Here is a 48,294-nt window from a genome sequence, read left to right as displayed (position 1 = left end):
GTTGCTCACACCGCGCCATTTGGCGTATTCAAAGCCGCCGAGGCTCTAACCGCCGCTGGATGAAAGTTCAGTGGCAGGTCACTTGCGGCACGAATGGTCGCATGGATCCTGCCCTTTCCATCTGCCGCTGGTGCCTCGGTCCGCGGCGGGCGTGTGTCTCACCCTACTAGTGATTGCGGGCGTAGTTTGCGACCTCCGCAAAAACGGACATCAGGGCGTAGACTGCCGGAAGCAAAAATTTCATCCCTAAGCAACTAAGATGCAAAGGCGGTTTCATATTCAGGATAGGCCATGCCCAATATGACAATATTTATTTCCTGAACGGTTTCATTGAAATCCTCAATCGCGACGCCCTCGCATCGAAGCACCCCGAACTCTGCTGAATATGCAGAGAGCTGGGCCTTGCCTTCTGGATCATTATATTCGCCATCAATGACGAACGCGTGGAGGCGTGGATCATAATCTGGAGTGGGAACGAAACGTCCCCCTGCAACGCCCATCGACGGATCGATGGGACCAAGGTCGGCATGCCCAATGATTTTTTCTTCGTGCAGAATATCGACTTTCATGGCTTGATCTCGAAGTTTGCCTCGGTTGCCTACCCACCGTATTTTCGATCACTATATTGCGATTGCTCGCATTTTGCGTCCGCGATTCGATCGTCGCATCGATTTGCGGAGGAGTGAGCGATGATGGGATGCCGTATGCTCGACTTCGATCCGCTCTATTCAACTCCGCAGGTTGCAGCTATCGAACAGTTCATCGATCAGCATTATCCGCTTGCAGGGCCGGTTTCATGCCGGATGCTGCAGAGCGGCTTGAACGATGTGTATCTGGCCCTCGGGAGCAACGGCGAGCGGTATGTGTTCCGGCTTTCCCATCGCCGCGCCCGTGGCCCGGCCGACGTCAAGACCGAAACGGCTTTCCTCACGCATCTCGCGCAATCGGGCGTTCCGGTCGCAGCAGCCGTCCCGACACGCGAGGGCAGCTTGTTCGTTCAAGGACAGGCGCCGGAGGGTGCGCGCCAGGCCGTGCTCTTCCGGGCGATCGAGGGCCGCAAGCCGGATACGACGGATGCCGGTGATGCACGGGCCAACGGCAAGACGCTTGCCTTGATGCACAACGCAGCCGAGACATTTCAGCCGACGGAGCGCTCTATCGGCTTGATCTCGAACACTTGCTGCATCGGCCCCTCGCCCGAATATGCGATAGCGGCGTCGTGGAAGACGCCGAGGTCCGCAGCGATCTCCAAGACATCGCTGCGCGGACCGCAAAGGCGATTGAAGCCTTCGCCAATCTGAGCTGGACGCATTGCCATGGTGACTGTCACGGCTTCAATGCGCGGATCAACGACGCAGGCGAAGCCGTATTTTTCGACTTTGACGACGGCGGTTCGGGATACCTCGCCTACGACCTGTCGGTGTTTTTGTGGGCGCAAACGTCCTTCGGTCGGAGGTCGACCGCCATGTGGGACGCCTTCGTCGATGGCTATCGGGCCGTCCGGCCGATCACGCCTGATGACTTCGAAGCCGCCCATCGGTTCGTGATCGTCCGCCACATCTGGCTGATGGGCGAGTATGCAAGCCGGGCACAGGAATGGGGAAGCGAGACCGTCGGCTGGATTGCGCGGGAAGCAAATTTCCTGAGGCAGTGGGAGACCGAGCGATGTGTCGAGCGGCTGTTCTGAATGCAGTTCTGCTCAGCGGCCTGAGGATCGGAGTGGCAGCCCCAGTGTAGACGAAGACGGTGCCACACAGCGGGCGGTGCGTTGGCGTAGTCGGTGATCGCTTCGACCTTCGCCCACGCGGAAGTCGTGCCACCCGGTGTCTGAATTGCGTCCCATGAGATGTACTTGGTGATGGGCGACCTGCGCGTCGAGACGCCGCACAGAGAGGATCACGCTCTCGACCGGATAGCGCCATTGCCAACATCTTGAGCCCACCGGTTCGGGAACGCTAGATCACAGGCTGGCGAACGAGCTTTCGGAGATGTCGAAGTACGCCCCCCGGATCGACCGGATGCCTGGCGCGACTTTGGCCATCGCCGAAGATTCTACCTCCCGGAGGGACCCAGTGACCGCGCGAGCTGGTCATCGCACTGCCCGGATCGATCTCCAAACTGGCGATAACGACCGCGACGAAGTATAAATCTTCTAGGAATGCGGGCGTCAAACTAGGGAGAGAATGATGAAGACGATCACAGTTTCGGGCTGCATGATGCTAGCCTTCGTATCATTTGCGTATGCAGCGACCCTGACGGGTGAGCAATTGAAAGGCGAGTTGGTGGGCCACACGATCCATTGGAAGTCTAAGAGCGGATCGGGCATCACAATCTACAAAGAAGATGGAACGATCGAAGCTACGGTCGATGGGGACAAGAACAGCTACACAGGGACCTGGCGCATCAAGGGGAACCAGATGTGCGAGAAGTTCGCCAAGGAAGCATGCGCGACGATCAATTCGCTTGGAGGAAAAAGCTACTCCAAGAAGGGCGGCACACTCACGGTTGAATAGGACACCAGAAATTCTCGGACTTATGGAGCAAATGCCACAAATATCCGATCAACGAATTTAGTGCGCTCCTGATTGCATAGGGATAGCGGCAGTGGCGTAAGATGAGCAACGCCAATGTCCCAGATCTTCCTATGACTTCAATACCACGGACGACGTATGGTCTGTGCCAAACAAACGTCTCCTTTGAGCCGAAAGTGGACGACTACTGATTTCGGAAAGCGCCGATCGGTGCCCATCATTTGATGATGCGGTATCGTCTCGTCAAAGCTTGCGCCCACTCTTCCGCGACGGCCGAGGGTTGCGAAGAAGAGCTCCGAAAATCCAAACAACGAAAGACCACACCAACAAGTACACAAATGCCCATTCCGGATAGTAACCTTCTAGGAGAAAATTGGGCCAGGAGAAAATTGGAATTGCCGTCAGCTCTGCGCCTGCGAGCGCAGCCAGTCCTGAAGCTTGTCCACCGCTTCGGACTTCCGATATCGCGGCTTCACCAGATAGAAGTGCGAACGCGCCCTGAGGGCGCCGTCGAAGACTTGCCTCAGCCTGCCCGCCTCGATGTCGGTCGAGACGAAAGCGCGGGTTGCCACGGCGATGCCCTGTCCGGCGATGGCAGCTTCGATCGCGTGCGATGTCTGTGAGAAGCTGATGCCGCGAAACAGCGTGGGATCACCGCCGCCGAGGAAACGATCGATATATTCGGGCCAGGAATTATGGGCATCGTGAAGCAGCGTGTAGTGCGAGAGTTCTTCCGCGTTGTTGGGCTCGGCTCCGTCGGCGACGAGGCTTGGATTGCAGATGGAGATGATCTCCTGCTCGAACAGCAGCTCGGCGGCGAGGCCTGGACCGAAGGGAGGGCTGCCATATCGGACGGCGAGATCGACGCCGTCGACCTGGAAGCTGGAAATGCGGTCCGTCGCCAGGATGTGGAGATCGAGATCGGGATGCCGCGAGGTGAAATCCGGAAGACGCGGGATCAGCCATCTCGAGGCGAAGGTCGGTGTCGTGCTGACCACCAGTTTGACCGGCTGAGGCTTCAGGTTCGCCGTCGCGTTTGCGAGCAGTTCGAAGGCGCGCCTGACGTCGGCGACGTAGCTTCGCCCCTCGCCGGTCAGCGCCAATGACTTCGGCAGGCGCTCGAACAATGCCACCCCGAGTTCCGCCTCGAGCCCGCGCACGTGCTGGGCAACAGCTCCCTGGGTGACGCCGAGCTCTTCGGCCGCCAGCCGGAAGTTCAGATGACGCGCCGCCACGTCGAAGGCCTTGAGGCCGTTGAGGGAGGGAAGATTGCCTATGGACATGGACTCTCGATAGTTTTTCTACTGGGACATGTCACGAAAACTGGTTCGCTCTCGCTTGAAGCCCATGGTATTCGAAGGATCAGAGCCCGGCAATCGGTGCAAAATCTGGTAGGGAGAGCGACGATGACAGTAGAAAAGGTAGCGATCATTACGGCTGGCGGCAGTGGCATGGGTGCGGAAGCCGCGAGGCGGCTTGCGGCCGATGGCTTCAAGATCGCCATCCTGTCCTCGTCAGGCAAGGGCGAGGCGCTTGCCACCGAACTGGGCGGCATCGGCGTCACCGGCTCGAACCAGTCCAACGACGACCTCGAGCGCCTGGTCGACGCATGCATGGAAAAGTGGGGTCGCATCGACGCTCTCGTCAACAGCGCAGGTCACGGTCCCCGTGCGCCGATCACCGAGGTCACCGACGAACAGTGGCATACCGGCCTCGACGTCTATCTGATGAACGTCATCCGTTCGGTTCGGCTGGTGACGCCGATCATGCAGGCGCAGAAGTCGGGCGCAATCGTCAATATCTCCACCGCCTGGGTGGCTGAACCGTCGGCGATGTTCCCGACCTCGGCCGTCTTCCGCGCCGGGCTCGCCGCCTACACCAAGATTTACGCCGATACCTATGCGGGCGACGGCATCCGCATCAACAACGTGTTGCCAGGCTGGATCGACAGCCTGCCGGCGACGGAGGAGCGCCGCGACAGCGTACCGATGAAGCGTTATGGCACCAGCGCCGAAGTGGCGGCGACGATTTCCTTCCTCGTTTCCGAAGGGGCGGGCTATATCACCGGCCAGAGCCTCAAGATCGACGGCGGCCTTACCCGGTCCGTCTGACAGGACCGCTTTCAACGCCAGGGAGAACAGCGATGTGCTGCGACTACGTCAAGGCCGGCGAGATAAGAGACGCCGAGGCGGAGGCGACACAGTGAACCTCGCCGAGGTCGATGCATCGGCCTGGGCCGAACTCGAAGGTGCTGCCGCCGATCCGCAGTCGGCCTTCCGCTACCTGAACCTGTGTTCGGTCGACGCCGGCGGCCGGCCGCAAGCCCGCATGGTGGTGCTGCGGCGCGCGGATGCGGCGCGACGCATCCTGGAAATCCATACCGATGTCAGAAGCCCGAAATGGCAGGAAATATCGGCCAACCCTTTGGTCACCATCCTCGGCTATGGCCCGCAGCCGAAAGTGCAGCTTCGCCTTCAGGGATCGGCCGAACTCCATGGACCGGCAAGCGAAAGCGCGACTGAAGCCTGGAGCTTGCTGCCGCGATCGACGCGCAGTACCTATATGGGTGGGCCGCCGGGCGACGAAATCGGCGAGCAGCCGGCAAGCGAGGCAGCGGGCGCAGACGCCGATGGACGGGCCTTCTTCGGGGTGCTGATATTTCGGGCCGAGACGCTGGACTGGTTCCAGCTGCGCCACGCCGACAACCGACGCGCAGTCTTTGCCTACGACAAACTGGGCGCGCTGACCTCCTCCCGCTGGGTCAATCCCTGAACGCCGGACGACCACGCGTGAGCGCGCGAAAACGTGATGAAGGCGGCCGGTTTGCGGGCCGCCTCCTGTTTGATCAGGCCGTACGTCTGACCATTCTCGCAACGGCTATCAGGATGCAGGCTCCAATGAAGCCCGCGATCAGATAACCCAGCCAGCCGCCAAGGGCGACGCCGAAGAGCGAGAGGATAAAGTTGGCGACGATGGCGCCGACAATACCGAGAATGATGTTCATCAGCACGCCCATGTTGCTCTTCATGAGCATTTCGGCGAGCCAGCCGGCAATGCCGCCGATGATGATTGCGGCGATCCAGCCGATACCTGCACTTTCCATAGCAATTCCCCATTGTGAATGATTGAGCGGCCGGCGCCGGCTATCATGTCTCGCCGATCGAGCTAAACCGATGGCCAAGCGACAACACTATAACCCTCCGCCGCGCCAGTTGGTTCCATAAGCCCGCCCGCAAGAGGTCGCGTGCCCCTCCCGATCTTATTCAGGTCACCTGTCGGCCGCCGGCCAATCGTTCGCAGGCTCCTCTATGACGGCAACGTCGTCCTCCGCAGGGTCGGGATCGCGCTCAAGGGCTGCGCGCAGATTGCCGATCTCCTTGATGATCACATCGAAGACGTCCTGCTGCCTTGCCCCGGCCACAACGCAGTCGTCGACGAGACGCTCCAGCTTGGCGCGAAGCCCGACCTTCCAATTATTCTTGCTCATGACCTTCTCCTCCTCTGATCGATCCACGCGGAGCATGGTCGCTCACGTGTTCCACCGGCTTTGACGGGCAGGCGGCGGGATGAGGTCGCGGCGAACGGGTAAGGTGCTCTCCTGGCATTTGCGCCCGCACCGAGAAATCGGAAAAACCGGTGCGTTCACCATCTCCGTCACGTCCGATTGGCACGCCGCGACCTCAGCGGATTAACCGATAGCCGCAGCAACGGTTCCGCCCCGCCTGGACTCTTTGCATCCGTGAAACCGTCTCGCCTTCACCTCTAGAGCCGATATGCAAGTCCGGCATTGATTTCGAGCCTGAGACCATGCCGAGGCAATCCCTGAAGTCCGCGGCTTCCCGGTCCAGCTCGGCATATTTCCCGCTGTGCGCGCTGCGGATTTGCGCCATTTGCTGACATTGCCGGCACCGCAAAACCGTCTATTCTGCGAGGTTGCAAAAGTCAGGAAAACAAGTGTCGCTTTCATCGGGAAATTTCGCGACAAAAGAGAACCACAATATGGAATCGATTATCGAGATTGGGACCATAAAGGATGTTGAGTCTTGGGCGGAGCTTCGCGTTGCGCTGTGGCCGCATCACTCGCTCGAAGATCATCGAGCTGAGTTGGGCCGGGCGTTTCTTTCAGAAAGTGGAGAAGCCATCGCGTTCATCGCTCGAAATGCTGCGAATGAAGCTGTCGGGTTTGCTGAGGCCAGTTTGCGACATGATTATGTGAATGGATGCAGCAGTTCGCCGGTTCTATTCCTCGAAGGGATTTATATCAGGCCCGTTGACAGGCGAAAGGGTATCGCCCGATCGCTTTGCAATGCCGTTGCCGATTGGGGAAAGTCGCTTGGGTGTGTTGAGTTTGGCTCTGACGCGCGGCTTGAGAATTCAGCCAGCCATGCGCTCCATACTGCTTTAGGATTTGAGGAGACACAGCGCGTCGTGTTCTTCCGAAAGCCACTTTAGGCCGGTGTTGCCCTTCCACGAGGATGGTTCGCCGCACAAATCCTGACTTTTGCGACACTCCGGTCTTTCCTGAAAGCGTTCGAGGATTCTCGCCGCAAAACTCTGTCGCAAAGGTTGGAGTTTCGCGGCGGATTTTTGCGGCGGCCAATGTCCGGTTGGGGCCGAAAGCAGACCCAACGCCCCATCATCATCCAATGGCAAGGGTAAACCGACGACCGCCGATCGAGCCTGTGCCGCTCGGTACCTTTTTAGAGCATTGGCCGGCTTTTCCGAGTCCGGCGCTTCTATGTCGACCCCGGCCGTTATTTCACGGCTTCGATCTCGCTCAGCCGCCATTCTTTGGTGAAGAAGGTCTCAAGCGGACTGTAGAGCCGAAGGATCGTGAAGTACCCCTTTCCCGGCATGGTCTGAACCCAGTTCCCGTCTTTGACGCCCTCCGGCTTCTTTGGGCCGTAATACACGATTGTGGAGCCGTCATCCTCGGCGGATGCTGCGGGTGTCGGATAGCTCTGGCTGCCAGCACGCGGATAACGCTGGGGCGTTTGGAGCATCGACCGGGTCTGGTTGTCGTAGAGCGTGAACGACCAGAAAGCAGCCGCGGGAATGTTCGGCGGCAGCGTCACTTTGTAGGTCTTGGCACCATCAAGGTCTTTCTTGTCGGCGTCGAGGAATCCGATGAGATACTGCGAGCCGACGCGTGGAATGCGCATGATCATGCCTGGAGAGTCGAGGGTGTAGGCGTAGTAGAACGCGGTCTTCGAATCGAGGGTCCGCGCTCCGGTCGACGGAAGCGGTTCGAACTTGCCGTCTTTGGTAAATAATGGCGGGGGCGTCTCGAAGTTGGCGCCACCCTGCCAGAGCATGTTCGTCCATGAGGAGCCGGGATAGTAGCTCCAGCCGTGAGCTTCATTCGGCCGCCAATTCAACACACGCCCTGCCGCGTTTCCCACTTTTGCGGCATCGGTCAGTATCTTCTTCATGCGGTCGTCCGGCTTGAATTCCTTACCCTTCACAATGCCAATCGCCGCCAACTGCCCTGCAAGCTCCGGATTGTAGGAAGTGGCGGGTTCGTCCTGAATATTGGCGTCGATCATCGCGAAGAACGAGTCGTCGGTCGGCGGGATGGTGTTGAACGATTTTCCGCTCGCTTCGACGAATTTCGTCTCGGGAATTGCCGGACCCACTTCCAGTTTGACGTCGCCCTGGAGCGCGGTCGCGATGCTCGTGCCAACGCCTCCTGGGGTGTAAGGGTATATCTTGAGCGCTTTCTTGATCAGCTCGGCAGTGGGCTTCGGGTCGTTGTCGGTCAGAAAGGCCCGCGCCGCATACAGAACGCGGTTTGTCTTCGATCGCGCTACAAAAAAACCACCTTCGGGAAGTGGACCGTCATAGGCTGGCGGTACGACCAGATATTTTCCGCCTTCGCCGCGGTCGGGGCCGGGAAAGCCGATGTCGACGACCCATTGAAACCACATATCGTTTATGGTGCCGAGCCCCTTCGGTGGTTGCTCGATCACCATCGGGCCCTTCGTCAGATCGACGACTGCCATGTAATAGACGGTGTCGGCGTTCGGGGTGAGGAACAGCGAATTCGAATCCATCAGTTCCGAATAGATGATGACGGAATTGTCCTCAGCACCTGCACTGATGAAACCCTTACGGATTGCGTAGGCAGATGCGCCGCCGTAGCTGTTGAGGTAGGCGTCCAGAGCCCGTGTGAAATCCAGCGTGTCGTAAACCTTGTCGACGGTCTCGGCTGTTGGAGCGCCGTCCTTGAACTCAAGCATCCCGATACGGCTATCGACTTTGTCCGGCGTAACGAGGATTGGCGGCGTCGCGTCGGCTGCAGCGGCAGGAATACCGCCGAGAATAGTCGATGCCAGCAGCATCATTCCGGGGAGCATGCATTTCATGACACATCCCTTTCATCGATCTCAGAGATTGACGCATTTTCGCCGGCGGGCTTTCGCAGAGAGGCTTGCTGCGCGTCGAGCAAGATTTCAAAACTGGAGCGCATGAGGGAAACCGCAACGGGTAGATTACAGTACCATCACCGTATCATACAGGTAGCATCCGGTCGCCCGCGGAGTGGATCGCTGCTGGCCGCTCGCCGGGGTAACCACCTGATTTACGTGGGATCAGTCGGCACGGGCCTCAAGGAAAGCGACGCTTGGAGGTTGCGCGCGATGATGGACAAACTCTTAACCAAGAAACCACCGTTAGCCTACGAGGGCCGGCGGAAATATGTTGTCGGGCTCCAGCCAAGAGCTGCGGTTTGCAACCGACGCAAGGCTAAATAATTCCCGTCAAACCTAAAACTATGAAAGTCAACATAACAGAGGTCACAACCACGAAAGAAGGCTGGGCGATCAGGAACTTCTCTTTCGGCTTCATCAACACGCAATCATCATCACCTCCCCGCTCGGACCAGTATGCCTCGGGTCCGAAATCTTCGCGGAAATCGAAGCCGTTTCTACTGTAGAAGATGATCGACCTGATGAACCAATACCAATGGTAAGCGCAAAAGGCGCCCACCACGCAGAACATGATCCACAGTACAATTAGATCGCCAGCAACCACTACAATACTCCCCAACGTCCGAAGCCTAGCAGCGGGGGCGCCCCGCCCGGACTCTTTGCATCCGTGAAACCGTCTCGCCTTCACCTCTAGAGCCGATATGCAAGTCCGGCATTTATTTCGAGCCCGAGACTGTGCCAAGGCAATCCCCTAAAGTCCGCGGCTCCCCGGTCCAGCTCGGCCTATTTCCTGCTGCGCGCGCGGCGGCTTCGCGCGAATTGCGGTCATCAGCAAAGAAGGCCCAAAAGTCTTGGTCATGCAGAGCGAACGGGTTCTCGATTTGGCCGATCTACCAGTCTGGTGCAATCTCCACGAGCGGTTGATCCGGGCTTGCGGCTAAGGCGTCCAGTAACTCCAATTCACCGCCGATCACCGCGCGTTTGGGCTGAGGCGCGTCCCGCCAACGGTCCCAACTCGAAGTCTCGCGACCGTTCAGCACATAATGGTCGCGCAGCACGTTGATTTTCACGAACCACAGACCGGTAACGTTGCCATGCCCGAAGGAAGCTGGGTCTGCTTTCGCTCGCCGGCATTCCAGCCACGCTTCTCCCGCCGACATGAAGGACTGGCGTGGAACATTGGCCGGAGCGAACGAGATTTGGTTCCTCTGCCGCAGCATCTGATCGATTTGGGGATCGCACAGGCACCATTCTCCAGCGCTGGAGTCCCAGTATTCGCATACCCAGTGATCTTCCCATCCATGGGAGAAATAAGCTGCAAAACCACAGCGCACACGGGCGGGAATTTCCCTGCATCGCAGAAAAGAGCAGAGCGCCAGCGCGTAGTCGCGGCAGGTTCCGACAGACCGCTTGTCGGCCGACCGCGCGATGTTGAGAGGCCGTGGATCCCTTCTTAAGACGTCGTCCAAGCGCTCCGCGATCGGCAGTGTCGTTCGCGCCGTCGAATTCAGAATCGTCTCGTCAAGGCCGTACTCTGTTATCCAATCAGAATGAACCAAGACGCCTTGAATGATTTGGATTAGAGCACCAACCTCGGTCGGAAGTACAGCGATTGCACTGGCGTGACGACCTGGATTGGTCATTGCACTATACGGAATCCAGCGATCGACGCCTTCCATGTGTCTCTCCATCACACTGATTGGAGCACAGACTGAGTTGATTTTTGTCTAATCAGCAAGGACGGTAGCGGCTCGAGCCGGCACCTCGCTCAAATCTCTTTGATCTGCGGATCTTCGCTGGCGGCGATCCAGAGGGCGGCATTGAGAGCGGCGCCGCTTAGCAACCGGGCCGCCGCCTCCGGCTCAAGCGGCTTGAGGATGCCTTGGGCGATCAGCCGCTCCCCCGTGCTCTTGGTCACCTGCAGGCAATTGTTCTGGCTCGGCCACTGAGAGGGATCGCCCAATACGCCGGTCCGTCGAGCAGAACGATGCGCTGGACTTCCGGATTGAGCGCCATCTCGATCTGCCCGGCCATCCACCTGCGCGCCCTATTTCGCCAGCCGATCCGGCCCGAGTTTGTAGGTCAGCTTGTCGATCGTCCCGGTGAAGTGGAACGGCAGCTGGTAGCTGTCGTCCACCGCCGAGCGGGTATCGCTCCCAATGTCGAAGGACTCGTCGATGGCCATGAGAAACGGAATGGTGTGAGGCATCGTCTTTTTAGCAAACTCCTTGCCATCCACCGTCATGATGCCGGTGCCACCCTTGCCGGGGCCGGGACCGTCATACTTGAAGTCGAACACGACCGTGTGCTTGCCCGGCTCGAGCGCGCTGCCGCCCAACCAGTCTTCGGCCCCCACGCCGCCCTCCCAGCGGTAGCGCTCCAGATCGAGGAGGTTGTAAACGAAGACTGGCTTGCCTTTGAGCAGGTAGAGACCGTAGCCGCCAAAGCGGCCGCCCATGGTCGCGATCATACCTTCCGCGCCGCCTTCGGGGATCGTCACTTCGGCGGTTATGGTGTAGTCCTTGTTCATAATGCTCGGAGCATTGCCCACGGGAATGTTGGCATTCGCGCCCGAGTAGGTCAGCTCCGTTCGGCCGGCGACCGCGCTCGGTCGCGGGGTAATGGCGCGTGTGATGACCGTGTTGTCCAATGGCAAGACCTGGTATTTCGCGGCCTCCGCAATGAAGACCGCCTGCAGTGCCTTTAGCTTGTCAGGATTCGTGGCCGCGAGGTCGTCGTATTGCGAGTAGTCCTCGGTGAGGTTGTAGAGCTCCCACTTGTAGTCGTTGACGTCGGGAAGCTTTGAAGCTCCCATGAGCCACGGCGCGGCGGCCGGCGTCGTGCAGGCATACCAGCCGTCCTGGTAGATGCCGCGGTTGGCGAACATCTCGAAATACTGCGTGTCGCGCTTCGACGGCGCATTGGCATTCGCTTGGTCGAAGGTGTAAGCCATGCTGATGCCTTCGATCGGCTTCTGCTTGATCCCGTTGACCACCTCAGGTGCCTTGATGCCCGTGGCCTCCAGGATTGTCGGAACAATGTCGATCACATGATGGAACTGGGTTCGAATGCCGCCCACGTCCTTGACATGGCCGGGCCAGGAAATGGCCACGCCTTGCCGGGTCCCGCCGAAATGCGACGCCACCTGCTTGGTCCACTTGAACGGTGTATCAAACGCCCAAGACCATGCCACCGACATGTGCGGATAGGTCTTGTCGGAACCCCAATCTTCATAATGCAACATCTGCTCGACTTCGGGGAGGGTCAGAATTCCGTTGTAGGCGGTCATCTGGTTAAACGTGCCCTCCAGGGTGCCTTCTGCGCTGGTGCCGTTGTCGCCGCTGATGTAGATGATCAGCGTGTTGTCGAGCTTGCCCATGTCCTCGACCGCCTGGATGACCCGGCCAATCTCATGGTCCGTATAGGCCACATAGCCGGCAAAGTTCTCTGCCTCTCGTGCATAGAGTTTCTTCTGCACCAGGGAAAGTGTTTCCCATTTCGGCAGGTCATCCGGCCAGGGTGTCAATTTCGTGTTTTCCGGGATGACGCCGAGCCGCTTCTGGTTGGCGAAGATTTGCTCGCGCAACTTTTCCCAGCCCATGTCGAACTTGCCTTTGAATTGGTCTCTCCACTCCGCCTTCGGCTGGTGCGGCGAGTGGGTGCCGCCCGGCACGTAATAGACCAAGAACGGCTGGGCGGGTGCAGCCGCGTTCAGACTGCTCATGTACTTGATGGCCTCGTCCGCCAAGTCGGTGGTGAGGTTGTAGCCGGGCTTGCCAATCCATGGAAAAATCGGGGTCGTGTTTTGATAAAGGTAGGGCGTCCATTGGTCGGTCTCGCCGCCCATGAACCCGTAGAAATACTGGAACCCCATGCCAATCGGCCATTGATCAAAAGGGCCGGCCGCGCTGTACACGTAGGTAGGCGTGTTATGGTTCTTGCCAAACCACGAGGTGGCATAACCGTTCTCCTTGAGGATTTCGCCGATCGTGGCGTTCTCAAGACCGATGACGGAGTCATAACCGGGGTAACCAGTGGACAGTTCGCCGATCACCCCGTAGCCAACCGAGTGGTGATTGCGGCCGGTGATCAGAGCGGCCCGCGTCGGCGAGCAAAGCGCGGTGGAGTGGAACTGTGTATAGCGCAATCCTGCCTGGGCGACGCGATCCATAGCCGGGGTCGAAACGACCCCACCGAAGGTGCCGGATACGCCATAGCCCTGGTCATCGGTCATGATAAGCAGCACATTCGGCGCGCCCTTGGGTGGCGCGACCGTCGGTGGCCAGTAAGGCTTGGAATCCATGGCGCTTTCCTTGATCACGCCGCCGAACGGCACCGGCGGCGGCGGAATTTGTTTTCCGTCGATCGTGACGGTCGCGTCGGGCGATCCTGGAGTGCCAGTGATTTGTTGCGCATTTGCGCCGAAACAGCCGATCAGAATTGCCATGATCGCGGTCGATGTCATCACAGTCGATTTCATCGTTCGAGCTCCTTAAAAGGGACGCTTGCCGAGTGTTTAACTATCGAGGATTTCTTGACGCGGGAGCAACGTAGTTACTGTAGTCTACGGGCGGAATTGGACCTGGCAGGCCGTTGAAGACGTCGCTCGCCCAGGCCCGCCGTGATCGTGATTCACTGTCTCCGGATTGCTTCGGAGAGCGGAATGCGAGGCTTCCTGCGCGTCGAGCAAGATTTCAAAATTGGAGCGCATTGGGGGAACGCAACGGGTAGGTTACAGTACCATGACCGTCTCATACAGGTAGCATCCGGTCGCCCGTGGAGTGGCGCTATGGGTCCCCAATAGTTGCCGCTGGAACTGCTTCGGCTTTGCCTGCCGACAAAGCTGGAAAGTTGATCGGCACTGATCCGTCGCCCTTCGGAGATCACAAACGCTCCACCAGCAGGCCTGCCGCCATGGCCTGAAAAGCCTCGACCGCCTTCGGCAGCACGCTCTGCGGGTCTTCGCTGGCGGCGATCCAGAGGGCGGCATTGAGAGCGGCGCCGCTCAGCAACCGGGCCGCCGCCTCCGGGTCGAGCGGCTTGAGGATGCCTTGGGCGATCAGCCGCTCCACCGTGCTCTTGGTCACCTGCAGGCAATTGTTCTGGCTCGGCCATTGCGATGGATCGCCCAACACCGCAGGTCCGTCGAGCAGAACGATGCGCTGGACCTCCGGATTGAGCGCCATCTCGATATAGGCCGCACCCTCGGCAAGCAGGCCCTGCCAATCTTTGCCTGCGCGCGCGCCAATCTCTTGCGCGCGCACCGCCATCTCCGTGTCGATCTGATCGACAACTGCCGCCAGCAGCCCGCGCTTGTCCTGAAAGTTGTGGTAAAGCGCGCCCCGTGTCAGACCGACATCGGCCGTCAGCTCGTCCATGGATGCTGCAGAGTATCCCTTTTCCGCAAAAGCCTTCCGCGCCGCCGCGATCAATTTGACGCGGTTTTCCTGCATCGTTTCGCTGCGCTTCCTGACCATTCCATCCCTCAATTTCATATACGAAGCGTATATGGACTTGACATACGCTATGCATGCCGCATATTTCACATACGAACCGTATACCAAATCGGGCGTGAGATGTGAAGCTTTCCCTCGTGCTCATCGGTCGTTGTCAACAATGAAGAGAGATCAGAATGACCCAACGCGAAGCAATCTTTCCCGCCAACCGGCACGCTCTTTACGAAGAGCACGGCTATTCCGCCGCGATCCGATCCGGTGATCTGCTGTTTGTGTCCGGACAGGTCGGCAGCCGTCCGGACGGAACGCCCGAACCCGATTTCGAACGGCAAGTGCGGCTGGCCTTCGACAATCTGAAGGCGACGCTGAGTGCCGCCGGCTGCACGCTGGATGATATTGTCGATGTCACCAGCTTCCACACCGACCCTGAAAACCAGTTCGGAACGATCATGGCCGTCAAGCAGGAGATTTTCAGCAAGCCGCCCTACCCGAACTGGACGGCCCTCGGCGTCAACTGGCTCGCCGGCTTCGACTTCGAGATAAAGGTCATCGCCCGTATTCCTGGAAGTCACTGACATTGCCGGGCCGCATCCGTCGCCGCACAAAGCGCCGGCGGGAGAGCGGCCCGCGCTGCCACCCTCTGGGACATTTGACAGAAACACAACTTTAAGAGTTAGAGGTCGACCTCACACCGAGAGGCTTCCTCAAGCCGCCCGTGGATCGCCGGTTACCCCTCTGTTATTGCCTGCTTACATTGCCCCGGCGCCGCAAAGAATGACCCCGTAGCGCGCCGCTTTGCCATATATTTAGAAAAATCAACCGCATAATCTCTGGGAACAAAGATCTCCCCTGCGTGTTTTGACCGCATGGATCTCATCTGATCCGCAAATGGAGAAAACACATATGAACAAGATCGTCTTCGCGGCGGCAATTCTCGGCGCGTCCGCCGTTGCGGCCTTTGCCCAAACCACACCGGCTCCATCCAAGGATGGAAATACACCTGCGGTTGCAACCCCAGACAGCAAAAATCCGACTGCGCCCGTTGAGGGCGCCAATAGCTTCACCGAAGCACAGGCGAAGGATCGCATTGCGGAAGCGGGCTACACCGACGTCAAGGATCTCAAGCTCGATGACAAGGGGATCTGGATGGCCTCCGGCATGAAGGACGGCAAAACCGTCGCCATTGCCCTCGATTATCAAGGCAACATCGTCGCCAAGTAACCCAAGGAGAAGCATGATGAGAACTGTAACCGGACTTTTCGACGACTACTCGGACGCTCGCTCCGCCGTCAGCAAACTGGAAGCGGCAGGCATTCCGTCAAACGACATCAGTATCGTCTCCAACAAGGCAGGCCGCATCGATCGCGACTCTGACGTTGGCGAGGATGCCGCGACGGGTGCCGGCATTGGCGCTGCCGTCGGCGGCGCTGGCGGCCTGCTGACCGGACTGGGCCTGATGGCCATCCCCGGTGTCGGGCCGGTGGTTGCCGCAGGCTGGCTGGCCGCGACTGCGGCCGGGGCTGTCGCCGGCGCCGTCGCTGGCGGTGCGGCCGGCGGCCTGATCGGCGCCCTCACCGACTCCGGCGTCCCGGAAGATGATGCTCACCTCTATGCCGAAGGTGTCCGCCGGGGCGGCAGCCTGGTCACGGCCAAGGTCGACGATGCCCGCGCTCCCGAGGCGCAGGCCATTCTGCAAGGCTCAAACTGGGTCGACCCGATCGAACGTCGGCGTGCCTATAACGAGCAGGGCTGGACCCGGTTCGACGACACGCTCGATCCATATGCCCCCGAGCAGATCGCGCAGGAGCGCGACCGGTATCGGCGGACCGCCTAACCGGCCTTGAGCTCAACCCTCCTTGCACGTCGCAAGGAGGGTTGAAGCGGTGATCTCACGCGTCAGCCGGTGCCTCTGGCGGGAGTGGCCCACAGCGAAGTTGGCGGACGCGCTTATAGGTGCATCTGCCGACAACAGAAAAGACCGCCTCATGGCGGTCTCTTCATATGCGATTTCCACGATATATCAGCGACGCTCGACGGCCACCGCTGCCTTGCGGATGACATCGATAACCACGTCGGGTTGAGAGAGCATCGGCACGTGGCTGCTTTCCACCTCCGTCACCGTCGCGTTCATACGCTTGGAAACCCAGCGCTGGAGATCGGGGTGCACCGTGTGGTCCTGTGTCGCCAAGACGTACCAGCTTGGCTTGGACTTCCACGCGATCTCGTCGGCACTGAGCTTTTGCTGGTTGAACAGATCGGCAACCGGCGCATAGTGCGTGGCCCATACAAGCTTCTGCTCTTCCTCCGAGAGGTCTCCAGCGAAGAACTTGGTTCCGCTCGGCAGCATCCAGGCCCGGCCGTCCGCTGCCTCGACATGGTTGAAGATGTCCGACGGATACTTGGCGAGCTGATCCTGCACGGTCTCGCCGACATCCGGGGCGACCGCGGCGATGTAAACCAGACCAACGACACGCTCGTCGATGCCGGCGGCCGTGATCGTTGCGCCACCGTAGGAATGCCCGACGAGGATGACGGGGCTGCCGACACGATTGAGCGTCCGCTTAACCGTAGCCACGTCCTCCTCGTAGGAGTCCAGGCCGTACTGGACGGCGATGACTTCGTGCCCGTCCGCCTGAAGCGCAGGGATTACTTTGCTGAAACATGAGCCGTCGGCCCAAATGCCGTGGCAAAAAACGATGGTGGGTTTCGATGATGTAGACATGATCCTGTTCCTTCTTGGGTTGGGCAAATAATTCCGTTGGGGGGCAAGCGAGCCAACGGCTTCTTTCGAAGCTTTTGTGACCAGGCGATGTGCGCCAGGTCGAACTTGGTCGAACAGACACAGTCCGCTAAAGAATGGGTCGTCGTTTCGCCGTTGTGGCGAGGTCGTTCCGGAATATGTTGTTTTGAATGATGCTTCGGCTTGGGACCGAATTATCAGTCAAAAGACGCGGCGGCGTTGGCGATGAACTCGGCAACGACTTTCGGTTGTGAAAGCATAGGCAAGTGGCTTGCCTGAACAACCATGATCTCGGCACCCATACGTTCGGCGGAGTCCTGCTGTACCGCGGGCGGCATCGTGTGGTCGAGCGTTGTGACCATGTACCAAGAAGGCTTGGTGTGCCACGCGCTTTTTGAGATCTTCTCTAATTTACTGCGTGTTCCAAGCGGTCCCTGAGTGGCGTAGACAATATCGGCTTCTTCGGTCGGAAGATCCTGGCCCAGGTATTTGCGCACCCCGTCGCGGGTGAGCGTAACATGCGCGTCGCCCCAGGGCCTCAGTTCATTCACAACAGCCGCAGTCGCATAACCGCTCCACCAGTCGTCGACGGACTGGCCACTGTCTGGCGCAGCGCCGGCGATGTAGACGAGGCCGGCAACTCGGGTATGGTTGCCCGCCTCGGTAATGACCGCGCCACCATAAGACTGTCCCACGAGGATGACCGGACCGTCCTGCATTTCAATGGCGCGATGAACAATTGCCACGTCCTCAGAGAACGAGGTCAATGAAAGCTGAACGGCGATTGCATCAATGCTTCGCCCTGACAGTAACGGTATAACTTTATTCCAAGCATTACCGTCGAGGAAATATCCGTGTACAAGAATAACGTTTCTAATATTCACGGTTACATCTCCTGCGCTGATGTCGTCTGTTGGCAATACATATGAACTACTTTGGAGATTAGGTCATGGCATTTTATTGCTGTACATGGGATGTTATTGCTTAAAATAGGCCAATGAGACGAAAAATCTGTTTTTCGGCTTGATAAGTGTCGAAGTTATCTGACGCTAATGGTAGCTTATTGCTTATTTTGTACATTATTGTTATATCTCTGACAAATGCCGGCGGCCCTGTGCGCGTGCGTATGCAGCAGGGGTGCTACCGACGACCTTTTTGAAACGGCGGGTCAGGTGGCTTTGATCGACAAACCCAAGCTTATCGGCAATATCGGCCAACGATATTTCGGCTGTCTCGATCAATGACTTCGCTTGCTCAATTCTGCATTGCTCCACGTATCGCGCAGGCGTCATGCCAATCTCAGCTTTAAAAACCCGGATGAAGTGAAAGCGGCTGAGACCGGTCCGCTTCGCGAGTGAGGAGAGGTCAGGAAAGTCGTGCGTTGTCCGCCCAAGATGCTCGATTACCCGTCGGATGGCTTCCCTGTCACTGATTTCGCCGGTGTGATCGGAGACTGTGTAAACACCATACATTGTAACGAAATGCACGGTTAGCGCTTCAGCAAGGTGACGTAACAGAGGCATCCGCCATTGAAAATCCCGCTTGCGCATCTCCTCGAGGATCGCGCCGCCGATGTACAGTGCAAACAAATCGTTGGCGTGAAGGATAGAGCCCGTCTGATCATCCCTGCCTCGGAGGGGCTCACGTAACCGAGAGCCATCGCTGAGTTGCTCTGGGTCGATACCGATCCGAAGCATTGGCGGGATAGCGCCTCCAAGCCGTGCTGGGCTACCGGCCGGGACGACAATCAGATCCCCTGCTCTGCAAGATACCTCGCGGGACGCTATGTGCGTTTGAAAGCGGAATTGCCGTGATGATCCCAGCGCCACTAACACTGCATGATGATCACACCCAGGCACAACCAGTTCGACGCCGTGGCTCCCGTCTCTCACATCAAAGTGCAGGCCGCGAGAGGTAGACGACATGCCTGCCGTCGATATGGGCCAGCCGCCGAGCTGGGCTCGGATTTCACCGATACCAGACAGCTCACTCTGGCCCTGAACCTTCATCGCTTTAGCTCCGTATTTAGGCCAGAATTTCCCGGACTTATGCAGCAAATGCCGCAAGACTCCAAGTCAACTAGGGCGTGAACTCATAAAAACGCAGCCATAGTCGGATGGAGGCGGCGGGGTCCGTTCGCCAATGGTTGCATCTCCTGATAACATCAGCATCACACTTCAGCTTAAGCCCCGATCTGGAGGCCTCGCATGCCCTGCAGCAATGCGCTCGCTCCGTTCGTCATCGCCGCTCTCGTGGCCCTCGGTCCGCTGCCGGCTGGAGCGCAGAACAATGCTGCGCCACCGCCGGCGGCAATCTCCCACAAGGCCAAGCTTTGCCAGATGTGTCACGGTAAGAAAGGTCTGCCGACCGTTAAGAACACGCCGATCATCGCCGGCCAGCACGAGTCCTCTTTGCTGATAGCTTTGCAGGAATATCGCAATGGAGCGCGCACCGACGACCTCATGGGCCGGATCGCGAAGAATCTTTCCGACGACGACATGAAGGCGCTTGCAGCCTACTTCTCCGCACTGCCCTGGCCCGCCTACCGCGAGCCGGCCGACGCAGCGAGCATTACCCGCTTCCAAGCGCTCGACGCCGGGAAGATGTGCACCTCGTGCCACCGGGAGGATTTCGTCGGATACGCCAACACTCCGCGCGTCGCAAATCAGAAGCTGGACTACCTGATCAAAACCCTCTCCGACTTTCGCGATAACAAGCGCCCGAACATGCCCCGCATGACCGCCTTGGTGCGCAATTTTTCGGCCGACGACATCGCTGCCATGGCTCACTATCTTGCCGGCCTCTGACGATCAGTTCGGGGTCGGCGATCCACCTAATAGGGCCGCCGGCGCGATTGCAGTTGGGATCTGCTTGGCATTGATACCCTTAAGATCACCGAGAGCAGACATCAGTCCTGCAAGGCCCAGTCTGCGACCTGCCAACGCATCTCCCCATGATCAGCAACGACACGACCGAGCCCAGGGAACGGCATGTGCGTGGCAGCGATAAGTGCGCCTTCCGACGCGGCACGCGGAAAGAAGCGATCACGCATGGCTTTCGCAGCGGCACGGTCCTGCTCAAACAGGAAGAACACATCGGTCGCGGCCGGATGCACGACCGGAAAAATCATATCCGAAACCATGATCATGCTCTTCCCGCCATCTTCCACCCGCACGCCGATATGGCCGGGTGTATGGCCGGTTAAGTCGACGATCGAAACGCCCCGCATGATCTCGCGCTCTCCGTCGATCGCTTGGAGCCTCGGATATAGCCGCACCACCTCCTCCGCCATCCTGAAGCTCGTCTGCAGGTATTCAGGCGCGCCGCTGCGCTTGGCCGGATCGGTCCAGTGAGTGATGTCGCGACGATCGATATAAAGCTCGGCTCCGGGGTAGTTGTTCTTACCTCCCAGAACCAGCCCACCCATGTGGTCTTGGTGCATATGCGTCACGATGACCGCGTCGATCTTGTCGGGCTTCAGACCGAGCGCGGCGAGTGCCTGTGGTAACTGTCCGGTCTGCCCGATCGAACCTGCCGCACCGGCATCGATCAGGATGCGGCGCTCGCCATCCTCGACGAGATATTGGTTGAAGAGGAACCGAACCCCACTCGGCCGGGCGGTAAACTGTGCGCTTGCCGCCCTCTCGACCTCGGGCGCTGAGCGCCCCGGAAAGTAGTCATAGGGCATATCGGCATAGCCGTCCGTCAGTGCCGTCACGGTGAACCGACCGATGCGGATCTGTGCGAACGGGTTCATCGCAACAGGCGCCTTGGCAGCTTCCTGCGTCGCCGCACGGGCGGCGGAGTCGCCGAGCAGGCCTCCACCGAGGAGGCTTCCCCCGATGAGGCCGAGAGGCAGGGCGCCAGCGAAGGCGCGACGTGAAAGTTGAGGCATGACATCTTCTCCGGATCAGTAGCACGATGGGAGCTACGTCGAGCCCCTTGACGACGCGAATGCTATGACATCCACAATCAACCGGGTATCTTGGCAATGTGGAAACATTCTTCTCATTTTATGGAAGGCTTCGATGGATCGTTTTGACGCGATGGCGGTGCTATTGGCGGTGGTCGACGCCGGCAGTCTTTCTGCCGGGGCACGGCGGCTGAATGCGCCGCTGGCCACGGTCAGCCGCAAAGTGGCCGATCTTGAAAAGCATCTTGGCGTTCGCCTGGTCGTGCGCACCCGCCGCGGCCTTGCCTTGACGGAGGAGGGGCGCGCCTTCGTCGCCGCGTCACGTCGTATTCTCGAGGAACTGGACGCGGCGGAGCGGCAGGCCAGCGGCGATTATGGAGCGCTGCGTGGCGGGCTGCACGTGACCGCGCCGATTGCCTTCGGCGAGCGCCATCTGCTGCCAATTGCGCTCGAATTCCTGAAGGAGCAACCCGATATCAACCTGCGGCTGACCCTGACTGATCGGCAGCTAAGCCTGAGGGATGAGCACGTCGATGTAGCCCTGCGGATCGGGCACCTGCCGGACAGCGCGATTATCGCAACACGGGTTGGCGCCGTCCGCCGGGTGATCTGCGCGAGCCCCGATTATCTCGCCCGCCGAGGAGTGCCGCGTCAGCCGGAAGACCTCGCCCCGCATGATGGCATAAGCTTCCAGGGCTTCGCGACCGCCCCGGAATGGCGATACCGCCGGGACGGCGCGGCCTTCGCCGTCGAGCCGCGCCTCAAACTCGCGGTCAACACGACAGAGGCTGCCATTCAGGCTGCGCTGGCCGGTATCGGCATTATTCGCGTGCTTTCTTACCAGATCAACGACCATTTGCGCTCTGGCGCCCTGCAGGAATTGTTGGCGGAGTTCGCACCGGAGCCGCTGCCGGTAAATGTTATTCACGGACCAGCCGATCCGCTGTCGCTGAAGGTGCGGTGCTTCCTTGACTGGATCGGCCCCCGCCTGCGCGCGCGGATGGCAGCCTAGCGTCCCGCCTATCAGACGCGTCTCCGTTAATGGCGGTCAGGCTCACTGGTAGTCGATCGTCCTCTGCCGTTCGAGGTCGATCCGAGGAACGTGCTATATGTGCTAGGATGCGGCCCGAAGGCGGAATGCGACAGACGCACTGCGAGGGGCGGTGTGATCGCACCGGAATTCGCGCGACCGAGAGCCGACGTTGTGCTTTTGAAAGGGGAGATGAGGACGATGCCGACACCAGAGCAACCCAGTCTAATCGTTCGACAGAAATCCCCACAGAATATCGAGTTTCCGTTTGCGTCGCTCTCCGATTGGCTGATCCCGACCGAGCTGTTCTTCGTGCGAAACCATTTCCCGTCGCCGGACCTCGATGCGCGAGACTGGAGATTGCGCGTTGGCGGGGCGGTGGAGCGGCCGATCGAACTTGACCTCGACAGCATCAAGGCGATGCGGAGCACGACTTTCACCGCCGTCGTCGAGTGTGCAGGGAACGGGCGCGTCTACTATGAGCCGCCGAGGGAGGGATTGCAGTGGCAGAACGGAGCCGTCGGCAATGCCGCGTGGACAGGTGTTCTTCTGCGCGACATTTTGGAAATGGCGGGCGTTAAGCGAACCGCATGTGAGGTTCTGCTCGCAGGCGCCGACAGCGGCGTCGTCGACACGAACAAGAAAACAGCTTCTCCCGGCCCCATCGCTTTTGCGCGCAGTCTACCGCTTGAGAAGGCCATGGCTGACAGCACGATCCTTGCCTATTCGATGAACGAGGAGCCGTTGACGCGCGATCACGGCTACCCGCTACGCGCGGTCGTGGGTGGCTGGTTCGGCATGGCTTGGGTCAAGTGGATCACTGATATCACGGTTGTGGAGCAACCGTTCCTTGGCTACTGGCAGGCGCGCGACTATTTCCGTTGGGAGCGCAGCCTCGGGGAACCGACGCTGGTCCCCCTTGCGGAGATGGAGGTCAAAGCGCAGATCGCGCGTCCGGTACAGGGGGCGCAGCTCATCGCCGGCCAACCGTACCGGATTTTCGGAGCCGCCTGGAGCGGAGAGGCTGCTATCCGGCAGGTGCAGGTCTGCACCGGAGATGGCAAGGGCTGGCGCGAGGGAAGACTCCTCGAAACAGAACGTCCCTTTGCATGGCGCTTGTGGGAGTACATGTGGACCCCTGAAGAAGTGGGGCGATATACACTGCGATGTCGCGCGATCGATGGGGCTGGATGCGTGCAGCCCGACCTCCAGCGTTCCGACTGCGAGAGCTACGCGGCCAATTGGATCATTCCGGTGGAGGTTACGGTCGTTCCCAAGCCACAGACGTACGAGGAGGAATTCGTGATCTGATCACCCGCATGGGGCGGAATGGCGGCTTTTGGCGCAACTGCGACCCGCCTTGTCACTGCGTCATGTCCGCTTTGCATGTTCGCCAGGATCAGGCTGGGACCAAGCCACGCACCACACGGAACATCATCGGAAATGATCGGGGTCCATCGGGCAAGCCAACCAGATACCCGGCACGAACATGCTGTTCGATCGAACCGCGGGCGTCGTCCGAAAGTGCCATCAATGTGCTTGTGGTGCTGCCTGGGCCGTCGGTGAACGTAGCCCAATAATCCGCGAAGGACGCATACTCACAATCCACGACAACGGGAATCTCCGTCACGTCGACGAGGCCGATCTTCCGCCACAACATCGCCTGACCATTAGGCCAGAAGAGCTGGCGCCCCGCCCGCATGGATCTCAGCCTGGCGAAGTCGGTCTCAAGCACGGCGCCGGTGTTAATGACGAGATCGAAGGCGGGCATGCCACCCAAGAACTGAGTAACGGCGGACGCGACCACGCCGCCTGGACGGGTCACGCGCTTCATCTCGGCAACGACCTGTTCAATTTCCGGGATAACGTCCAGGGCCAGCGTGGAAACGGCCGCATCGAAAAAGTCAGTGTCGAACCGCATGTGCCGGACATCGCCGTGTTCATAGGCGATATTGGGGTGGGATCGTCGACGGCGGGCTCCTTCCAGGTATTCCTCAGATGCGTCAACACCGATCACATGCGCTCCCGCCTCGGCCAGTGCTTTCGACAACACACCTGTCCCACATGCTACATCGAGCACGCGACTGCCCGGAGCAATATTAGCACGGGCGAGAAATGGGCTTGCCAGATGTTCGCTCCAGCGCCCTATGAATGTCTCGTAGACGTCGGGATCAGCCCAATTGTATCGTAGTTCTGCGGCTTCCATGGCTTGCCATCCTCTCTCGATCAAGAATGGACGGTAACACGGCCATTCGGTCGCGCGTATTGCCGTCACACCGGGTAATCCAGCGAAACCTTGTTAACGCTTCTCAAGAAAATATGACACAGCCGGCGCGATGCTGAGATTGATGGACAGCCGGATCGTCTGGATCGCCCTTCAGGGCGGTGAACCCGCGGGAACAGCAAGCCTTGACGGGGATATGGTCAGGATTAGAGACGATAGCGGAATGCGAGAGCCGAGGAGGCTGCTTCCGGGAGGTTTGCTCTCAAGCGTTCTTCCAACCAATCGACGCATGAATGGACCATTTCAATCCGAGGCTACGCTTATGCAGTTGCGTCCAGATTTTCTTCCCGGACCTGTAGGATGCGGTCGACCAACCCCCATTCCAGAGCTTCCTCTGCGGTCATGAAACGGTCGCGGTCCATCGCGCGTTCGAATTCCTCATAGCTGCGTCCGCAATGCTCGGCATAGAGACGTGTCATCCGGTCCTTGGTCCGTCTGATTTCCTCGGCATGGATGAGCATGTCCGATGCCTGTCCCTGAAAGCCACCGGATGGCTGATGGACGAGGATGCTTGTATTGGGCAGTGTTGCCCGCTGTCCGGGTTCACCCGCCATCAGCAGGAACGATCCCATCGAGCGGGCTGTCCCCATGCAAAGCGTATGCACCGGAGCGCGGATGTAACGCATGGTGTCATACATGGCGAGGCCGCTCGTCACCATGCCGCCGGGGGAATTGATATAGAGGCTGATTGGCTTCTTGGGGTTTTCCGCTTCGAGGAACAACAATTGTGCGCAGACCAGCGCAGACACGGTGTCGTTCACTTCGCCATTCAAAAAGATGATCCTTTCACGAAGCAGGCGGGAGTAGATGTCGAAAGATCGCTCCCCTCTGCTTGATTGCTCTACCACCATAGGGACGAGTTGCATCGCTTCGCGCATCGGCGAACTCCAATCTTCCAGAATTTAAAGGGAAGCTCGCCGCGTCAGGCGGCGAGCATGAGGGGCAGGCTATTATTGTTTGCGGTTGCGCGGGTCATCCGATCGAACCTGACGTCCGTAAGCTGGTGAATGATCCGCAGCTTGGTTCCGCCGGTGTCGTTGGGGGTAATCCGAAAGATGACCACGCTTTCAAGGAACGGCGGATCGCTTTCGCGCATCCGGTAGCGGACCTCTTGCCCCGCCGTCAGAGACGCAGCCTCCGGATCGGCCAATGCCTCTTTCGGCAACCAGTTCTCTCGAATCTCCGGAATGCTTATCGCGCGCCAGACCTTGTGCGGCGGCTCGTCGATTTCGTACTCAAGCTCGATGCCCTTGTGGTGATCGTCGGTCTTGCTCTCGTTCATTGATCCATATCCTTCAGCAGAGCTTTGAGGGCGTCGATGCGAGCCGGCCAGTAGGCGCGATACTTCGCCAGCCATCCGGCAATGAGTGCCAAGCCTTCTGGATCGACCTCGTAGTTCACAAAGCGCCCCTGTCGTTCCTCCCGCACCAGTCTCGCGCTCCGCAGAACGGAGAGGTGTTGGGACATGGCAGGCTGACTGATCTTCATGCCATCGCGCAAAGCGCTGGCATTCATGCTTCCGGTCGCCAGCTTCTCAAAGATCGCGCAGCGGGTGGGATCAGCCAAAGCCTTGAAGATGTCGTTCTCTATCATGCCAACACATAAGCACATACTTATGTGATTCGCAAGGCGTCTCCGCCTATTTCCAGCTGAAAGTGCCGCCGGAAACGCGGCGCCTGCCGGGCTTGCAGCAGCCGACGGCACCACGATGCCCGGATGACGGTGCCGTCCTAAACAGTGTGCCGGACGTCAACGCCGCTGGTACGGGATACGGCCGTGCCCTTTTCGCAAGACAAGTGTCGGTATTGGCTTTGCTTACTCGTCTTTACAAGGTGGCTCCATGCGATGGGCCAGGGCGCAGAACGACAGGAGGGCGAAATGAACAGGACAAGGGTTCGGTTGGAAGACCGGGGGCTGGTCGAATGCCCACGATGGCATGACGGCGAGCTTTGGTTCGCGGATTGGACAAGCGGCGAAATTCTCGCCTTGAGCGAGCACGGAACTGTCAGAGTGGCGACAACCGCGAAAGCCCCGCCCCTGTCATTCGACTTCGGACCACAGGGCGACATGTACGTCATCGCGTCCGGGGCATCGCACTTGCTGCGGTTCAACGGCTCCGGACTGGAAGAGTTCGCCGAGCTGGGAGCGAATGGCTGGAACGAGATCGTGATCGATCCGCAAGGCCGTATCTACGTCAACGGACCCGCGATCTTGCTGATACATCCGGACGGGACGGTCGAAACACAAGCGGAAGGCTTTCAGTTTCCAAACGGAATGGCTCTCTCTGCGGACGGGCGCACACTGGTTTGCGCCGAAAGCTGGGCGAAACGGCTGACATCGTTTGACGTCGCCGCCGACGGGCGACTTTCGCATCGAAGGGTTTGGGCCGATCTTCCCGGGTGGCCCGATGGCATATGCTTCGACGCTGAAGGGGCGATCTGGTACGCCGACGTACCCAATGCCTGCTGCTGCAGGGTTCGTGAAGGCGGCGCGCTCCTCGATGACGTGAAGCTCGATCGCGGCGCCTTCGCCTGCATACTGGGTGGACCTGATCGAACCACCCTCTACATAACTGCCGCCAGATGGTTCGGGATGGACAAGATGGACCAGATGGGCGGAACTGGCCAGCTGTTGTCTGTCGAGGTCGAGACGGCCGGGGCGGGTTGGCCTCACGGCTAGGTCAGCCACCCGCTTCGAAAAGCACAGCGAAAACTACCTGGCTCTCGTCAAACTCGCTTCAGCCAAAATCTGGATGCGCTTCACGAGTCGGAGAGCTATAAAGTCCCCTCGGACGCTCGGAGAGGCGTTCAGGCAGGAGCCCGACCATGATCAAGATGAGCGTCTACTATCCTGCCGATGGCGGCTCGAAGTTCGATCACGACTACTACCGCACCCGCCACATGCCACTGATCCAGGAACGGCTCGGCGATGCCTGCCTGCGCTACGAGATCGAGAAGGGCCTTGCGGGTCGCGAACCTGGAAGCGCGCCGGAGTTCGTCGCGGCGTGCCACATCTACTCGCCGACCCTGGGGACATTCCAGGAGGCGTTCGGTCCCCACCGCGCCGAGATCGTCGCGGACGTCGCCAACTATACGGACATCGCGCCCATCGTGCAGATCAGCGAAATCGTTGCAGGGTAAGGGGCTTCGGCGCGTCAGGCGTAGCCGTTGAACTGTCCGGGATCGGCGTAGTGCTGGCGCACCTGATCCATGGTGACGTAGCCGGTGCCGAAGCGGTCGACGATCGGGACCGTGTGGTTGCCGTTGAAGCGAAAACCACCTTGCTACCCGCCAGGACGGGGAGGAAGCTCGCGTGTTCCATCATGGACGGTGGGGCTATTTGATGGAGCTGTCGTTGGAACACGCAGTTAGTCGACCGATAAACCAGCGTCCTGCGGGGCCTGGTGGATCGTCGGATCGATAGGCGATGGACACTGGCAGTCGAAGTCCGCCTGCAGGTAAATCCTCGATGATCAGCGAGACCAGCCGCCCTTCCTCGATATCCGTCTTCACGGCATGTTCCGGCATCCCGCCCCAACCAAGGCCGTTGATCAGAAAGGTATGTTTGGCGAAGAGGTCGGCCAGCCGCCAGGTCTGCGAAGACATCACGCCGAATTCCCGCCCGGCCGATAACTCCGTACGATCGGTGAGGATCAGCTGAACATGCTGCTCGAGTTGGCTCTTGGAAATCGGCCCTTCGATCAATGATAACGGATGGTCTGCGGAAGCAACGATATTGAACAGGATACTGCCGAGAGACTCGGTTGCGATCCCTGAAGGCATGACCGGCAAAGAGCCAACGATGCCGACATTGGCTCTTCGATCAAGTATGGGCTCCACCGTACCACCCAGCGCCTCCACGAACAGACGCAAGGGAACAGTTGGGAAACGCTCGCGAAAGTCCTTTGCTGCCTCAGCGATTATGTGGATGGGAAAGAACACGTCGATGACGACGGACAGCTCTGCTTCCAGCCCGGTGGCCATCCCCTTCGCGTAGGATTTGAATATGTCCACCTTGGCGATGATCTCGCGGGCTTTTGGAAGCAGCAAATCTCCTGCTCCGGTCAATCGAGGATATCGGCCATCTCGATCGAACAATTCAACGCCGAGTCTAATTTCCAGGCTGCGAATGAGTTCGCTGACGGCCGACTGGGCCCGCCCCAGTCTGCGGCCTGCCGCAGAGAAGCTCCCTTCATCGACAGTCACCACAAAAGTGCGCAATTGATCGAGCGTTATTCCGTCCAATCTCTGTTCCCTTCACCAAAACCGATATGGGTGTAATATCGGATTACACGATGGTATCCATCATTAAATATCGGCTTTCCCAATGCTTTCGACCGTGTGATGAGAGGGAACAGACAATTGTTTTGGTCCTGCCCATGGCACATAGGGAAAGTAGATACCGATGACAGCCGCATATTCTCCGCTGATTTCACAGAGTAAAGCCGTCCGTGTTGCATCCTGGGCTCTGCGCCTTCTTTCTGCTGCCATGTTCCTGGCGGCCGGGGGCGCAAAGATTGCCGGGGTGCCGATGATGGTGGCGATTTTCGACCAAGTGGGTTTTGGTCAGTGGTTTCGCGTGTTGACGGGCATCGTGGAAGTCGGCGGCGCGATCGCGCTGCTGGTGACCGCAAGCACGGCATTCGGCGCTCTGACGCTCGCTGTCACCATGGTGTTCGCCGTCCTCACTCACCTTTTCCTGATCGGCGGCAATCCATTGCCAGCCATAGTGTTGCTGGCGATGACCGGCACAGTGGCGTGGCTCCACCGTCGCAGCTTCGCTGTCATTTTGGATGCCCTGCGTTAAACGCCAGGCGGTTCAATCACCAGATATCACCGTCATTGCGGGCGCGCACTTTGCTCGCAATGAGTTTCAGCTCTCGTCAGAGGCACTGATGATACGTTTCACTGTTTTACTCCTTGCGTGTTTAAGTCTGGCATCTTGCCACACTACCCAAATGGGCCAGTCGCTGGGCTGGAAGGAGCCACAACGCGGCGACACGACGGACGCCTACTGAGCGTTCACTGCGATTGAAACTTGGAAGGAGTTCTCCTTGGAAATCGGTATCGATAGTTTTGCGATGCTTTTGACTGACCCTGCCACCGGCCGGTTGCAGTCGGCCGCCGATCGTATGGCAAGCGTCCTCGCCGAGGTCGAACTGGCAGACCAAGTGGGGTTGGATGTCTTCGGGATGGGTGAACACCACCGCGCAAATGCTCTGGACTCAGCGCCGGCGATAATCCTGGCTGCCGCCGCAGCACGGACGAAATCGATCAGGCTGACAAGCGCAGTCACAGTCCTCGGCGCGGCCGACCCCGTCCGTGTCTTTCAGGATTTCGCCACTCTTGACCTTATATCTCGCGGCCGGGCCGAGCTCGTTGTCGGTCGTGGTTCGTCCGTTGATGCCTATCCTTTGTTTGGGTTCGATTTGCGCGACTACGACGCGCTCTTCGTCGAGAAGCTCGAGCTTCTGCTCAAGATCAGAGCCAACCCCAAAGTCAACTGGCAGGGCCGGTTCCGCCCCTCGCTGAAGGGCGAGGGAATTTATCCGCGTCCCTATCAACACGATCTGCCAATCTGGCTCGGCGTGGGCGGAACACCGGGGTCTTTCGCGCGGGCTGGAACGCTTGGCTTGCCGCTGATGATCGCGATCATCGGTGGCAGCTTCGATCGCTTCCGGCCTCTTGTGGAACTCTATCGCGACGCTTGGCGCGACGCTGGCCACGATCCGGACAAGCGGAAGATCGGTGTCCATGCTCTCGGCTTTGTCGCAGAAACCGACAAGGCTGCGAAAGGGGCGTTTTTCCCCGGCTGGTTTCAGATGTTTACGGAAGCGGGAAAGGAACGAGGGTGGCCGCCGCCGACAGAGGCGCAATTCGAGCACATGTGCGGCCCGAACGGCGCGTTCCTGGTCGGCAGTCCACAAACGGTGGAGGACCGGATAGTCGCCGCCGATAAGGCCTTGGGAGGCGTGTCGCGGTTCACCTTTCAAATGAGCACAGCCGCACTGGATAATGACGCGATGCGACGCTCCATCGAGCTGCTTGGCACTGAAGTTGCACCGAAAGTTCGTAAAGCAACGGCCTGGCGCCAATCGGCTTGATCGAGCTGCAAATGAGCGTCATGAGCCAAGACCGCTCAGGCGCTTGACTGATCCGGCTATACGCCGAGAAGCTCACCTCGGCCTGCGCAGTTCGTCCCGGCGAAACCTGAGACAAGGGCGTTCTCAGCCCCGCCGCCCTCCCTTCGATATGGTGAAACGCCGCCGCAGTACGGCGCCGGCGTCTCGGGCGGCGAGCACCCTTCGACAGAGTGCTATCGTGGCGGCGACCGGTCATGAAGGTCCTTCGGGCTTCATGGCGGCGCTCAAGGGGAGATGCCGACCATTCTGAGTTTGTCGCGGAAGCTCGCTATGGCTTTTTCGACGCCCCCGCCGCAGGGAAACTTGAAGCCGCAGCCAGCTTATCTGCGCGAGCGCCGGAGAACCGATATCACCACCTTGTGTAAGTTTTCAAAAAGCGGTTAGCTGCCATTGTTGAGCTTCGTGTGCTGAGACGTGTCCGCATTCCGAGGAAAATCTCGTGCACTGGTCGAAACCCCTAAGACTGCATCTCGGCGTCCTGGTCGTCGCATCGCTGCTGTGCACGTCGACGCCGATCATCTGGATGGCCTTCAGCCACGGACGCGATGCTGCGGTGAGCGCGGGCGTGCAGCAGATGCGCGAGATGAGCTTGCGGCTGATCGAGGGATACCGGAATACGCTGCAGGGCGGCACCGAGGCGGTCGCACTCGCCGCGACCCTGCCGCAGCTTACTTCCCCGCCGCCCCAAGATATCAAGGCAAAACAGCAATTCTTTCTGGAAGTTCTGCGAAATGTCCCGAACGCGACGAGCATCTACACGGGCTATCCCGATGGCTCGTACCTGCAGGTCATCAATACGGTAAGGGACGATGTTCGCCAGACCCTCTCGGTGCCCGAAGGCACGGCATTCGCGGTCAGAACGATTGCACAGAGACAAACGACCGACGTCATATCGACGCTTCGCTTTCTCGACAGCCAAGCCATTGAGATAGGGACGAGGAACGTCGAATATGCATCCTTCGATCCGCGGCAACGCCCGTGGTATCAATCCGTCGTTCAGGACGGTATCCCGGTTTCCGTTGGACCCTATGTCGCCGGCACGCTCAAGGTTCCGACGCTGACAATCGCAGCACCGATGCGGGACAATGGCCAGGTGGTGGTCGGCATCAACATTCACCTGCAGACCGTCAGCCGCCTGCTGGACGCGGGTCAGATTTCGCCGCGAGCAAGAGCCTACATCATCAATGGTGGCGGTGATCTCGTCGCCCATTCCGACCCGGCTGTCATGAGCAGGATCATCGGACTATGGTCGAGAACGGCAGGCGCCTTTGCCGCGAGCGCCAACGGTTTCGACACCAGCCTCGCAACCGTGGCCCGGCTCAGGCAGGATCCCGCCTTTGCCAATGGCGGCCTGGCGCGGGTCGATTTCGATGGTGAAAGTCATCTGGTGCAGATTGCCCCCGTCAGCGTGTCTGGCCTGTTTCAGGGAAGCGTGGCCGCAATCGTCGTGCCGCTGGAGGACCTGGTGGCTGAGGCCAATCGGCTGCTTGTGCGCAATCTCCTCATTGCCAGCGCCTTCGTGATCGCGGGTGTCGCTGCAACGGTGATGCTGTCGCGCATGGTCAGCCGCTCCCTCTATCGCCTGGCGGACGAGGCGCGCAGGATCGGCGATCTCGACGTCGGCGAGAAGGGCGTCTCCCATTCCCTTATAACGGAGATCAACACGCTGGCGAGCGCGCTGGCGGCAAGCCGCCATGCCATCGGCCAGTTTGCCCTCTATGTTCCGCGCGAAGTCGTCAGGCGGATCATCGATCCCCAGGGAAGAACCGCCGTCAAGGCGCAGCGGCAGGATGTGACCGTGCTCTTCACCGACATCCGCGACTTCACCACCATCTCCGAGCAGCATTCGCCCGAGGACGTGGTCGATACGCTGTCGGCCTATTTCGAACTGTTGAACACCATCGCCGAGCGCCATGGCGGGACCGTCGTCCAATATCTCGGCGACTCCATTTTCGTCATGTGGAACGCCCCTGTTCCCGATGCCGGACATGCCGAAAACGGCTGCCGATGCGCGCTTGCCATGAAAGCGGCGGTCGACGACGTGAACGAAGCCAATCGTCAAAATGGCCGTCCCGCGCTCGTCACGCGATTTGGATTGCACACCGGCCCGGCGGTCGTCGGCAGTTTTGGCGCGATTTCGCGACAGCAGTACACAGCCATGGGCGATACGATCAATGTCGCCTCACGGCTGGAGGGACTGAACAAGGAATTCAATACCTCGATCCTGGTGAGTGCGGCCACACGCGACGCGGTCGCCGATCGCTTCCACCTTCGCCCGCTCGGCCTGGTGCAGCTCAAGGGACGCGCCGAGAAGGTCGATCTATGGGAGCTTGTCGGGGATATCCAGCACCTTACAAATCCGTAAGTTGAGGCCGAAGCCTGATCAGCTAGATTGCTGCCCCAGGCATCCGGGAACGATCGGGCTGATGCGAATCCTGCTTATCGAGGACGATACCAAGACGTCCGATTATATCGCCAAGGGTTTTTCCGAGGCCGGGCATGTCTGTGACGTGTTCGGCGACGGCCGCGATGGGCTGTTTCAGGCGCAGCGCGAGGCCTATGACGTCATCGTCGTCGATCGCATGCTGCCGGGCCTCGATGGCCTGGCGATCGTGCGTTCACTGCGCGCCGCCAAGGTCGGCACATCGGCGCTGTTCCTGACATCGATCGGCGGCGTCGACGATCGGGTCGAGGGGCTGGAGGCGGGCGGCGACGATTATCTCGTCAAACCCTTTGCCTTCTCCGAGCTGATGGCGCGCGTCAATGCGCTTGGCCGGCGGCCGCCGGTGCAGGAGCAGAGGACGGTGCTGAGGGTCGCCGATCTCGAGCTCGATCTGATCCGGCGGGAGGCCCGCCGCGCCGGCCAGGTGATCGAGCTGCAGCCGCGTGAATTCACCCTGCTCGAGGTGCTGATGCGCGGCGAAGGCCGGGTCATCACCAAGACGATGCTGCTGGAGCGGGTCTGGGATTTCCACTTCGATCCGAAGACCAGCGTCGTCGAGACCCATATCAGCCGCCTCAGGGCCAAAGTCGACAAGCCGTTCCAGGCCCAGCTTCTGCATACGGTTCGCAACACCGGATACAGCCTGCATGCGCCTCGAACAGGATGATTTCAGGCCCATCGGCCTGAAAATCTCAAATCCTGTTCGCAATTTAAAGAGTAAGAGCATGATGTCGTCCGAAAACCGCGCACACTTTTCGGCATCATGCTCCAGCCTGCGCCGGAGCACGCCGTTCCGGCTTGCCGTCACTTTCGGCGTGCTCTTCGTCGTCACCTTCATGTTGAGCGGCGCGATCATCTATCACATGCTGCGCCTCGGCCTCGGCCGCGATCTCGACCAGTCGCTGACCGAGATGAATTCGCTTGTTGTCTCGACCTACGAGCCCAACGATACCGAGGATCTCGTCAACACGCTGAACAATTATGCCAGCTTCCAGTCGACCTCCGACGGGCTCTACTCGCTGACCGACCATGCCGGCAAGAAACTCGCCGGCAATTTCGCAGCCCCCCGCATCCCGAACGGCGTCTATACCGTCACCTCCAGGGATGTCGGGCTGAAGGGGCATGAACGCTACCGGATGCAGGTCTCGACCATCGGCCCCTACAGCCTGGTGGTGGCGGAAAACTTCAACGATGTCGACGAGATGCTGCGGATCGTGCTGGTGAGCTTCGAATGGGCCGCCGCGATCGTCGTGGCGACAGCGATCGGCGGCGGCGTCTTTCTCGCCGTTCGAGCCCAGGCGCGGCTCGACCGGGTCGCCCTCACCATGAACGATGTCTCGCTTGGCCAGCTTCAGGCCCGCATTGCGATCACCGGAAACGGCGACGATCTCGATACGGTGGCAATCCAGATCAACGCGGCGCTGGAGCGGCTGCAGAGATTGGTCGAGAGCATGCGGCAGGTGAGCGCCGATATCGCCCATGATCTGAAGACGCCTCTGAACAGGCTGCGCCTGACGCTGGATGCCGCGGTGGCCGGCAACGACCAGCAAGCGGATGTTTCGGCTCTACTTGACGAAGCGAGAAACGAGAGCGACCGGATCAATGCCACTTTCGAGGCGCTGCTGCGCATTTCCCAGATCGAGGCCGGCGCCCGCAAGGAGCGTTTCCAGGCGACCGATATCGACGCCGTGCTTGCCGTCATTTCCGAGGTCTATATCGACGTCGCCGAAGACGCGCTGATGTCGCTTGATATCGCGGAGCGCTGTCCCGCGCTCATCCGGGGCGACCGTGATCTGTTGACGCAGATGATCGCCAACCTGGTGGAGAACGCGATCAACCACTGCCCGGCCGGAACCGGCATCACGGTTTCGCTCCGTTGCCAGGGCGGCCGCGCCATCGTTTCGGTCGCCGATACCGGCCCCGGCATTCCCGCCGGCGAAAGGGACAAGGTCTTCCGGCGTCTCTACCGGCTCGACAAGAGCCGCACGACGCCGGGAAGCGGGCTTGGGCTCAGCCTCGTCAAGGCGATCGCCGAGCTGCATGCGGCCGAGATCACCCTGGCGGACAATCATCCCGGCCTCATCGTTTCGATCGGCTTCCCGCTGATGCCAGCGGAGAAGCCCTAACCTCTCATCCCGGAGGAGCGGTTCTAACCGCTCACCCCGGGGGAGCGGCCCTAGCCGCTCAGCCCGGGGGAGCGGCCCTAGCCGCTCACCCTCCAAGCCGCGAGACGGCGGAAGCGACGAGCAAACCGGCGCACCTCAGCCGCCGTTCGATATGGCAGGACACTCCACGGCCGGCGGCGGCCCAGCCGATAGGTCGAAAGCCCTGCCTGGATCTGGGAACAGGGATCGGCCCTTTGGCTGACCGGCAGCGGATCGACGAAGCAGGCGCTCAGCCCATCATCGAACTCCAGATCGAAGGCGAGATCATAGGGCAGACGCATGGGCATGAGCATATCGGCAATCCAGCCTGCCGCCTTGCGATTGATCAGATAGGCGCCGGACCCCTTCTCGCGGGTGAGCGCGATGGCAAGCGAGCGTGACGCGGTCAGCGGCTCCACCTTGTGCTTTTTCCCGGAACTGACGGTCGACAGCCGCAGGATGTCCCAGCGCGCCTGATGCTCGAGGGCGGCCTCGAGCAGCTCGGCCAGATCGTCATCGAAATCGAGATCGTCTTCCAGAATGAGCGCGAACTCGGCATGGCTGCCAAGGAAGCGCTTGGCGCATTCGACGTGGCTGAGATAACAGCCGATCTCGAAAGGGTTTGGCCGGCGGCCGTGCCGGCTGAGATAGGCTGCTTCGTCGAAGCCCGGATGCGGTAGGCTCAGCCCTGCCCCATCGACCGCCGCCACGCGCTCGAAGGCAAGGCCGAAGCTTGCCAGCAGGCGTTCCATTCGAAACCGGCGCAATGGCGCGCGGTCGAGATTGATCAGGTAGGTGTTCACCCGCAGGCTGACCGGATGAAGGGCCGGCATAAGGGCGGCAGGTGCGGTGCGCATGTTCATGAGAGAGCTGACCTTCGACTTGGCAATGATGGCGCCAAGCCTGCGCTCCAAACCTCACGGGGACCTCGCTGGAACTATACATTTTGGTAAAGTGCGAGGGTCGAACAACCGAGGCTGCATTTCTTACGGATTGGTATGATCCCGGCAAAGTGCGCGTGAGAATGCCGCGCTACCAGCACTCGTGCGGCACGCAGTGGACGCCTCCCTTCCCGCGATCGAAACCGACAACCAGCGAGCCTTCGATGACGACAGCGACCCACTGCGTGCCGCGCCGGATGGCCCCTGGCTTGAGCAACCTGCCTCCTCATTGATCAGAGTCGAAGGTGACGTGTTGGAACTCCATCTGTGTCTTCTCAAACCAGCATCGACTGCTGGGCGGAGATACCCGCCGTCGCGCCCTGCGATATTGCCGTGGTGACCGAGGCCATGAGGGGGTTTGCAAGATCGCCGGCAGCATAGATGCCGGGCGTGCTGGTTTCGCGGCGCTCGTCGACCTTGAGGGCGATGCCGAAGGGCGTATTGACCGTGGCGAGGCCCAGTGAGTCATGCAGGCTTGCAGACGGCTTGTTGCGCGGATGTGCGAACAGGATGTCGACCGCGGCATTGCGGCCGCTCTCGAGATTAACGGTGGTGATATGGCCCCGGTGATGGGCGATTTCGGCGATCCGGCCATCAACGACAGGTATGTTGCGGCGCGCCAGATCGGCCCGGATATCGGGTGCAATGTCGTGACCATCGGCGAAGACCGTCAACGTGTCGGTCCAGTCGTGGTACAGCCTGACATAATTGTGCGACGGCGGGCCGGACCAGACGAGGCCCCAATGCTGGCCGGCGACTTCAAAGCCATCGCAATAGGGGCAGGGCACGATGGATGTGCCCCAGCTTTCGGCAAAACCCGGAACAGCAGGCATCTGGTCGGCAACGCCATAACTCAGGATCAGGCGGCGCGCGCCAAGGCTTTCGCCATCGCCAGTGAGGACGGAGAAATCGTCGATGGTGCCGGAGATGCCGTCGGCCCGGGCATTGACCAGCTTGACCGTGGGATAACGCGCCAGCTGCTGCCGCGCCTCGGCCAGGATGTCCAGCGGTGGCTTGTGATCGTGGCCGAGCAGACCATGCGAGTGGCCGGCGAAGCGATTGCGCGGCAGGCCGGTATCCAGAACGGTGACCTTGCGGCGGGCACGGCCGAGCTGAAGGGCGCCGGCGAGACCGGCAAAGCTGCCGCCGATGATGATGACGTCATCCATGGTGATGGGCTCCGTGTTGCGGATGGAGGGGGTTGGGTTGGGCCAGGCGCAAAAACTCATTCAGCGATAGGCATTCGATATCGCCAAGCGGCCCAGGGAATCTTGATTTGGAAGACAGAGTAAAATCCATTCTTCGGCTTGCGCATTTCAGATACTACGTAGTATCGTAATGCAAGAATTAAGATACTGTCAAGGATCGTAATTGTCGTGACCGAAAACAGCCAGAGCCGGCGCGGCCGGCCCGCCAACGAGGCGCTTGGCCAAACGATAGTCGACGCCGCGTGCGAACTCTTTGTGGAATTGGGTTTTCAAGCGACGACATTGGACAAGGTCGCCCAGCGAGCGAGGATATCCAAGCTCAGCATCTATCGGCACTTCGAGAACAAGGAGGCGCTGTTCAGTGCGGCCATCGCGGCCCACTGCCATCAGTTTGCACCACAGGCCCTTGTTGAAGGCGTCGACGGTTCGGCAGAACATCAGCTCATGGCGGTGGGAACATCCCTGCTTCGCACGCTGTTGAGCCCGGAGGTGCGCAGTGTCGAAGCCATGATCATGGCCGACAAGACGAATCAAAAGTCGTTAAGCAAGCTCCATTACGAAGCCGGCCCCGCCTATGTCATCGCCCAAATCGAGGCCCTGTTGCGTCAGTTGCACACGAAGGCGGTTCTGAACGTGCCCGATCCTCTCCAGTCCGCCCGCTTATTTGCCGCGCTTATCAAAGGATCCGATCTCTTGATTATCGCACGCTTCGATGAGGCGAGAGCAGAGGACGATAACGAAATAGAATCCTATTGCCGGTCGGCCGTCGCCATGTTCGTCGCCGCGCACGGTGGCAACAATCACGCGGGCGGATAGCCTGGTTAAGAACGGATCAGAACAAGGATATGGCATGACAGAGGAAAATGTTTATCAGGTAGCCGACTGGAAAGGCCAAAGCGGGGAGCGCTGGGTCACTTACCAGGCCCGGCTCGATGCCATGATGGCGGTGTTCGGCCAGGCCGCGATCGAAGCCGCCGCGCCCGCTACAGGCGAACGCGTGCTGGACGTCGGCTGCGGCACGGGAGCGTCCAGTCTGGATCTGGCCGCCCGCGTCGGCGCGGGGGGCCATGTGCTAGGCGTGGACATATCCGAACCGCTGATCGGCAGAGCGCGCGCGCGAGCGCCGCAGGATATGCCGGTCCTGTTCCAGGTGGCCGACGCCAGCAGCACCGAGTTGCCCGAGGGCGCGTTCGACATCCTGTTCTCGCGCTTCGGAGTGATGTTCTTTGACGATCCTACGGCGGCGTTCGCTCATATGCGGCGTGCGCTCAAGCCGGGCGCGCGGGTCGCTTTCGTCTGCTGGCGCGGCATGGCCGAGAACGATTGGGTTCGCTTGCCGATGGGCGCGATCAAGGGCATCCTCCCGCCGACGGCGCCGCCCGGTCCCGAAGCGCCCGGCCCGTTCTCGTTTGGCGACCAGGGGCGGGTAGCGCGCATTCTAACGGCGGCTGGCTTCACCGATGTCGCTATCGCGCCCTTCGATGCCTCTATCCCATTCGGCAAGGGGGAGACGCGGGATGCGGCGCTCGACGACGCGGTGAAGATGACACTCGAAGTCGGCCCGCTGGCGCGCTCTCTCGCTGATCAGCCCGACGACATCCGTGCCCGCGCCTCGGCTGCGGTTCGTGCCGTCTTCGCGGGCTGCCCCGGTGAGCGGTCGGTGATGATCAACGGCGCGGCGTGGATCGTCACCGCGCGCAATCCGGCAAGCTGACAGGGATTAATACGCCAAACGAGAGGTTTGCGATGGGAGCAGCGATTTCATTACCGGCGGATTTTGACGCGGAAGGTCTTCGGCGTCTGGCCCGCAAGAGCAAGCATGCGGCGCAGGCGCGTCGTCTTTTGGCACTTGCCTTGATCTATGGCGGAGGCTCGCGCTCGGATGCAGCGCGTCTTGGCAATGTCACCCTTGAGATCGTGCGTGACTGGGTCTTGCGGTTCAATGCGAATGGCAACGGAGTCCTAGAGATCCGGCTAAGACGGCCCCAACCTCCGTCATTCCAGGCCTTGAGCCTGGAATCCATGCCCACGGCTGACTGAGGCGAGAAGTGGATCCTCGGGTCAAGCCCGAGGAGGACGGAGCGGGGGTGAGCTTTGGAGCAAGGACAGCGACGCATCCGGACATGATCGACGGTTGAGAACTTCTCTGTCGACGCGATCGTTAAATTGATGGACAGCCGGATCGTCTGGATCGCGCTTCAAAGTCGGCATCACCGATCCCTGCCTGATAACTATCATCATCGATCGTGTTCCGCCCAGTTGTGTCGGCATCGTTTTTCAAGAAAGGTTGCGACATGAGTGAACACATCAAGATCGACATTGACGCCCTCCGCAAAATTGGGTGGGATCATTGGGATCCTATCGGAATACGCCAGCTCGATGACTCAGCTTGGCGAAACAACGCAGCCGATGAATACGACACCTATCTCCTTCAGGCCGCCAACATGATCCTGCAGGGCGCGACATGCGAAACGGTTGCTGCCTATCTCGATGACATCATTTCCGGTTCGATGGCACTCGGACCTCCAAGCGAGGCCGTTCATCGCGCTTCCCTGCTGACGGCCGAAGCGATCTCGGCCTATTTGCAGGTCGATCGAGCAAGCTTCTGACACACAGGCGTCTTCGAACAGTCTTCGGAAAGGGAAAAATCTTGGCCGAGAATGACTATGATGCCTTCGCGGCGGCTTATGATGCCGATAACGAGGTCAATGCCTGGAATGCCTATTACGAGCGGCCGGAAATACTTGCCCTGGTTGGCAATGTCGCCGGACTTTCCGTGCTCGATGCGGGATGCGGCGGCGGGGCGCATGCGGCAGCACTGCTTGAGCGCGGGGCTGTTGTGACCGGGATCGACGCCAGTGCCGGCATGCTGGAGATCGCGCAACGTCGCCTGCAAGGGCGTGCGCGGCTGCTATCGGCGGATCTGAACGATCCATTGCCGTTTACGGACAAGGCTTTCGATCTGATCCTTGCCTCGCTGGTCATGCATTATCTGCCCGACTGGTCGGGGCCCCTTTCGGAGTTCAACCGACTGCTGCCTGAAGGCGGCCGCCTGGTTTTTTCCACCCACCATCCCTTCATGGATCACGCCTCGACCGGCCGCGACAATTATTTCGAGACGTACGGCTTCGATGAGACCTGGCAGCGCGGCGGAAAGGATATCGCCATGCGCTTCTGGCATCGGCCGCTGCACGCCATGTTCGAGGCGCTGAAGTCGGCCGGATTTCAGATCGACATCGTCAGCGAGCCGCAACCCGATCCGCAAGCCCGCACGCTTTTTCCGCAGGCCTACCAAAGCCTGACGACCAAGCCGCGGTTCCTGTTCTTCTCGGCTGTGAAAGCATGAGCACGTGGATGAGGAGAGCCTTGCTGTTACGGCCGGGACCGCAGTCTTGCGGCTTAGCTACGAAAGTGGGCAGCCCCTGCGAGCTGCCCTTCGAAATGCAGGACTGCCTATTGCGCTTGCTTCCTCATGGCTTCGGCAATCTGCGCCTTGACGGCACTCAACCCGAAGCTCGCGCCCGTCTGCATGGGTGGGAATTCGACGGCGGATTTCGCCAATTGTTCTACCCGCTGCTGTACAAGCACGAAGCGCCAGAACTCGAATTTATACCATTCGAAATATTCGAGGGAGCCGGTGTTCCCCTTGTAAAACGCTGTCCGCTCGAACGGGTCCAGACGTAGATTGACGATGGTCGGCGCACCCAATGTCACTGTGTCACCGAGCCAGCCGCCGGGCTGTTCCTTGAAGGTATATTTGTAGTCTTCGACGCGGGCGGCGCCGAGAGCACTTTCGGCGAAATACCAGATTTCGTGGCGGTTCGACGGACCCGACCCGGTGATCATGCTCGTTTGGTCATAACCGTCGAGATACACTTTGTACTTCTGCCCGTTCATTTCCTTTCCGGCCTTAAGTTCCACGGCAATATTGGCATTGCCTGCGGCCGCGGTGAAAGTCGGGAACCAGTCGAGGCCCGAAATCAAGCCGTTACCGATTGAGCCGGCGGGGACATGTCCAGGCCAGCGGATCATTGCCGGTGCGCGAAAGCCGCCCTCAAAGGTCGTGCCCTTCCCGCCATAGAACGGCGTCTGCCCGCCATCAGGCCAGGTAAAGTTCTCGGTTCCGTTGTCGGTGGTGAACATGACGATGGTGTTGTCGTCTACGCCCATATCCTTGAGCTTTTGCATCGTAGCGCCCACGATGTCATCAAGTTGCGCCATGCCAGCCTCGTGAATGGTCCATCCATTCTCCGAGTTGCGCATATTTTCATACTTCTCCGAGAGATGCGTTACGATGTGCATGCGGGTCGGGTTGAGCCACAGGAAGAACGGCTTTCCGTCGGCCTTGGCCTTTTCGATGAACTTGAAAGAGAGGGACTGGATTTCGTCGTCAACGGTCTTCATGCGCTCAGGATAGAGCGTGCCGGCATCCTCGATCCGTTGTTTGCCCACCTTGCCCCAGCGCGGCATTTCTGTCGGATCATCCACCTCTGTCGCCCAGGAATGGACCATGTTGCGTGGCCCGACGACGTTCAGTTGGTCCTGCGGATAACCAGGGTGCGCGGGGTCTTCCATCGCATCGAGGTGGTAGAGATAACCGAAGAACTCATCGAAACCATGAACGGTCGGCAGGAACTCGTTCAGGTCACCGAGATGGTTCTTGCCGAATTGTCCAGTGGCATAGCCCATCGACTTGAGCACGGTCGCGAGCGTGGGGGCAGCAGCCGGCAGACCGATCGGCGAACCCGCCTGGCCCACCGTGGTCATGCCCGTGCGGACCGGCAACTCGCCGGTGATGAAGTTCGCACGGCCTGCCGTGCAACTCGCCTCGGCGTAGTAGTCCGTGAAGAGCATGCCATCGGCCGCAAGCTTGTCGAGATTTGGCGTGCGGCCGGCCATCATACCGCGATTGTAGGCCCCGATATTCCAGATGCCAACGTCGTCGCCCATGATGACGACGATGTTTGGTTTCGGCGTTTGGTTCTGAGCGATTGCCGGTGCACTTAACGTGACAGCAAATGCCGAAGCCAGTAGTCCGAAACAGAGGTTTTTTGTATAGCTCATAATTACTCCTCCTCCTGAGTTTTGCGCGCCCGTTACGGCACCGGTTTGAACGGTGCTACGGTGCGTGCAATGCGGTAGGCTGAAAGTCGTTCGTGGCTATGTATTATGCGCCGAAGGGGCGATCATGCCTGCTGGTGCAGGTGGGATCGGCGTCAAGGACGGCTGTGTTTGCCGGCATCGGCAGATTGTCTCGCAAAGAGCTGCGGTAGACAGAGTTCGATCCCGCTCTGAATATCGCACAACTTTAGCTCAGCGACTAGGCGAGTTTCTCAGCTTATGCGAGACAGCCCAGCGGGAATAGGACGTCTGCTTCTGGCCCAATCAGACCCGGCTGCCGCCTGTCGCCCCAAAGCTGCCAAGCGCAATTCAACGGAGATCGGGCTTCCGTCAATCGCGACATCTGGAAAGGTCTTCCGAGGAAGATGGCAATGACAAAGCGGGCTTGTGTTATTCGGCAGTTCCCGCAATGGGTAAGGCAACAGACCAGACGACAGGCACCGCCCCCGTCATTTCGTCTCCTCCCAATGGCTTTGCCAGAGGTCGAGCCTCGGCTTCAGCGGATCGGCTCCGACCGTTGCGCCGTCATTGCCGAAGTCGATGACCCTGTCGGCGAATGGGTCGTGGTGAGGCCATTTTGGCCGTGAGCCGCTATTGGGGTCACCCCTCCTTGCAAATTCGAGCCAGTATTCGCTTGCCAATGTGGCCATGGCCCAGTCGGCAGGTGTCACCTTGTCTTTCACCAGTGCGTTTGGAATGCCCAGCGTATACGGAATTTCGAAGCCGTGCGGAGTGCCTTTCCATGCCGGATCGTTGCGGAAAGCCTCGGCGACATAGGAGAAACGATACCACCACGTCGGTTGACCAGCGCGGATCATCTCGTCAGCGAGGTGGCGGGATGGTTCGACAAGCGTCTTGTCGGCCAGAACCTGCTGCTTCAGCTCATCGAGGGTCTGTTGACCGCTGGGATCGTAGAGGCTGCGGGCTTCGGCTGCATGATTGCCGAAGAGCGCGAAGAGATCGTCTTTCGTCGCGGCCTCACCGATGCCGAGATCACGATCATTTGCCCCGACGATGACCGGAACCGGCGCCTGACGGCCCGCCGCAAAAGCCGCTTCCGGCGTTTCGAGCAAAAATCGTCCGTCAATGATCGCGCCTGAGATGCCGATGACAGGCTTGCCTGTCGACATTCCCACAAGCACCTCTTGTGCCGATGCGCCTTCGGTGAGCTTTTCCGCAGGCAGCGCCCGAAGGGCGGCGAGAGCCTCGGCATCGCTGCCAGTGATTCCCAGAGAAGCCGCATAGTCCAACGCGATTTTCTCTGCTTCCTTCAAAGGTGACAAAGGCGTGCTCTGCGCCCGCGCGGTCGGCAGACCCGGCGACTGTAGAATGGCGCCCCGGAACAGCCCGCGTGACAGTGGCGATATCATGTGCGCCATCACCGAGCCGCCACCGGCCGACTCTCCGAAGATCGTCACTTTCTTCGGATCGCCGCCGAAGGCTTCGATATTCTGCTGGACCCATTTCAGGGCGGCCAGCTGATCCATGTAACCATAGTTGCCGACGGGCTCGTCAGGGGATTCCTTCGTCAGCGCCGGATGGGCAAAATAACCCAGTCGGCCCATGCGGTAGTTCATGCTGACGAACACAACTTTCCCGGCGGCCAGCTGGCCACCGGGATATTGAGCGGTGTTTCCATGGGCAAGAGCGCCGCCGTAAATCCAGACCATCACCGGCAGCGGTGTGCGGGGACGTTTGACGGGTGTCCAGACATTGAGGGTCAAACAATCCTCCGACTTCGGCAGGTCATCGGTCTGCATGCAGGACGGACCGAAATTGCGGGCATCCCTAATACCGCTCCATGTCTCCGCTGGCCGCGGATTGCGCCATCGCAGATCACCAACCGGCGGCGCCGCATAGGGTATGCCCTTGAAGCTGACGACCGTGCCCGACCTCTCACCCTTCAGCATTCCGCCGTCGATCGTAACGGTGTCGTCTGCCGCAGCTGATCGTGGCGCAAACGCCATCGGAAAGGATGCGACGGCCAAAAAGAGCAGAAACGTGCGACGGCCGTCCACAAACACTGCACTCTCCAGCGCCAAGTTGAGTGAGAGCAAAATACTCCCATAGGACGGCAACGGAAAGGGTTCATCAGGCATCGCTAAAGTGCGCTATTGCTCCACGGCGGCTGTCGGCTCGACCAGCGGGGAGCTTGGCGAAAACGCACCCCCAACCTCCGTCATCCCAGGCCTCGAGCCTGGGATCCATGGCCGCGGCTGATGGCTGGGCCTCGGGTCAGGGCTACGGCAGTTCGCTTTTCGCCAGAAGCAGCCAATCAAACTTCTCTATTTCGGAAACAGGAACGTCAGCGCTACACGAAAACCTCATCCCTCCGGGCCGTGTTCGGGTGACTAGACCCAGTAGCGTGCTCCTGCAGCGAAGCTCACTGGTTGCTCGCCGAACTTCAGAACTCTCATGCCCTATCCCCTCTGGATAATCGAACTTGGCAGCGTCGGGACTACAGTTCCTTGGTCATCGGCGGATGCTTCCACTTGCCCTCCAGCGCTTCCTCCTTCGGCCAATATAGCCGCATGAAAGCGATGAACGGCCCTTTGGGCGCGGGCAACCAGTTCGCCTCCTTGTCCTTGCCGGGCGATTCGTTCTGGACATAGAACGTCAGGCCGCCGTCGGCGTCCTTCACGAACTGCGGCAGCATCGGCGAGTTGAGCAGGTAGCGGTTGATCGGATTGGCAACGAGCAGGCTCTGCGGAAGTTCGTACATCGTCAGCGACCAGAAGGCATTGACGGGTGGCAGTTGCCCCGGCGCGAAGCGGAGGGCGTAGCGGTTGGCACCATCCAGCTTCTTTCCGTCGGCATCGACGGCATAGACCGGATACATTGCCTCCTGTTTCGAATTGCCCCCGATGCCGAGCACGGCACCAGCCATGCGGTAGAGGTAATTGTTCTTCAGATACTCCCGCGTGCCGAAGACGTCGCCGGAGGTCACTTCGCCCGTGTCGATTTTCTGTTTCTCAAGAGTTGCCAGTTCGTTCCAGGCATCGGCCATGCCTTGTTCGAAGGCAGCCTTCATCTCCGGCGAAAGCTTGTCGAAGTCGATGGTCTTGCCGGCGCCGACGCCGATCTTGGCAAAACGCGCCATGAGTTCGGTTTCCGACGGATCGGTCGGGCAATACTGCAGGATGAAGTTCAGGATGTTGAAAAACTCCGGCGACGTCTTCTCCTCTTCGGGCGTCAACGTCTTGATGAAATCAACAGCGGGCGCGGCTGCTGGCGCTGTTTGGCCGAGAAACACCGAAAGCGGCTCCGCCTTGTAGCCGGCCTGAACTTTCTTGACGTTGTCGATATCGTCCGGATTGAAAAGCTGCGTGCGGTAGGCGGCCCAGATAAAATCGGTCTCCGAGCGGATCACTTTCTTCACACCCGAGGGCGTCTCACCTTTCCAACCCGGACCGGCGACGAGGAAGCTGCCCCCGTCATTGCCGGTCGTGCGGCTGCCTAGATAGGCGAAGTTGAAGGTGTAGGCGTCGAGCATTTGGACGCTGAAATAGCGATCCTTTTCAATCGGAGGCACGGTGAGCACCATCGGTTCAGTGCGCAGATCCAGGCCCAGCCATGAGTACGGCGTATCCGAGTTGGGCGTTTGGATTGCCGTGTCAGCGGGCGTGTAGACACGGGGAGTATTGACGATCTGGTTCCATGGCCCCTTGTATTCGGGATTTTTGGTATCGACGAAATAGGCGTGCTGGATGCGGTAGCTGTCCACCATCGGGAAGCCGTAGACATAGGCTTCCTTGGCGATGGCGCGGACTTCGGCCGCAGTGGCTTCCGCAGCTTGAGCGGCCCGGGGGCCAAATCCCGCTACGGCCGCGGTAAGAATCAGGCCATTTGTGAACTCGCGTTTTGTTAAATTCATGGCGTTTTCCTCCCGCGCCAATTGGCGCGCTCGAAGCGCGAAAACGCAAGTATGTTACAGTAACCTACGAAGGCCTGTGCGATCGAGCGCCCATTGACGTGAACAGGTTTCACCCCAATACGGTCAGGCCAGCCAGTCGACAACAGGAGTGTAATCGTGAGCGAATCGACCGTAGCAGATGCAACAAACCGCATTTATGAGTCGCTTCAGGCGGACAACGCCGACATCGACGTGCATATCGCGGCCCTCAAGGCAGCGTTGACGCGGGCGGGTTTAAAGGAGGCCGTATTCGACCCCGCTAGGCTCGTGCAGAATAACCGTTCTGGCAGGAAGCGGATGGAGGCCTACTTTCGGCAGCGCGGTGTCATGGTGAAATTCTCAGCCTCGTGAAGCCTTCCTATGAAGGCAGACGGCTGTAATCGCAGATGTCGCAGCATGCCCCCTCGCCCCGCTCCGTTCCCTCCACCTTTGCCGGCCCCTTGTCCATTGACCTGCCAGTTCGCGCGCGCCTAAGCTAGGGTATGGGCGAGCCTGAAATTCCTCTTATCGGCGGCAAGGATTCGAACGTCGTGCGCATAGGCGAAACGGTGCGGCGTGGCGGACGCGCGTGGTCTCCCGCGGTTCTCGACCTGCTGCGGCACGTCGAGCGCCAGGGATATGATGGGTCCCCGCGTGCGCTGGGCCTCGATGATCAGGGACGGGAAGTCCTCACCTATATCGAAGGTGACGTCGGCAATGGCGAAGGCTTCCTTCCCGATAAAGGCGGTCGGTTTGACCTCCGTCTCCCGGATTATGTCTGGCGCGACAACGTCCTCGAGCGCCTGGGACAATTGTTGCGATCCTACCACGATGCTGCAGCCAGCTTCTTATGGAAAGATCGCGAATGGCGTCTTGACGCCCGCCACCCTGTTGAAACGGTCTGCCACAATGACTTGACGCCGTGGAATACGGTCTTTCAAGCAGGGCTCCCGGTGGCTTTCATCGATTGGGACGCGGCAGCGCCGGGACCGCGCTCCTGGGACCTTGGCTTTGTCGCCTGGCGTTGGGTGCCGTTCTGGCGTGACGAGAAATGCGAGGCGCATGGCCTGCAAACGGGCGTCCGCGAGAAAGCCCGGCGCTTCCAATTGTTGCTCGATGCCTACGGGATAACGCCGGAGATCGGCATCATGCAGGCCGGAATCGAACGGGTTCGGCAAATGCAGCAACATATGCGCAACCTTGCCGCAGCGGGCTCCGCCTGGGAGATGGAATTGGCCAGCCGTGGTGTGCTTGACGAAGGGATGCTTGAGGTCGCCTGGATGGAAGAGCATGCGATGGACCTGATGCAGCGCCCATGCGGATGAGCAGCTCCGGCGTCAACCGGCCCTTGCCCCCGCAGCGGCGTGAGCCCCCTGCACGGCCACGAGAGCAGCGGCGGCGGCATCCGGTGCAGGTGTTCGGCTCGATTGGCACGGAGTCTGGCGAAAACGCACGCCCCATCCTCCGTCATCCCAGGCCTTGAGCCATCGTTGTCGGGTTCTCGCAATGGCTGCCCCCACCCTAGCCTTACCGGGATCGAGCCACTGGCTCTACCGTCCTGAGGCCGATGGGAACGGAGAGGCTGCCGTAAGTCTCTTCTCCCGTCGGGGAGAAGGTGCCGGCAGGCGGATGAGGGGGCCACCCGGCACACCCTCCCGTACAACCTATCCTGCAACGCCGTGCCCCATCACCCTGAACACGGTCGAGACATTGCCGTCGCGGCCGAAGCCCGCATGGACGTTGTTGAAAGACCGGTTTCCGCGGCCCCCTCATCCGCCCTACGGGCACCTTTGCCTGGGTTGAGCCACCGGTCTCAACCCGTCCTTTGGACCCCCGCTGGGGAGAAGAGGGAATCGAGACGTCGCAGTATGCCCCTCGCCCCGTTTCCGCCCGTGTCTCCAGGCCGCGGCACGCAGGCCAACGTGGATCCTCGGGTCAAGCCCCATAGGCGCTAACTTAGTCTTGACGGTGATGATCGTCGATGATTCACCGTGGTTATGAGCGATTTGTTGCAAGCGTTG

The 48,294-nt window shown here is 59.9% G+C and carries 47 protein-coding genes and 3 pseudogenes; 25 read left to right on the top strand and 25 right to left on the bottom strand.

Annotated elements, in window-relative coordinates:
- Positions 1–254: 254 nt before the first annotated feature.
- A complete protein-coding gene (locus BS629_RS02905) occupies positions 255–569 on the bottom strand; it encodes a hypothetical protein (RefSeq protein ID WP_018241055.1) in 315 nt (104 codons plus the stop codon).
- Positions 570–704: 135 nt separating this feature from the next.
- Between BS629_RS02905 and BS629_RS02900 the strand changes: the two are divergent.
- Positions 705–1,687, top strand: a pseudogene (locus tag BS629_RS02900) (phosphotransferase enzyme family protein).
- A gap of 499 nt (positions 1,688–2,186) precedes the next feature.
- Positions 2,187–2,513 carry a hypothetical protein gene (locus BS629_RS02895; RefSeq protein WP_018241054.1) on the top strand — a complete coding sequence of 109 codons (327 nt, stop codon included), beginning with the start codon at positions 2,187–2,189 and terminating at the stop codon, positions 2,511–2,513.
- A 419-nt stretch (positions 2,514–2,932) separates the two neighbouring features.
- Here BS629_RS02895 and BS629_RS02890 read toward each other — a convergent pair whose 3' ends face one another.
- Complete coding sequence (locus BS629_RS02890) at positions 2,933–3,814, bottom strand: LysR substrate-binding domain-containing protein (RefSeq protein ID WP_018241053.1); 882 nt, start codon at positions 3,812–3,814, stop codon at positions 2,933–2,935.
- 123 nt (positions 3,815–3,937) lie between these two features.
- Here BS629_RS02890 and BS629_RS02885 point away from each other — a divergent pair, with 123 nt between their 5' ends.
- The gene (locus tag BS629_RS02885; RefSeq protein WP_018241052.1) at positions 3,938–4,642 is read left to right on the top strand and encodes an SDR family oxidoreductase; all 705 of its coding nucleotides are present in this window, start codon (positions 3,938–3,940) and stop codon (positions 4,640–4,642) included.
- Between the two features lie 91 nt (positions 4,643–4,733).
- Complete coding sequence (locus BS629_RS02880; protein ID WP_018241051.1) at positions 4,734–5,303, top strand: pyridoxamine 5'-phosphate oxidase family protein; 570 nt, start codon at positions 4,734–4,736, stop codon at positions 5,301–5,303.
- Between the two features lie 73 nt (positions 5,304–5,376).
- Here BS629_RS02880 and BS629_RS02875 read toward each other — a convergent pair whose 3' ends face one another.
- Entirely contained in the window at positions 5,377–5,634 is a 258-nt protein-coding gene (locus BS629_RS02875; protein ID WP_018241050.1) for a GlsB/YeaQ/YmgE family stress response membrane protein, read from the bottom strand.
- A gap of 165 nt (positions 5,635–5,799) precedes the next feature.
- Entirely contained in the window at positions 5,800–6,018 is a 219-nt protein-coding gene (locus BS629_RS02870) for a hypothetical protein (protein ID WP_018241049.1), read from the bottom strand.
- A gap of 512 nt (positions 6,019–6,530) precedes the next feature.
- On the opposite strand from BS629_RS02870, the gene aac(6') reads away from it, so the two are divergent.
- Positions 6,531–6,983 (top strand): aminoglycoside 6'-N-acetyltransferase, encoded by a 453-nt coding sequence (gene aac(6'), locus BS629_RS02865; protein WP_018241048.1) that lies wholly within the window; start codon positions 6,531–6,533, stop codon positions 6,981–6,983.
- 302 nt (positions 6,984–7,285) lie between these two features.
- Here the strand turns inward: aac(6') and BS629_RS02860 are convergent, their stop codons facing one another.
- The 6 genes and pseudogenes from BS629_RS02860 to BS629_RS02835 all read right to left on the bottom strand — a co-directional run bounded on the left by BS629_RS02860 (position 7,286) and on the right by BS629_RS02835 (position 14,454).
- A complete protein-coding gene (locus BS629_RS02860) occupies positions 7,286–8,896 on the bottom strand; it encodes a DUF1254 domain-containing protein (RefSeq protein WP_018241047.1) in 1,611 nt (536 codons plus the stop codon).
- A 379-nt stretch (positions 8,897–9,275) separates the two neighbouring features.
- Positions 9,276–9,563: a hypothetical protein gene (locus BS629_RS02855; RefSeq protein WP_026188303.1), complete on the bottom strand. Its 288-nt coding sequence runs from the start codon at positions 9,561–9,563 to the stop codon at positions 9,276–9,278.
- 286 nt (positions 9,564–9,849) lie between these two features.
- Complete coding sequence (locus BS629_RS02850) at positions 9,850–10,638, bottom strand: transglutaminase domain-containing protein (RefSeq protein ID WP_018241046.1); 789 nt, start codon at positions 10,636–10,638, stop codon at positions 9,850–9,852.
- 104 nt (positions 10,639–10,742) lie between these two features.
- A pseudogene (locus tag BS629_RS02845) lies at positions 10,743–10,990 on the bottom strand (TetR/AcrR family transcriptional regulator); the annotation flags it as partial.
- A gap of 16 nt (positions 10,991–11,006) precedes the next feature.
- Positions 11,007–13,439, bottom strand: a complete 2,433-nt coding sequence (locus BS629_RS02840; protein ID WP_018517453.1) for an arylsulfatase — start codon at positions 13,437–13,439, stop codon at positions 11,007–11,009.
- 403 nt (positions 13,440–13,842) lie between these two features.
- Complete coding sequence (locus tag BS629_RS02835; RefSeq protein ID WP_018241043.1) at positions 13,843–14,454, bottom strand: TetR/AcrR family transcriptional regulator; 612 nt, start codon at positions 14,452–14,454, stop codon at positions 13,843–13,845.
- A gap of 137 nt (positions 14,455–14,591) precedes the next feature.
- On the opposite strand from BS629_RS02835, the gene BS629_RS02830 reads away from it, so the two are divergent.
- From BS629_RS02830 to BS629_RS02820, 3 genes are all read left to right on the top strand, one after another.
- Positions 14,592–14,990, top strand: a complete 399-nt coding sequence (locus BS629_RS02830; RefSeq protein WP_018241042.1) for a RidA family protein — start codon at positions 14,592–14,594, stop codon at positions 14,988–14,990.
- A gap of 328 nt (positions 14,991–15,318) precedes the next feature.
- Complete coding sequence (locus BS629_RS02825) at positions 15,319–15,636, top strand: PepSY domain-containing protein (RefSeq protein ID WP_018241041.1); 318 nt, start codon at positions 15,319–15,321, stop codon at positions 15,634–15,636.
- A gap of 16 nt (positions 15,637–15,652) precedes the next feature.
- Positions 15,653–16,249 (top strand): general stress protein, encoded by a 597-nt coding sequence (locus tag BS629_RS02820; RefSeq protein ID WP_018241040.1) that lies wholly within the window; start codon positions 15,653–15,655, stop codon positions 16,247–16,249.
- Positions 16,250–16,435: 186 nt separating this feature from the next.
- Here the strand turns inward: BS629_RS02820 and BS629_RS02815 are convergent, their stop codons facing one another.
- From BS629_RS02815 to BS629_RS02805, 3 genes are all read right to left on the bottom strand, one after another.
- Positions 16,436–17,137: an alpha/beta fold hydrolase gene (locus BS629_RS02815; protein WP_018241039.1), complete on the bottom strand. Its 702-nt coding sequence runs from the start codon at positions 17,135–17,137 to the stop codon at positions 16,436–16,438.
- Between the two features lie 215 nt (positions 17,138–17,352).
- Positions 17,353–18,039: an alpha/beta fold hydrolase gene (locus BS629_RS02810; protein WP_018241038.1), complete on the bottom strand. Its 687-nt coding sequence runs from the start codon at positions 18,037–18,039 to the stop codon at positions 17,353–17,355.
- A 201-nt stretch (positions 18,040–18,240) separates the two neighbouring features.
- Positions 18,241–19,164 (bottom strand): helix-turn-helix transcriptional regulator, encoded by a 924-nt coding sequence (locus BS629_RS02805; RefSeq protein WP_018517454.1) that lies wholly within the window; start codon positions 19,162–19,164, stop codon positions 18,241–18,243.
- Positions 19,165–19,362: 198 nt separating this feature from the next.
- Here BS629_RS02805 and BS629_RS02800 point away from each other — a divergent pair, with 198 nt between their 5' ends.
- Positions 19,363–19,962: a c-type cytochrome gene (locus BS629_RS02800; RefSeq protein ID WP_018241036.1), complete on the top strand. Its 600-nt coding sequence runs from the start codon at positions 19,363–19,365 to the stop codon at positions 19,960–19,962.
- Between the two features lie 101 nt (positions 19,963–20,063).
- Here the strand turns inward: BS629_RS02800 and BS629_RS02795 are convergent, their stop codons facing one another.
- The gene (locus BS629_RS02795) at positions 20,064–21,050 is read right to left on the bottom strand and encodes an MBL fold metallo-hydrolase (protein ID WP_018241035.1); all 987 of its coding nucleotides are present in this window, start codon (positions 21,048–21,050) and stop codon (positions 20,064–20,066) included.
- Between the two features lie 133 nt (positions 21,051–21,183).
- On the opposite strand from BS629_RS02795, the gene BS629_RS02790 reads away from it, so the two are divergent.
- Positions 21,184–22,080 carry a LysR family transcriptional regulator gene (locus BS629_RS02790; protein ID WP_026188302.1) on the top strand — a complete coding sequence of 299 codons (897 nt, stop codon included), beginning with the start codon at positions 21,184–21,186 and terminating at the stop codon, positions 22,078–22,080.
- A 219-nt stretch (positions 22,081–22,299) separates the two neighbouring features.
- The gene (locus tag BS629_RS02785; RefSeq protein ID WP_026242424.1) at positions 22,300–23,409 is read left to right on the top strand and encodes a sulfite oxidase; all 1,110 of its coding nucleotides are present in this window, start codon (positions 22,300–22,302) and stop codon (positions 23,407–23,409) included.
- A gap of 88 nt (positions 23,410–23,497) precedes the next feature.
- Here the strand turns inward: BS629_RS02785 and BS629_RS02780 are convergent, their stop codons facing one another.
- From BS629_RS02780 to BS629_RS02760, 4 genes are all read right to left on the bottom strand, one after another.
- On the bottom strand, positions 23,498–24,304 hold the full coding sequence (locus BS629_RS02780) for a class I SAM-dependent methyltransferase (RefSeq protein WP_077987935.1): 807 nt from the start codon (positions 24,302–24,304) through the stop codon (positions 23,498–23,500).
- A gap of 338 nt (positions 24,305–24,642) precedes the next feature.
- A complete protein-coding gene (locus BS629_RS02770; protein ID WP_018241031.1) occupies positions 24,643–25,260 on the bottom strand; it encodes an ATP-dependent Clp protease proteolytic subunit in 618 nt (205 codons plus the stop codon).
- A gap of 44 nt (positions 25,261–25,304) precedes the next feature.
- Positions 25,305–25,664, bottom strand: coding sequence for an SRPBCC family protein (locus BS629_RS02765; protein ID WP_018241030.1), 360 nt, complete (start codon positions 25,662–25,664; stop codon positions 25,305–25,307).
- Positions 25,661–25,975, bottom strand: a complete 315-nt coding sequence (locus tag BS629_RS02760; RefSeq protein WP_026188300.1) for an ArsR/SmtB family transcription factor — start codon at positions 25,973–25,975, stop codon at positions 25,661–25,663. Before BS629_RS02760 ends, BS629_RS02765 begins: the two co-directional genes overlap by 4 nt.
- Positions 25,976–26,260: 285 nt before the next feature.
- On the opposite strand from BS629_RS02760, the gene BS629_RS02755 reads away from it, so the two are divergent.
- A complete protein-coding gene (locus tag BS629_RS02755) occupies positions 26,261–27,061 on the top strand; it encodes an SMP-30/gluconolactonase/LRE family protein (RefSeq protein ID WP_018241028.1) in 801 nt (266 codons plus the stop codon).
- 146 nt (positions 27,062–27,207) lie between these two features.
- Complete coding sequence (locus tag BS629_RS02750) at positions 27,208–27,522, top strand: EthD family reductase (RefSeq protein ID WP_018241027.1); 315 nt, start codon at positions 27,208–27,210, stop codon at positions 27,520–27,522.
- 195 nt (positions 27,523–27,717) lie between these two features.
- Here BS629_RS02750 and BS629_RS02745 read toward each other — a convergent pair whose 3' ends face one another.
- The gene (locus tag BS629_RS02745) at positions 27,718–28,626 is read right to left on the bottom strand and encodes a LysR family transcriptional regulator (RefSeq protein WP_018241026.1); all 909 of its coding nucleotides are present in this window, start codon (positions 28,624–28,626) and stop codon (positions 27,718–27,720) included.
- Positions 28,627–28,786: 160 nt separating this feature from the next.
- Between BS629_RS02745 and BS629_RS02740 the strand changes: the two genes are divergently transcribed.
- The 5 genes from BS629_RS02740 (at position 28,787) to BS629_RS02720 (ending at position 35,093) form a co-directional block, all read left to right on the top strand.
- A complete protein-coding gene (locus tag BS629_RS02740) occupies positions 28,787–29,188 on the top strand; it encodes a DoxX family protein (RefSeq protein ID WP_018241025.1) in 402 nt (133 codons plus the stop codon).
- Between the two features lie 247 nt (positions 29,189–29,435).
- Positions 29,436–30,485 (top strand): LLM class flavin-dependent oxidoreductase, encoded by a 1,050-nt coding sequence (locus BS629_RS02735; RefSeq protein WP_018241024.1) that lies wholly within the window; start codon positions 29,436–29,438, stop codon positions 30,483–30,485.
- Positions 30,486–30,963: 478 nt separating this feature from the next.
- Positions 30,964–32,889: an adenylate/guanylate cyclase domain-containing protein gene (locus BS629_RS02730; RefSeq protein WP_018241023.1), complete on the top strand. Its 1,926-nt coding sequence runs from the start codon at positions 30,964–30,966 to the stop codon at positions 32,887–32,889.
- Positions 32,890–32,950: 61 nt separating this feature from the next.
- The gene (locus tag BS629_RS02725) at positions 32,951–33,634 is read left to right on the top strand and encodes a winged helix-turn-helix domain-containing protein (protein WP_018449596.1); all 684 of its coding nucleotides are present in this window, start codon (positions 32,951–32,953) and stop codon (positions 33,632–33,634) included.
- A gap of 58 nt (positions 33,635–33,692) precedes the next feature.
- The gene (locus tag BS629_RS02720) at positions 33,693–35,093 is read left to right on the top strand and encodes a sensor histidine kinase (protein ID WP_026188299.1); all 1,401 of its coding nucleotides are present in this window, start codon (positions 33,693–33,695) and stop codon (positions 35,091–35,093) included.
- 77 nt (positions 35,094–35,170) lie between these two features.
- On the opposite strand, the gene BS629_RS02715 is transcribed toward BS629_RS02720, so the two are convergent.
- The 3 genes from BS629_RS02715 to BS629_RS02710 all read right to left on the bottom strand — a co-directional run bounded on the left by BS629_RS02715 (position 35,171) and on the right by BS629_RS02710 (position 37,221).
- Complete coding sequence (locus tag BS629_RS02715) at positions 35,171–35,974, bottom strand: glycosyltransferase family 25 protein (protein WP_026188298.1); 804 nt, start codon at positions 35,972–35,974, stop codon at positions 35,171–35,173.
- Positions 35,975–36,143: 169 nt separating this feature from the next.
- The gene (locus tag BS629_RS40195; RefSeq protein WP_018241019.1) at positions 36,144–36,269 is read right to left on the bottom strand and encodes a hypothetical protein; all 126 of its coding nucleotides are present in this window, start codon (positions 36,267–36,269) and stop codon (positions 36,144–36,146) included.
- 58 nt (positions 36,270–36,327) lie between these two features.
- Positions 36,328–37,221 carry an NAD(P)/FAD-dependent oxidoreductase gene (locus BS629_RS02710; protein ID WP_018241018.1) on the bottom strand — a complete coding sequence of 298 codons (894 nt, stop codon included), beginning with the start codon at positions 37,219–37,221 and terminating at the stop codon, positions 36,328–36,330.
- Between the two features lie 207 nt (positions 37,222–37,428).
- Between BS629_RS02710 and BS629_RS02705 the strand changes: the two genes are divergently transcribed.
- The 5 genes and pseudogenes from BS629_RS02705 to BS629_RS02685 all read left to right on the top strand — a co-directional run bounded on the left by BS629_RS02705 (position 37,429) and on the right by BS629_RS02685 (position 40,606).
- Positions 37,429–38,076, top strand: a complete 648-nt coding sequence (locus BS629_RS02705) for a TetR/AcrR family transcriptional regulator (RefSeq protein WP_018241017.1) — start codon at positions 37,429–37,431, stop codon at positions 38,074–38,076.
- A 34-nt stretch (positions 38,077–38,110) separates the two neighbouring features.
- Entirely contained in the window at positions 38,111–38,974 is an 864-nt protein-coding gene (locus tag BS629_RS02700; RefSeq protein WP_018241016.1) for a class I SAM-dependent methyltransferase, read from the top strand.
- Positions 38,975–39,006: 32 nt separating this feature from the next.
- A pseudogene (locus tag BS629_RS02695) lies at positions 39,007–39,213 on the top strand (IS630 family transposase); the annotation flags it as partial.
- A 341-nt stretch (positions 39,214–39,554) separates the two neighbouring features.
- Positions 39,555–39,869 carry a hypothetical protein gene (locus tag BS629_RS02690; protein ID WP_018241014.1) on the top strand — a complete coding sequence of 105 codons (315 nt, stop codon included), beginning with the start codon at positions 39,555–39,557 and terminating at the stop codon, positions 39,867–39,869.
- A gap of 41 nt (positions 39,870–39,910) precedes the next feature.
- Positions 39,911–40,606 (top strand): class I SAM-dependent methyltransferase, encoded by a 696-nt coding sequence (locus BS629_RS02685; protein ID WP_077987934.1) that lies wholly within the window; start codon positions 39,911–39,913, stop codon positions 40,604–40,606.
- 107 nt (positions 40,607–40,713) lie between these two features.
- On the opposite strand, the gene BS629_RS02680 is transcribed toward BS629_RS02685, so the two are convergent.
- The 3 genes from BS629_RS02680 to BS629_RS02670 all read right to left on the bottom strand — a co-directional run bounded on the left by BS629_RS02680 (position 40,714) and on the right by BS629_RS02670 (position 46,255).
- Complete coding sequence (locus BS629_RS02680) at positions 40,714–42,324, bottom strand: arylsulfatase (RefSeq protein WP_018241012.1); 1,611 nt, start codon at positions 42,322–42,324, stop codon at positions 40,714–40,716.
- 506 nt (positions 42,325–42,830) lie between these two features.
- The gene (locus BS629_RS02675; RefSeq protein ID WP_018241011.1) at positions 42,831–44,405 is read right to left on the bottom strand and encodes a carboxylesterase/lipase family protein; all 1,575 of its coding nucleotides are present in this window, start codon (positions 44,403–44,405) and stop codon (positions 42,831–42,833) included.
- A 434-nt stretch (positions 44,406–44,839) separates the two neighbouring features.
- Positions 44,840–46,255 carry a DUF1254 domain-containing protein gene (locus BS629_RS02670; protein WP_245268215.1) on the bottom strand — a complete coding sequence of 472 codons (1,416 nt, stop codon included), beginning with the start codon at positions 46,253–46,255 and terminating at the stop codon, positions 44,840–44,842.
- A 153-nt stretch (positions 46,256–46,408) separates the two neighbouring features.
- On the opposite strand from BS629_RS02670, the gene BS629_RS02665 reads away from it, so the two are divergent.
- Positions 46,409–46,645 (top strand): hypothetical protein, encoded by a 237-nt coding sequence (locus tag BS629_RS02665; RefSeq protein ID WP_026188297.1) that lies wholly within the window; start codon positions 46,409–46,411, stop codon positions 46,643–46,645.
- Positions 46,646–46,776: 131 nt separating this feature from the next.
- The gene (locus tag BS629_RS02660) at positions 46,777–47,598 is read left to right on the top strand and encodes a phosphotransferase (protein WP_018241008.1); all 822 of its coding nucleotides are present in this window, start codon (positions 46,777–46,779) and stop codon (positions 47,596–47,598) included.
- The last annotated feature ends 696 nt before the right edge of the window (positions 47,599–48,294 follow it).

It is taken from the genome of Rhizobium leguminosarum bv. viciae USDA 2370, assembly GCF_002008365.1.
In the GTDB taxonomy this organism is placed as follows: domain Bacteria; phylum Pseudomonadota; class Alphaproteobacteria; order Rhizobiales; family Rhizobiaceae; genus Rhizobium; species Rhizobium leguminosarum.
Note: the sequence above shows the minus strand (reverse complement) of the source record. Positions and strands in the feature narration are given on the sequence as shown.

Excerpts from the sequence above, each read along its gene's own strand:
- BS629_RS02815 (WP_018241039.1), bottom strand. The coding sequence starts at position 17,137 with ATGTCTACATCATCGAAACCCACCATCGTTTTTTGCCACGGCATTTGG.
- BS629_RS02785 (WP_026242424.1), top strand. The coding sequence starts at position 22,300 with ATGCCGACACCAGAGCAACCCAGTCTAATCGTTCGACAGAAATCCCCA.
- BS629_RS02790 (WP_026188302.1), top strand. The coding sequence starts at position 21,184 with ATGGATCGTTTTGACGCGATGGCGGTGCTATTGGCGGTGGTCGACGCC.
- BS629_RS02755 (WP_018241028.1), top strand. The coding sequence starts at position 26,261 with ATGAACAGGACAAGGGTTCGGTTGGAAGACCGGGGGCTGGTCGAATGC.
- BS629_RS02710 (WP_018241018.1), bottom strand. The coding sequence starts at position 37,221 with ATGGATGACGTCATCATCATCGGCGGCAGCTTTGCCGGTCTCGCCGGC.
- BS629_RS02660 (WP_018241008.1), top strand. The coding sequence starts at position 46,777 with ATGGGCGAGCCTGAAATTCCTCTTATCGGCGGCAAGGATTCGAACGTC.
- BS629_RS02840 (WP_018517453.1), bottom strand. The coding sequence starts at position 13,439 with ATGAAATCGACTGTGATGACATCGACCGCGATCATGGCAATTCTGATC.
- BS629_RS02885 (WP_018241052.1), top strand. The coding sequence starts at position 3,938 with ATGACAGTAGAAAAGGTAGCGATCATTACGGCTGGCGGCAGTGGCATG.
- BS629_RS02765 (WP_018241030.1), bottom strand. The coding sequence starts at position 25,664 with ATGAACGAGAGCAAGACCGACGATCACCACAAGGGCATCGAGCTTGAG.
- BS629_RS02720 (WP_026188299.1), top strand. The coding sequence starts at position 33,693 with ATGATGTCGTCCGAAAACCGCGCACACTTTTCGGCATCATGCTCCAGC.
- BS629_RS02780 (WP_077987935.1), bottom strand. The coding sequence starts at position 24,304 with ATGGAAGCCGCAGAACTACGATACAATTGGGCTGATCCCGACGTCTAC.
- BS629_RS02770 (WP_018241031.1), bottom strand. The coding sequence starts at position 25,260 with ATGCGCGAAGCGATGCAACTCGTCCCTATGGTGGTAGAGCAATCAAGC.
- BS629_RS02690 (WP_018241014.1), top strand. The coding sequence starts at position 39,555 with ATGAGTGAACACATCAAGATCGACATTGACGCCCTCCGCAAAATTGGG.
- BS629_RS02700 (WP_018241016.1), top strand. The coding sequence starts at position 38,111 with ATGACAGAGGAAAATGTTTATCAGGTAGCCGACTGGAAAGGCCAAAGC.
- BS629_RS02860 (WP_018241047.1), bottom strand. The coding sequence starts at position 8,896 with ATGAAATGCATGCTCCCCGGAATGATGCTGCTGGCATCGACTATTCTC.
- BS629_RS02800 (WP_018241036.1), top strand. The coding sequence starts at position 19,363 with ATGCCCTGCAGCAATGCGCTCGCTCCGTTCGTCATCGCCGCTCTCGTG.
- BS629_RS02835 (WP_018241043.1), bottom strand. The coding sequence starts at position 14,454 with ATGAAATTGAGGGATGGAATGGTCAGGAAGCGCAGCGAAACGATGCAG.
- BS629_RS02820 (WP_018241040.1), top strand. The coding sequence starts at position 15,653 with ATGAGAACTGTAACCGGACTTTTCGACGACTACTCGGACGCTCGCTCC.
- BS629_RS02905 (WP_018241055.1), bottom strand. The coding sequence starts at position 569 with ATGAAAGTCGATATTCTGCACGAAGAAAAAATCATTGGGCATGCCGAC.
- BS629_RS02740 (WP_018241025.1), top strand. The coding sequence starts at position 28,787 with ATGACAGCCGCATATTCTCCGCTGATTTCACAGAGTAAAGCCGTCCGT.
- BS629_RS02830 (WP_018241042.1), top strand. The coding sequence starts at position 14,592 with ATGACCCAACGCGAAGCAATCTTTCCCGCCAACCGGCACGCTCTTTAC.
- BS629_RS02890 (WP_018241053.1), bottom strand. The coding sequence starts at position 3,814 with ATGTCCATAGGCAATCTTCCCTCCCTCAACGGCCTCAAGGCCTTCGAC.
- BS629_RS02825 (WP_018241041.1), top strand. The coding sequence starts at position 15,319 with ATGAACAAGATCGTCTTCGCGGCGGCAATTCTCGGCGCGTCCGCCGTT.
- BS629_RS02715 (WP_026188298.1), bottom strand. The coding sequence starts at position 35,974 with ATGAACATGCGCACCGCACCTGCCGCCCTTATGCCGGCCCTTCATCCG.
- BS629_RS02680 (WP_018241012.1), bottom strand. The coding sequence starts at position 42,324 with ATGAGCTATACAAAAAACCTCTGTTTCGGACTACTGGCTTCGGCATTT.
- BS629_RS02725 (WP_018449596.1), top strand. The coding sequence starts at position 32,951 with ATGCGAATCCTGCTTATCGAGGACGATACCAAGACGTCCGATTATATC.
- BS629_RS02850 (WP_018241046.1), bottom strand. The coding sequence starts at position 10,638 with ATGGAAGGCGTCGATCGCTGGATTCCGTATAGTGCAATGACCAATCCA.
- BS629_RS02760 (WP_026188300.1), bottom strand. The coding sequence starts at position 25,975 with ATGATAGAGAACGACATCTTCAAGGCTTTGGCTGATCCCACCCGCTGC.
- BS629_RS02795 (WP_018241035.1), bottom strand. The coding sequence starts at position 21,050 with ATGCCTCAACTTTCACGTCGCGCCTTCGCTGGCGCCCTGCCTCTCGGC.
- BS629_RS02870 (WP_018241049.1), bottom strand. The coding sequence starts at position 6,018 with ATGAGCAAGAATAATTGGAAGGTCGGGCTTCGCGCCAAGCTGGAGCGT.
- BS629_RS02670 (WP_245268215.1), bottom strand. The coding sequence starts at position 46,255 with ATGAATTTAACAAAACGCGAGTTCACAAATGGCCTGATTCTTACCGCG.
- BS629_RS02750 (WP_018241027.1), top strand. The coding sequence starts at position 27,208 with ATGATCAAGATGAGCGTCTACTATCCTGCCGATGGCGGCTCGAAGTTC.
- BS629_RS02805 (WP_018517454.1), bottom strand. The coding sequence starts at position 19,164 with ATGAAGGTTCAGGGCCAGAGTGAGCTGTCTGGTATCGGTGAAATCCGA.
- BS629_RS02895 (WP_018241054.1), top strand. The coding sequence starts at position 2,187 with ATGAAGACGATCACAGTTTCGGGCTGCATGATGCTAGCCTTCGTATCA.
- BS629_RS02875 (WP_018241050.1), bottom strand. The coding sequence starts at position 5,634 with ATGGAAAGTGCAGGTATCGGCTGGATCGCCGCAATCATCATCGGCGGC.